The organism is Streptomyces thermodiastaticus, assembly GCF_014656135.1.
GTDB lineage: Bacteria > Actinomycetota > Actinomycetes > Streptomycetales > Streptomycetaceae > Streptomyces > Streptomyces thermodiastaticus.
Genome location: NZ_BNBV01000039.1, coordinates 1 through 44641, shown reverse-complemented (window position 1 = coordinate 44641; position 44641 = coordinate 1). Strand labels below are relative to the sequence as shown.

Below are 44641 nucleotides of genomic sequence, written 5' to 3'. Positions count from 1 at the left end.
CCCGGTCCCAGAACTCCACCAGCATGCGGATCAGCCGGACGACCTGGTAGCTGCCGCCGGCCGTCCACTCCGGCTCGCCCGTGTCCCGGCCCACCCACACCAGCCGGTTCATCTCACGGGTGCTGGCCGTGTCCGGGTTGGCGATGCCGTCCTTGAACCCCATCAGATTGCGCGGGGTGCCCGACGGCCGGGGCGGGCTGCTGAAACCGTCCATCCGCCAGCGGACCTGGAGACCGCCGCGGGTGTGCCGGGCGATGTCGCGCAGGGCGTGCAGCACGGTGTCGGTGCCGTCGGCGTGAAGCTGGAGGCTGAGGTCGCCGTGACACCACTCGGCCTGAAGGTCGTCGTCGGGGAAGGCGGGCATGGCGGCGAGCCTCCGGGGCCTCAGCGCCGACAGGCCGAACCGCTCGTCGAAGAGCGAGGCGCCGACGCCGACGGTCACGGCCAGCTGTCCGCCGGGCAGCGGATCACCGAGGATGCCGGAGTCCGCCGGCGGGCCGGTGATCCCCACCGGGGACGGCGTGCCGCCCGAGGTCAGGAAGCGAGCCCGGTCGGTGAGAATCCGCAGCAGATCCGTCAGGTCCTTGCGGCTCTCGGCCGTCACGTCCAGGGCGGCGAACGCCGTGACCCGGCGTGGAGGGGCGATGGCCGACTGCTGGTGGACACCGTGGAAGGGGGCGACGGACGGCTGCCCGGCGACGGGTCCGGAGCCGGCCGCCCCGGAGTCGGCCGCCCCGGCGAGACAGACCGCACCGCCCGCGGCGAGTCCCGTGCCCGCGAGGGCCGCGCCGCGCAGAAAGCCCCGTCGGCCGACCCCGCCCGTCGCCGTGCGGCCTGTCTCCTCGCCGCCCGTCTCCTCACCGGCTGTTCTCACACCGTCCTCCGTGGATCGCACAGGGTCGCCACCGACGCCAGCCGCTCCACCAGATCGCTGACGGCCGCGTTCACGTCCTCGCGCCGCGTCCGGGTCAGCCGGTCCAGCGGCGTCCACACATCCCCGTCGCGGAACCCGTCCAGGAGGCGCTGGGTGCGGTCCAGCTGCCGCTGAAGGTCCGCGAGACCGGCGTACCGGGTGGCCAGCACGGGCCGCAGCCGGGACAGCACCTCACGGGTGCCGTCCACGTTGGCGCGGGCGGTGGCGAGGCTGCTGCCGCTGCCGTAGTCGGTACGGCCGGTCAGCTCGAACTGCACGGTGTTCTCCAGGATCTCGTGCGCGCGCAGGCCCAGCTGGGCGGGGTCCATGCGGGTCTGCGCCCAGCTGTCCCGCAGCCCGGTCACGGCCTTGACCAGTGCCGCCGCCGGCGCGCGCAGCGCGGCGGCGGACTGCCCGTGCCAGAGCCCGTACTCGATGCGGTGGAATCCGGCGAAGTCCGGGTCGTGCACGCCGCCGGGCAGCCCGGCGTCCGTGCCGTTGACGGCCTGGTCCGCGTCGCCGAAAGCGTCGTAGGCCGCGCCGAGCCGCTCGTACTCCAGGTGGGCCGGCAGCCATGCGGACCGCGCGGCGGCGAGGTCACCGCGGTCGATCGCCGCCCGCAGGCGGCCGGTGAGCCGCACCACCTCGGTAAGGCCCTGCCCCACCCACGTCTGGTAGCCGAGCGTCGGCGGAATCAGGTCGTGCTCGGTGACCGGGACCGCCGCCGGAGACGCGGTCCCGCCCACGACGCGTACGGTCGGACCGGTGAGCGCGTCGGCGTCGTCGGGGACGCACAGGAAGGCGTACGTACCCGTGCCGATGCGGACCGTCAGCTCTCGTGTGGTGCCCGGGCCGACGTCCTCGACCTCGCCGTACACGGCGTGGGTCGCCGGGTTCTCCAGCATCACCTCGGTGGCCGCGCCGGACGTGTTGTGCAGCTCGAACACGCGCAGGCCGGGTGCCGGATCCGTCCAGCCCCGACCGCACCGGCTGCGGGACACCTCGACCGCCGTGTGCGGCAGTCCGTCCGCGCCGGCGCGGGAGTGGTGCCGTCCGCTCGTCCAGGCCACCGTGGCCACCACGGCGAGCACCGCGACGACACCGGTGACCGCCCACAGCAGACGCGAGCGCGGTCCGGGGACGGACACGGTCATTCCGGTCCTCCTCCGGACGTTCCGTTCGTCACCGCCTCATGCTAGGCACCCGCACCGGCTCGAACAGTCGTCCAAAGCAACCCATGACCAACTGTTCCCTTCGGCTTCACCGGCCGGACCCGCTCCGCACGGCCGGAGAGCTGGTCGTCACCCCCATCGGCGACCAGGACGCGTGTCCACGGACACGCCCGGTCCCGGACGACGGCCGGCAGCTGCGCATCGCCGCGTTCGCGTCGTCGAGCATCTGGTGGGCGGAGGAGCTGCCACTCGGGGAGGCGGAGGGTTTGCGGGCGGCGAAGGCGGCCTTCCAGTCGCCGGTGCGGGACAGAAGTACGTCAGGTTGTGGGTCTTGTCGTAGGCGAACAGGTCGGGGCGGCCGTCGCGGTTGCCGTCGCCGAAGCCGACGAGGTGGCTGTAGGCGTTCCAGCCGCCGCCGATCCGGGTGCGCGAGGCGAAGGTGCCCTCGTCGTAGCCGAGGTGGAGCCACAGCACACCACTGGCGGCCCGGGCCGAGGTCACCGGCGGCGGCGCCGCCCACGTTGCCGACGGAGGTGCCGTCGCGGCCGAAACCCTTCGCACAGGACGCGATCGGGGCACGCGGTGATCACCCGGCCTGCTAACTTCTACATTGTTGTAGAACTGACGGCGTGAGGGAGTCGGCATGGCCCTGTGGGATCGCATCAAGGACTCGGCGGCGCAGATGCAGAGCCAGCTGGTCGCGAAGAAGAACGAGCTGACCAGCGGCGCGTTCCGGGACGCGAGCATGGCGATGTGCGCCCTGGTCGCCGCGGCCGACGGGCGGATCGACCCCGCGGAGCGGCAGCGGGTCGCCCAGCTGATCTTCACCAACGAGGTGCTGCAGAACTTCCCCGCCGCCGACCTTCAGCGTCGCTTCGAGGACAACCTCAACAAGCTCACGGCCGACTTCGACTTCGGCAAGGTGAGCATGCTGCAGGAGGTCGCCAAGGCGAAGAAGAAGCCGGCCGAGGCCCGTGCCGTGATCCAGATCGGCATCGTCATCGGTGGCGCCGACGGCGACTTCGACGCCACCGAGCGTGCCGTGGTCCGGGACGCCTGCTTCGCGCTGGGGCTGCCGCCGCACGAGTTCGACCTCTGAGGGCCGGCCGGTCCCGCCGGGCGGCGGACGGTGCGTGCGCCGGTCAGAGCGGTGTCGCCGCGTGCAGCAGCCGCACCAGGGTGAGCGCCGAGTTCGCGGAGAACATCGCCGAGAGCAGCACCCCGGTGGCCGCGGTCCACAGCGCCAGGCCCACGGTGGTGAACACCGGCGGCCAGGTCCGCACCGCGGGCGCGGGTTGCAGCAGGGCCGCGACCCGGCGCGGCAGCGGCCCCGGTGCCGCGAGCGCGGCCAGGGTCGGTGCGGGGGTGCCGTGCCCGGCGAGCGCGGCCCGGCCGATCGCGCGGGCCACCGCCTTGCGGCTGCCGACGGCCCGGGCGGCCTCCTCGTCGGCCCACCGCTCCACGGTGTAGGCCACGGCGGTCCGCAGCGGCAGCAGGAAGGGGTTGGCGCGGGCGGCGAGCCGCACCAGCAGCAGGTGACGGTGGTGCCGGGCGGCGAGATGGCTGCGTTCGTGGGCGAACAGCGCCCGGCGCTCCCGGGCGGCCAGGCGGCCGAGCAGAGCGGTGGACACCACGATCCGGTCGCGGACGCCGCCGGGCAGCGCGTAGGCGTAGGGCTCGGCGTCCGGCAGCACCGCGACCTCGGTGGGCGGCAGGCCCCGCAGGGCCCGGTGGGCACGGCGGCGGACCGCCCAGTGCTGCGCCACGGCGTGGCCGCAGGCCACGACGACCGCCAGCAGGCCGGGGATCGCGGCCTTCCCGGCGACCTCGTGGTGCGGCACGCTCTCGCGCACCTCGGGGTCCGACCAGCCGTCCGGCAAGGGGTTGCCGGGCAGTTGCGCGGTGCCCACCACCATCAGCAGGCCCAGGCAGACCGTGCTGCACAGCGCCATGGCCGTGGCGAGCCCGGTCAGCAGCACGGTGGCGGCACGGGGGTGCAGGCACCGCTCGGCCAGGCGGGCGATCGGCCAGGTGGTGAGCGGCAGGACCAACGGAAGGAAGACGAAGATCCCCATGTGTGCTCAGTCCTCGTCGGCGGCCTGGTCCAGCAGTTCGCGCAGGAGCTGCTCGTCCCCCTCCGGCAGCGACGTGACGAAACTGGCCAGGACCGCCCGGCGGTCGCGCTGGCCGTCCAGGACCTTGCGCATCTTCGCGGCGGCGAGCCCGGCCTGGTCGGAGACGGGCAGCCACACGAACGACCGTCCCTCGCGCCGGCGCGTCACCGCGTTCTTGGCCAGCAGACGGGTCAGCACCGTCACCACCGTGGTGTACGCGAGGTCCGCGGCCAGATGCTCCTGCACCCATCCCGCGGTCACCGGGCCCCGCGCCTCGTGCAGCGCGGCGAGCACCTGTGTCTCCAGCGAGCCGTGCGCCCGGCGCCGACGGTGCGCTTCGATCGGCACTCGCTCCGTCATGCGCCGTCTCCCTTCGGTCCGCTGCGGGTGTCCGGGGGCCGGCGTCCGGCCGGCGCCGTACGCCGGAGCAGCGTCATCGTACAGAGGCCGGACGCGGACGGCGCGACCTCACGGACAGGGTCTAATCGCGGGAGTTGCCGAACAGGATGCGGTAGGCGACGAGGAGCACCAGGGATCCGGCGATCGCCGCGCCCCAGGTGTACAGGTCGAAGAAGTGCTTCTCCACCGGGCGGTCCAGGAAGCGGGCGGAGAGCCAGCCGCCGATGAACGCGCCCGCGATGCCGATGAGGGTCGTGCCGATGAGGCCGCCCGGGTCGCGTCCGGGCAGCAGCATCTTCGCGATGCCTCCGGCGAGCAGGCCCAGGATGATCCAGCCGATGATGCCCACGGTGTCCTCCAGTCGGGTCGCGCTCCGCGACCGGTTCGGTTGCCTGTTTGCGCAAGCCTAGGGAGGACAGGGCGCGGCAGGCGAGGCCCGGTGAGCTGTGACGACTCGCTGTGGACGGGCCGTTGAGGTTCTGACACATGCTTAAGACATTGCGCAAACAGGGAACCGGATCTGACGGTTCGCCGTTGATCACGGCGGACGCGGGAAGCGGAAGCAGCTGCGGAGGACGTGCATGAGTGTGGCCCTGACCAAGGGCGGCAACGTGTCGCTGAGCAAGCAGGCGCCCGGGCTGACCGGGGTGACGGTCGGGCTGGGCTGGCAGGCGGACACCGGGTACGAGCTGGACGCCGGCGCCCTGCTCTGCGACCGGTCCGGCACGGTGCCGTCCGACGAACACTTCGTCTTCTTCAACAACCTGACCAGCCCCGACGGCTCGGTCCGGCACTGCGGCAGCGGCGCCCCGGCCGACGGGGACGACCAGCGGATCGAGATCGACCTCCTCCGCGTCCCGGACGGCATCGACAAGATCGTCTTTCCGGTGTCCCTGTACGAGGCCACGGCCCGCGGCCAGAGCTTCGCCCAGGTGCACCGGGCGCACATCCGCGTCCTCGACCGGGAGGGCGGCGCCGAGCTGGCCCGCTACGACCTCGCGACCGGCCGGCTGGCCGACGAGACCGCGCTGGTCTTCGGCGAGCTGTACCGGCACGGCGCCGAGTGGAAGTTCCGCGCCATCGGCCAGGGCTACGCCTCCGGGCTGGCGGGCATCGCCGAGGACTACGGCGTGAACGTCCTGAAGGAGACGGCCGCGTCCGAGCCCCCGGCTGCCACCGCCATGGCCGCACCGGCCGCCGAGCCGGCGGTCGTGAGCCCGCCGCCGACCCCCGCGCAGTTGCCGGCCGCCCCGCCGCCGGCCCCCGCGCAGCCCCCGACAGCCCCGCCTCCTGCGGCACCCGAGCCCGCACCGGCCTTTTCCACCGCACCGGACAGCTTTCCAGGGAGTGACCCCATGACCTGCTTCTTCGACCCTCAGCACGGCCCCGGGACGGTGAGCGTGACCTGGTCCCCGCAGTGGGGCGTCCCGCGGCCGGTCCAGGCCTGCGGAGCCTGCGCGCAGCGGGTGCAGACCACGGTGCCGCCGTTCTACACCCCGGCCCAGCAGGGCTACCCGCAGCCGTACCCCGGGCAGGGCTACCCGCAGCAGGGCGGCTACCCCCAGCCGTACCCGGAGCCGCACGAGCACCAGCAGGGCGGCGGCCGCCGGTTCGGGGCCGGTGCGCTCATCGGCGCCGGCGCGGCGGGCCTCATCGGCGGTGCCCTGCTCAACGAGGCCTTCGACGACGACGAACCGGACGTCGTCGTCAACAACTACTACGAGGACTGACGTCCCGCCCCTACGGCCCCGGCACCGCGTCCGGGGCCGCGGCCCGTCCGTCCACCGGCCGCCGCCCCCGTCCCGCACACCTCGCCGGGCACGGCCGCCCTGCGGCCCGCCCTTACCATGGGTGGGCGCATTGTGTGTCAACTGTGAAGAGGGCGGGGACGGGAGAGGGCTGTGACGGATGGCTCCGGTGGCTTCGAGGACCCGCCCGCCGAGGTGCTGGCCGAAGCGGCCGCCGCGTTCGGACTGCTCGCCTCGTCCGCCCGGCTGCACCTGATGTGGGCCCTGTCGCAGGGCGAGAGCGACGTCACCAACCTCGCCCACCGGGTGGGCGGCGCGCTGCCCGCGGTCAGCCAGCACCTGGCCAAGCTGAAGCTGGCCGGGCTGGTGCGGTCCCGGCGGGAGGGCCGGCGGCAGGTGTACTACATCGACGACCCCGACATCGTGACCCTGGTGCGTGTGATGGTCGGTCAGCTGACCGCACGGTCGCAACAGAACTCCGTGCCGGTGCACCGGCTGCGCGGGACCGGTGGCTGAGAGCACCGCGTCCGCGGGAGAGCACGGCCGGGCACCCGGCACATGGCCGGCGTCCCGAGACGAGCGCACCGGAGCGGTGCACGAGCCGACCGTGCTGGAGGTCCTGCGGCAGCTGGACACCGGCCCGCGCGGCCTGACGGAGGACGAGGCCTGGCGGCGGCTGGCCCGGTGTGGTGCCAACGAGCTGCCGCTGCGCCGGCCGGCGAGCTGGCCGCGGCTGTTCGTGCGCAGCCTGCGCGACCCGTTCACCGCGGTCCTGCTCTGCCTCGGCCTGGTCTCGGAGGCCGTCCTCGCCTGGGGCACCGCCTGCGTGATCCTGCTGCTGGTCACGGTGAGCTGTGCGCTGCGCGCCACCGGGGAGCACCGGGCGGACCGGTCCACGGCCGCGCTGCGCCGGCTGGTCGCCACCACCGCCACGGTGGTGCGCCGCGCGGACACGGACGCCGCGCCCACCAGCCGGGAGCTGCCCGTGGAGGAGCTGGTCCCGGGCGACGTCGTCCGGCTGGGGCCCGGCGACCTGGTCCCGGCGGACGTGCGGCTGCTGCGCGCACACGGGCTGACGGTGCACCAGTCGGCGCTGACCGGCGAGTCGGCCCCGGTCGCCAAATGCGCGGGCGACGTCCCGGCCGGAACCGCGGACGGCGTCTTCGACCAGCCCCACCGCTGTTTCCAGGGCAGCAGCGTGGTCTCCGGCAGCGCCACCGCCGTCGTCACCGCGACCGGCGCGCACACCCGGTTCGCCGCCGCGCACGCCCGCACCGGCGCACGGCGGGCGCCGAGCGCCTTCGACCGCTGTGTGCAGGGCGTGTCCTGGATCCTGATCCGGTTCATGCTGCTCGTCCCGCCGGTGGTGCTGGTGTGCGACGCCGCGCTGCACGGGCGCGGCCTGGAGACGCTGCCGTTCGCCGTCGCCGTCGCGGTCGGGCTGACCCCGGAGATGCTGCCGGTCCTGGTCACCACCTGCCTGGCGCGCGGCGCGACGGTCCTGGCCCGCACCCACGGGGTGATCGCCAAGCGGCTGCCCGCCCTGCACGACCTCGGCGCGGTCGACGTGCTGTGCGTGGACAAGACCGGCACCCTCACCCAGGACCGGCCGGTCGTCGACGGTTCCCTCGGCCCGGACGGCGACGACGACCCTCAGGTGCTGCGCTGGGCCGCCGTCAACGCCTGGTGGACCCTGCAGCTGGCCGATCTGCCCGCCCCCGACGCCCTGGACGAGGCCGTCCTGGACCAGGCCGAGGAGGCCGAGATGCTGGCGTACGACGGGGTCGCGGCTGTGCCGTTCGATCCCGCCCGCCGGCTGTCGACGGCCGTGGTGCGCACCCCCGGCCGGCTCGGCACGCACACCCTCGTCGTCAAGGGCGACCCCGAGGCCGTCCTGGAGCGCTGCGTGCTCACCGACGGCGAACGCGAGCGGCTCGCCGCGCTCGCCGGACGGCAGGCGGGCCGGGGGCTGCGCGTCCTGGCGGTGGCCACCGCCGAACGCCGGGCCGGCACCCGCCGCTACACCCCCGCCGACGAACGCGGGCTGACCTACCGCGGCCTGGTCACCCTGCGGGACGCCCTGGCCCCCACCGCCGCCCAGGCGCTGCGGGACCTCGCCGACCGGGCGGTGACCGTGAAGGTGCTCACCGGGGACCACCCGAGCACGGCCCTGCGCGCCTGCCACGACCTGGGGCTCGCCGTGGGAGCGGACGACGTCGTCACCGCCGACCGGCTCGACGCCGTCAGCGACGCCGCCCTGCCCGCACTGGCCGGCCGCACGACCGTCTTCGCCCGCTGCACGCCCGAGCACAAGATGCGGGTCACCCGGGCACTGCGGGCCGCCGGGCACACCGTCGGCTTTCTCGGGGACGGCGTCAACGACCTGCCGGCGCTGCGCGCCGCCGACGTCGGCATCGCCCCGCGCGGGGCCTCCGACGTGACCCGGGAGGGCGCCGACGTGGTGCTCGCCGAGAAGGACCTCACCGCCGTCGCGCACGCGGTGGTGGCGGGCCGGCACGCCGGCGGCAACATCGCCACCTATCTGCGCGTCACGCTCTCCTCCAACCTCGGCAACGTCGTCGCGATGCTGTGCGCCGGGCTGCTGCTGCCGTTCCTGCCGATGCTGCCGGCGCAGGTCCTCGCCCAGAACCTGTGCTTCGACGCTGCCCAGCTCGCCTTCGCCCACGACCGCCCGCCCTCCTCGGTGCTGCGCAGGCCGACGGTGCTGCGCCCTGGGGCCCTGCTGCGGTTCATCACCGGGTTCGGACTGCTCAACGCGGTCGCCGACCTGGCGACGTTCGCCGTGCTCGGACTGGCCCTGCGCGGACGGGTGACGGGGAGCGCCGAGGCGGTGTTCCACTCCGGCTGGTTCACCGAGAATCTGCTCACCCAGGCGCTGGTGATGCTGCTGCTGCGGGCCGGCGGCCGCGGCGCCCAGGACCGGCCGGCGGGCCGCGGACGCCTCGGGCGGCCGGGGCCCGTCGCCTGGGCCGCGGCCGCGCTGGCCGTCATCGGCCTGGCCCTTCCGCCGTCGCCGTTCGGCCCGGCCCTGCATCTGACGGGCCTTCCGCCGCTGTACTACGCCCTGCTCACCGCGGTCCTGCTGCTGTACGCCGTCTGCCTGCCGGCGGCCCGGCGCCGGTACGAGCGGCGGTACGCGTGAGATGTCCCACGGGCGCGGACGGCGGTCCGGGGCCGGTCGCCGGGTGCGGAGCTGTCGTGCCCGTCCACGGGTTTGTTAGATTGCGCAATCACGCAACCGAAGTACGGCGAGCGCGCGACGGGGAGGGAGCGCTTCGCCGGTCCACCAACCGCCGCGCATGTCCGGCCGCGCCCCGACGGCCACGTCCGGTGGGACCGACCGTTCAGGGGAGTGGGAGATGACGGAGCCGCGGGACGGCCGGGGCGGCCCGGCCACACGCCGGCACACCGCCCAGGTGCCCGGGCAGCGCACGGCCGGCACCGACGGCAGGCGCCCGCCGGGCGGCAGGGCCGCGTCCCGGGACCGGGACTCCCGCGCACCCGACGCCACCGCCCGGACGGCCGGCTCCCGCAACCGGGGCGGCCCGCACTCGCGGCGTCGCCGGACCCGGCCGGCGGGCCGTGGCAGGCGGCTGCTGAAGATCGCCGCGATCTGCCTGTCGGCGCTGATCGTGGTCACCGCGGGCGTGGGCTGGTGGTTCTACGACCACCTCAACGGCAACATCGACAGCGTCGCGCTCGACGGCATGGGCGGGTCCGAGACGGCGGACGAGTTCGGCCGCACCCCGATCAACATCCTGGTCATGGGCTCGGACGGCCGCACCGACGCCGCCGACTGCAAACTCGGCGGCGGCTGCTCGAAGACCGGGATACAAAAGGGCAGCAACGCGGACGTGGAGATGGTGGTGCACATAGCCGCCGACCGCTCCAACGCCACCATCATGAGCATCCCCCGGGACACCATGACCGACATCCCGGCCTGCACCGACAAGGAGACGGGCCGGTCGACACCCGGCTACTACGGCCAGATCAACAGCGCCCTGCAGTACGGCCCCGCCTGCCAGGTGGCCACCGTCCACCAGCTCACCGGCATCCCCATCGACCACTTCATCAAGCTCGACTTCTCCGGTGTGGTGAAGATGTCCGACGCGGTCGGCGGCGTCTCCGTCTGCGTCAGCGACGACGTCTACGACACCTACTCGCACCTGAAGCTGTCCAAGGGCGAACACACCCTCAAGGGCGAGGCGGCGCTGCAGTTCGTCCGCTCCCGGCACGGCTTCGGCGACGGCAGCGACCTGGGCCGCACGGTCTCCCAGCACATCTTCCTCAGCGCGGTGATGCGCAAGTTCAAGAGCGCGGGCACCCTCACCGACCCGTCCAAGGTGTACTCCCTGGCCGACGCCGCGACCAAGGCGCTGACCGTGGACGACGGCCTGGACAGCGTGAAGAAGCTGGTCTCGCTGGCGGCCCAGGTGAACAAGGTGCCCGCCCGGCGGATGACCTTCACCACGATGCAGACAGCCCCCGACCCGAACAACGACGAGCGGGTGGTGGTGGGCCCGGGCGCCAAGGAGCTCTTCGCGACCATCGCCCACGACCAGTCCCTGACCACGGGGTCCGGCAAGAAATCCGCGGCGGCCTCCGCGACCGCCACGCCCAGCCCGACGCCCACCGCGACCGTGCCCCCGTCGCAGATCTCGGTGACCGTGCAGAACGGCACCGGCATCACCGGCCGCGCCGCCGCCGTGGCCGACGCGCTGGCCCGGCAGGGCTTCGCTTCCGGCGGCGGCACGGGCAACGCCCTCAGCCCGGCGTCGGCCACCACCCTGACCTACGGGCCCGGCCAGAAGGCCGAGGCGCAGACCGTCGCCGAGGCGCTCGGGCTGCCGTCCTCGCATCTAAAGCAGGGCAGCGGCACCGGACTGGTCCTGGTGATCGGCAGCGACTGGACCGACGGCACGAGCTATCCGGACGACGGCGGCCAGGACGACGGCTCCGCCCCCGCGCCCGCCGACACCAAGGCCGCGGTCGCCGACGCCCACGCGCAGACGGCCGACCAGGCCAAGACCTGTGCGAAGGTCAGCACGTACAAGACGGTGTCGCTGAACGGGGTGGCCATGACGCCGTCCCAGGCGTACGCGACAGCACGCGACGTGCCCGACTCGGACGAGTGAGCGGGTCCGGGCCGGCGGCGCCCCGCCCGGCCCGGACCCGCCGGACACGCGGCACGGTGACCGCGTCCCGGGACACCGCAGCCGGGTCCGCACCCTCACCGTCGGCCCGGCAGCTGTACAGTTGCGCAAGTCCGCAAACGTAGGAAGGGGTGAACGGGATGCTGCGCAACGGGCTGGAACCCTGGCATCTGCTGATCGTGGCGATCGTGCTCGTCGTGCTCTTCGGTTCCAAGAAGCTGCCGGAGGCCGCCCGCGGCCTGGGCCGGTCGATGCGCATCCTCAGGAGCGAGGCCAAGGCGATGAAGGACGACGGCGCCGCCTCCGCCGAGCCCGCACCCCGCGCGGTCACGCCGGCCCCGGGCGAGACCGCGAGCTGACGGAGGAACAGCCGCTTTCCGCCCCGTGAACGGCCGTCGACGGCCGACACACACCGCTGGGCGCGGCCCATGTGCCCGCCACCGGGAGGCGGACCGGACGGGAACTCGGCCTCGCGCGGGACCTACCGCAGCCCCTCGAAGATCAGCTCGTACTCGTCGTCGCGCGGATCCCGCGGGGCGCTGCCGCGCACGGAGGCAGCCGTGCGCGGGGCCTTCGTCTGACCGGTCGATCCGCCGACGGCCAGCACGGTGGACACGGCCAGGCCACCCAGCAGGAACGACACCGGCATCCTCGGCCGCATCCCGCCGCTTGCGCGTTCCTGCTCCCCGCTGGGCGACCGGCGCCTGCGCACCAGACGGACGACGAGACCGGACAGCTGCCACAGGGCGAGCAGCGCGCCCACGAGCGGCAGCAGCAGGAACAGGATCTGCAGACCGGAGGTGACCGCCGCCAGCACCGAGCTGTCGTCGGCGGTGGCGTCGCCGGCCAGGGACACCGCGGTGCGCCAGGCGGTGGTGGCGAGTTCCGGCATCCGGCTGAGCACGAGACCGAGCTGGAACGCCAGCGCCGGCAGGACGGTGAGCACCCATACCGTGACCACCAGCTGCGGCCAGCGTTTCAGGGCGTCGAGCCGCTGGTCCGCGGGCCGGCGCAGGAAGGACCGCTTGAGGATGGGGCCGATGTACTTGAACAGATCGGGGATGCCGACCAGGTCGGCGACGATGTAGTACCCGTCGAACCGCAGGGTGGGCAGCAGCTGCTGCACGATCTCCATGTTGGTGGCCAGGACGGCGACCAGGAGCACGGGCGAGCCGGTCCGCAGGTACACCAGCACCAGGCCGATGACGAACAGGCCGTTGAAGTAGACACCGCCGAGGTCGGTGCGGATGCGGCCGGCGCGGCCCAGCCGGTAGGAGTTGGTGACGTCGGTGTAGAAGGCGGGCCACACCAGGTAGATGCCGCAGCCCATGTGGCCGGGCGCCACACCTCCGTAGCGGCAGGCGGCCGCGTGGCCCATCTCGTGGAAGGCGGAGGAGGCGAGCGTCAGCAGCGCCACGATCAGCACGCCGGTGGGGTCGGCCATCACCCGGGCCATCGCCTGGCCCGGGCTCTCCATGGCGAACACCCACAGCTCGGCGATGAGGAAGCCGGTGAGGCACAGGATCAGGGCGACGGGGTGGTACAGCCAGGAGAACAGGCCGCTGAGGAACCAGGTGGCCCGCTCGGAGAGCACGGTGGCCCTGAAGCGCAGTCCCAGGAAGGGGTTGGCCTTGGCGACCGCGGGCTGGGAGCCGTCGCTGTAGGTGGTGATGCCCAGCGGGGCGAGTTTCTCATCCAGCAGGAAGACCACGTGTTCGGCGGCGAACTGACGGCCGGTCCTGGTGCTCAGGTCCTCGGCGGTGCGGGCCAGCACGCTGTCGGCTCCGCGGTCCGCGGCCCGGGCGGACTGCCTCTTCAGGGCCAGGACGGCCTGGTAGAGCAGGGGCGGGAGCTGGATGACCTGGCCGTCGAAGCGCTGGACGAGCTGGGGAGGCGTGCGGTACCCGGAACCTTCGAACTCACCGACCGGCTCGGTCCCTTCGGTGAGGCGGGGCACCGCCGTGGCACGGCTGGGCAGGTGGTCCGGGCCCGGTGCGGAATGTCGCGTACACATGGAGATTTCCCAAGATCGGGGAGCCGGCCGCGCCAGGCACTGCCGTCGCCTGCGCACCGCTGACCCGGACGGGACCGGCGGACGGCGACGCGACGGCACCACCTGCGCGAGCGAAGCGGTGTTCACCGGTTCAACGACGGGGTCTCCCCAGCGGGCACGCACCACCCGGGTGCGGATGACGCCTGGGAGGGCCAGGCTCAGTGCGTGACGACGGTGGATGCGGGCACGCAGGTCATGCTGCTGCTCGGCTGGCCGGGCCCCAGACCGAGGGCGCCGAACAGCCCGTAACCGCCCCCTTGAGTAGTGGTCGCCTGGCAGGCGTAGGACACGACGGTGCTCCCGCCGCCGTCACCCCCGCCGCCGTTGGCCGGTGCGGGGAAGGTGTAATGACGGCTGTTGTCCACGTGAACATCGATGATGGACAGCAGCATCCTTTCCGGCAGCAGCTCCCCACCGAGCTCGTTGAGCTCCCCGTAGCTGACGGCAGACATGCTCTTCCTCTCTGCACGCCAAGGGCGTGCACGCCAGGGTCCGCAGCGAAGCCGGGCGTCGGGGGCCGGCGAATCCGGCAGCCCCCGACGCCCGGAGCTCGGTCAGGAGATGGCGGTCGACGCCGGCACGCAGGTGATGTTGTTGTACGGGTACTCCGAACCCAGGCCGAGCGCGCCCGTCAGGCCCTGGCCGCCGGTGATGGTCGAGGTGCTCTGGCAGGCCGAGTTCGTCACGACGCTGTGGTGGTCGCCGTGACCACCCAGCGCGAGAGCCGAGCTGCTCGAGCTGGCGCCACCGTCGTGGCCGGCACCGCCACCCCAGTTGTTGAACGGAACCACGGTGGACAGCACGGAGCGCTCGGGCAGCACTTCGCCCGACAGGTTGCCGAGCTCCTCCAGGCTGACAGCAGACATGAATGTTTCCTCTCGGATGGTTTCCACGAGGCAGCTCTTCCCGCCTCGCAGGGGAATGTTTAGCACGAAGGAAACGCGAAATCCCAATCCCCACGTCAGCGACCTGACGGATTCACACCACCGAAGAGAAACGACGAGTCTGTTAATAATTCCGGACCCTCTGCGGGGCGCTCGCACGGGAATTCACCCGTATTTCTCTGGCCCTGTCACCACCCGCCGTCACCGGTGCAGGCGGCCGCGCCGGCACCGGGCACGGCCGCCTGCGCACGGAGGAACGTTCCCGCGGAGCTGGCCCGCTCAGAACACCACGGTGGAGGCGGGAATGCAGGCCAAAGTGGCACTGTGGTGGCTCGCGACCGCCTGGCAGGCCGAGGTCACCACCACGCCATGGTGCACGCCATGGCCGCCGTGGCCACCGTGGTCATGACCGCCGTGACCGCCGTGACCGCCGTGGCCGTGACCGCCCATGGCGCCGAAGGGGTTCACCGTGGAGAGCACGGCCCGCTCGGGAAGCAGTTCACCGGTCAGGCCCTCGAGTTCCGCAAAGCTGATGGCAGACATGGGTCTCCTTTTCGCGTTCTTGTACGGGCAGACGGAAGGCGCCCGCAGAATCAGGCTTATCAGCGGAACACGGGGGCCGGTCATATTATTGAGCCGAACGGATTGCGAGCATCCCCTCGTGCGCCACACACACGACGGCGAAAGAGTGAAAGCGCCCCGGAATCAGAAGGCCGTCGTACGACTGCCCGGCATCCCGCGTCGGTGCGGGATGCCGGGCAGCAGGGGAAGCGCCTTCCCGGGAGAACACTGCGAGGAACAAGAACGCGGTGCCCACGATAGACAGATGTGCCCGGTATGTGCGGACGACGCGCCGTACCGGACGACAGGACCGCGGGACGCCGCCGGAGGCCGTCGTCGCAGGCCGGGGCGGTAACGGTCTGGAACCACCCGTCTGCGTAGGGCAGTCTTTCCTCATGTGAGGAGCGTTCCGTATCAGGGTGGTGCGCCGGCGAACGGGGGCGCACACATGGTGGTGTGCGGTGACGACGGGCTCGCGCACCGGCTGGCCGCGGAGCTGCGCGGCATGTACCGCCAGCAGGTCACGCTGGTGGTGCCGCCCCGTCAGCGCACGGTACGGCCTCCCGTGGTCGGCCGCGTGCGCACGGCCTCGGCGCTGCTGGACCGGGTGGTCAGCGTGGCCGTGAACCGGGGCGGCAGCGGCGGCGGACCGGCGGACGCCGGGCAACCCGGCCGGGACGCGGACCGCCTGGTGGAGGCGGCCGAGCTGTCGGAGCAGGTGCTCGAGGACGCGGGTGTGCAGCAGGCGTCCGCGCTGGCCCTGGTGTACGAGGACGACGAGACCAACATCCGTGCGGCGCTCACCGCGCGCCGGCTCAACCCGCAACTGCGGCTCGTGCTGCGGCTGTACAACCGGCGGCTCGGCCAGCACATTCAGGAACTCCTCGACCAGGCGGCCGCCCTCGCGGCCCAGGGCGACGGGACCCTGCAGCCCGGTGACGCCTCCACCACCGTGCTGTCCGACGCCGACACCGCCGCGCCCGCGCTGGTCGCCACCGCCGTCGCCGGGACCAGCAAGGTCGTGCAGACCGACGGGCTGCTGCTGCGCGCGGTCGAGCGGCCGCCGCCCGCCGAGGGGGAAGTCGCCGACCCGGGGCTGTGCACCGTGGCGCTGCTGTCGGCGACCAGCAGCGACCCGGCCGGAGCGGACGGCTCCGAGGACAGCGGCGAACAGCGGCCCCGACTGCTGCCGGACGACGCGGAGGTGCGCGCGGCCACCGGGCGCGCGACGGTGGTGCTGGAGCAGGTCCCCTACGGCGACGTCGAGCAGTCCCCGCCGAGGAGACGCGCGGGCGGGATGGTGCTTCCGCTCGCCTCGCTGTTCTCCCGCCGGCTGCGGTGGTCGGCGGCGGGTCTGGCGGCGTGCGTGCTGGCGCTCGCGGTGGCGCTGTGGCGGGTGACCGGGGTGCATCCGCTGGGCGCGCTGTATCTGACCCTGCTCGACCTGTTCGCCATCGACGAGCCGGCGCTGGGCGAGCCGGTGGGGCGGCAGGTGCTCCAACTGCTGTCCGGGCTCGCCGGGTTGCTGCTGCTTCCGGTGCTGCTGGCCGCGGTGCTGGAGGCGCTGGGGACCTTCCGGACGGCGTCCGCGCTGCGCAAGCCGCCGCGCGGGCTCAGCGGGCACGTGGTGCTGCTCGGGCTGGGCAAGATCGGCACCCGGGTGCTGACCCGGCTGCACGAGCTGCGCATCCCGGTGGTGTGCGTGGAGTCGGACCCCGACGCCCGCGGCATGGCGACGGCACGGCGGCTGCGGGTGCCGGTGGTGCTCGGCGACGTCACCCAGGAAGGCGTGCTGGAGTCCGCCAAGATCCACCGCGCCCGCGCGCTGCTCGCGGTGACCAGCGCCGACACCACCAACCTGGAGGCGGTGCTGTACGCCCGCACGGTGCGGCCCGACCTGCGCGTGGTGCTGCGGCTGTACGACGACGACTTCGCGACCGCGGTGTACCGCACCCTGCGCGCCGCGTATCCGCACGCGCTGACGCGGAGCCGGAGCGTGACGCACCTGGCGGCGCCCGCGTTCGCCGGGGCGATGTTCGGGCGGCAGATCCTCGGGGCGATCCCGGTGGAGCGGCGGGTGCTGCTGTTCGCGGCCATGGAGGTGGCCGGGCATCCGCAGCTGGAGGGGCGGACGGTCGCGGAGGCCTTCCGGCCCGGGTTCTGGCGGGTGCTGGCGCTGGACGTGGGGGCGCAGGACGACCAGGGCCTGGATCCGGCGGGCACGGAGCCGGACGCGGCTGCGGGCGCCGCGTCCCCTCCGGGCACGCGGCTGGTGTGGAACCTGCCCGGCACCTATGTGCTCCGCACGGAGGACCGGGTGGTGCTGGCGGCCACGCGGCGCGGCCTGGCGGAACTGATGAGGCGGCAGGGCCCGGAGCGGACGCGCCGGTGACCTGAGGGATCCGCCCCGGCACCGTCCCCGGTCCGGCCCGCGCGCGGCATGTGACGCGCGGCCGGGCCCGGGGGCGGCCGCCGCCGTGTCACTTCGGCAGGTGACGGGCGGCGAAGTCCAGTTCCAGGCGGACCTGCTTGATGCGTTCGTCGACGACCAGGGAGCCGTGGCCGGCGTCGTAGCGGTAGACCTCGTGGACCGCGCCCCGGGCCTCGAGACGCTTGACGTAGTTCTCGATCTGCCGGATCGGGCAGCGGGGGTCGTTGACACCGGCCGAGATGAAGACCGGGGCCTTGACCTGGTCGACGTAGGTGAGCGGGGAGGACGCTTCGAAGCGCTCGGGGACCTCCTCCGGGGTGCCGCCCAGCAGGGTGCGGTCCATCGCCTTCAGTGCCTCCATCTCGTCGTGGTACGCCGTGACGTAGTCGGCGACCGGGACGGCGGCGATGCCCAGCGTCCACGCCTCCGGCTGGGTGCCCAGGCCCAGCAGCGTGAGGTAGCCGCCCCAGGAGCCGCCGGTGAGGATCAGCCGCTCGGGGTCGGCGAGCCCGGAGGAGACCGCCCACTCGCGCACCGCGGCGATGTCCTCCAGCTCGATCAGGCCCACCCGGTGCTTGAGCGCGTCCGTCCAGGCGCGGCCGTAGCCCGTGGAGCCGCGGTAGTTGACGCGGACCACCGCGTAGCCGTGGTCCACCCAGGCAGCCGGGCCCGCGGCGAAGGAGTCGCTGTCGTGCCAGGTGGGGCCGCCGTGGATGTCGAACACGGTGGGCAGCGGTCCCGTGGCGCCGCGCGGCTTGTGGACCAGGGCGTGGATGCGGCCGCCGGGGCCCTCCACCCACACGTCCTCCACGGGGACCGAACCGGGGCACTTCATCCCCGGCGGGTCCAGGACCACCCGGCCGGCGGTGGAGCGGACCACGGCCGGCTCGGCCGCCGAGGACCACAGGTACTCCACGGTGCCGTCCGGCCGGGCCGTGGCCGCGGACACCGTGCCGGGCGGGGTGGGGATCCGGGTCAGCTCGCGGCTCGCGAAGTCGTAGCGGAACAGTTCGCTGCGGGCCTCGTAGCTGTGCACCACGAGCAGGCCGCTGCCGTCCGGGTACCACTCGGCGCTGACGTCGCCGGGCAGGTCGAGCGCCAGGTCCGTCTCCTCGCCGGTGGCCACGTCCCAGACCGCGGGTTCCCAGCGGCCCCGGCGCTGGTGCCCGATCAGCAGGCGGGTGTCCCCGTCGACGGGGGCGAAGCCCAGCACCTCCAGGCCCAGCTCCACCGTGCCGCCGCGGGTGTCGTCCAGCTCGGCGACCGCGGAGCCGTCCGGGCGCAGGACGCGGATCGCCGAGTGCATGGCGTCGCCGTGCTCGGTGTGCTCGATCGCGATGAGCGTGCCGTCGTGCGACAGCCCGCCGACCCCGGCCGACTCGCGGTGCCGGTAGATCTCCACCGGCGGCTCGCCCGAGTCCAGCCGTGCCAGGTGGATCGTGGTGCCGTCCTCGTCGGTGGAGCGGCCCACCACGGCCGTGCGCCCGTCACGGCCGAGGGCGAGGCCCGCCGGATAAGACGGCTCCAGGCCCGGCACGGCCGGCTCGTCCGGGCCGCCGGTGAACGGCTGGCGGCGCCAGATGCCGAACTCGTCGCCGTCCTTGTCGTCGAACCACCAGATCCACGCGCCGTCCGGGGACAGCGTGCCGTCCGTCGTGCCGTTCGGCCGGTCGGTCGCCTGCCGCTGCTCGCCGGTCGTCCGGTCCCAGGCGTACAGCTCGTACGTCCCCGTGGCGTTCGACACGAACAGACAGCGCGCCGGGGCGTCCTCGGCCCACTCGGGCAGCGACACCCGGGGGGCCCGGAAGCGCTTCTCCCAGTCCGGCATCTGTCCGGCCGGTCGCTGCCGGTCCTGTACGTTCGTCTCGTTCCGTTCGTCCCGGTCGTCCCGCTGGTCCGCGGCTGCGGCCCCGTTGCTCTCAGTCATGGCCCCATAGTGCCTGTCCGCACCGACGACGCGTCGCCTCGCGTCCCCAGCCTGTGGAAAAGCGCTCGGGACAGCGGGCCGGCGATCACCAACCTGTGGAAAACTTCCACCCCCGCGCTCGGGCCGCGCCCGGCGGGGCCGTACCGTTGGAGGCGTGTACCGGTTTCTGCTGACGCCCCGCTGGTGGGGCATCAACGTCTTCGCTCTGCTCGCGATCCCGTTGTGCGTCTTCATGGGGACCTGGCAGCTGAGCCGGTTCGAGTCGCATGTGCGGGACCACCGGGGCGAGACCGAGCGGGCGGCGTCGGCCCGCACCGAGACTCCGCGGCCGCTGGAGAAGCTGCTGCCCGTCGGCAAGGAGACGGTGGGCCGCCGGACCACCGCGACCGGCCGGTACGCCACGCAGCTGCTCGTCCCCGACCGTGAGCTGGACGGCAAGCGGGGCTACTACGTCCTGACGCTGCTGCGCACCGACTCCGGCAAGGCGCTGCCGGTCGTGCGCGGCTGGCTGCCCGGGTCCGCCGACACCGCGAAGGCGCCGGCCCCGCCCTCCGGCCGGGTCACGGTCACCGGTGTGCTGCAGGCCTCCGAGTCCCCCGGTGACGACGGCGTCACCGCCCGCAGCGGACTGCCCTCCGGGCAGACCTCCGTGATCAGCGCCGCGTCCCTGGTCAACCTGGTGCCCTACGGCGTCTACGACGCGTGGATCACGCTCGACGCCGCCGATGCCGGGATGAAGACCGTCCCGGCGAAGGCCCCGCAGGGCAGCGGGCTGGACCTGAAGGCGTTCCAGAACCTCGGCTACACCGGCGAGTGGTTCGTCTTCGCCGGGTTCGTCGTCTTCATGTGGTTCCGGCTGCTGCGCCGCGAGGTGGAGGCCGCCCGGGACGCGGAGCTGGGGCTGGCCCCGGAGACACCCGGCGCCGAGGAGCAGCGGACCGCGGCGGTCTGACCCCGTCGCACGGCGCGGCACGCCCCCGAGGCCGGGCCCGGCCCGGGACGTCGCGCCGGCCACCGCTACGAGACCGGCAGCACCCCCGTACGGTAGACCGTGCCCGCGCAGGCGCCCGGAACCGTCGCCGAGACCGTCGGCGCCCCCGTCTCCGGGGTGTGGGACACCTCGACGCTGCCGTTCGCCTTGCCGCCCCGGCCCGTCAGCTGCGGCGCGCTGCCCCCCTGGTCGGCGCCCGGGGCCGCGCCCGCGCCGGCGCCGGTGTCCTGGCTCGGGGAGGGACCGGGCGACGGGCCGCCGGTCTCGCCGCCGGAGCCGCTGCCGCCCGAGCCGGTGCTGCCGCCGCCCGGGACGGACGAGCAGGTCTCCGACGGCACCCACGCGAACTTCACCTCGTACGCCGCCCCCGGCGCCAGCACCAGGCCGGACACCTCGTCGGCCGCGTCGGGCAGCCCGCTGGCGTCACCGGAGGTGTGCGGCACCACGCTGATCCTGCTGGCGTCGGCGGCACCCCGGGCGTGCGTGGTCAGCGTGCCCGGACCGGTGACGGTGCAGCTGGTGCCGGAGACATTGGCGACGCGGAAGGTGCCCTGGACCACGCCGGTGCCGTCGGGGGTGCCGACCGTGGCGGTGGCGGAGCCCAGCTGGGCCCCGGTGCACTGCGGGACACCGGCGGCGGAGACCGAGGGGCCGGCCGTGACGCCTTCGGAGACGGTGAGGCCGGGGGTGCTGTCCGCCATGGGCGGGCGGTGCGTCGTCGCGTCGTCCGTGCCGTGCTCGGCGGGCGCGGCCGAGGGACCGCCGATGAGGCTCGCCCCGCCGTCGGCCTCCTTGCCCGGGCCGGTGCCGCCCTGGGACTGCGCGACCCGTCCGGCCATCGCCGGTTCCGCCTCGGCGCCGCCCTGGTCGGAGACGTGCACGAGGGCGGGAACGGCCGTGCCGAGGAACAGGGCGGCGGCCGCCATGCCCACCACCGCCTGACGCCTGCGGGCCCGCCGCTGGGGCACGGCGCGCCGCAGCCGCTCCAGCGCGTCCTCGCGCGGCTCGACGTCCCGGACCGCCTCGTGCAGCAGCCTGCGCAAGGCCAGCTCGTCCGGGCCGAACCCGTCGGGAGCCGGGTCGTCGGGGCCGTGGTTCACGTCCTGCATCCCAGCGTGCGGTGGCGTCGTGTCGTGCGGCGCTGCGTCGCGCGGCGCCTGCGGCAGCGGGTTTGGGCCGCCGAGCGGGGGCCGGGCGTCCCCCGGGGCGCCGGACCGGGGCGGGGCCGCGTCCCCGGACGGCCGCGGACGTGCCTCGTCCCCCGGCCGCGCGTCGTCCCGTGACCGGGTGCCGTCCCGCGGCCGCTCGTCCGTCCCGTCCCGCTGTGCCGGGTGCGTGCCGCCGGTCCCGGCGGGCCGTGTCCCGCCGCTGTCCCGCGGGCGCTCGGAACCCGCCGGTGCTCCGGGCGCGCCGGCGGCGCGGCGCGGGCGCGCCGCACGCCCCTCAGCGGGCCCGCTCATCGCCGCGCCTCCTTCGCGTCCATGGCTATCCGCAGGGCCGCGATGCCGCGCGAGCCGTACGCCTTCACCGAACCGACCGATATCCCGAGCGTCTTGGCGACCTGGGCCTCGGTCATGTCCGCGAAGTAGCGCAGCACCAGCACCTCGCGCTGCCGCCGCTGCAGGCCCTTCATCGCCTGGATCAGACCGTCGCGCTCCAGCTGCTCGTAGGCGCCCTCCTCAGCGCTGGCCATGTCCGGCATCGGCTTGGACAGCAGCTTCAGGCCGAGGATGCGCCGGCGCAGCGCCGAGCGGGACAGGTTGACCACGGTCTGCCGCAGATAGGCGAGCGTCTTCTCCGGGTCGCGGACCCGCCGCCGGGCCGAGTGCACCCGGATGAACGCCTCCTGCACGACGTCCTCGCAGGACGCGGTGTCGTCCAGAAGCAGCGCGGCCAGGCCGAGCAGCGAACGGTAGTGGGCGCGGTACGTCTCGGTGAGGTGGTCGACCGTGGTGCCGACCGCCGCGGTCTCCTCGGCGCCGTCGCGCTGGGTGGGTATGCGGGCAGGCCGCGCAGCGGGCATGGGCGCGATCACCGGCATGCCGCCGGCCGGACCGGAAGCGACGCGCAGCCGCGGGCGGAGCGCCCGGGGCGCGTGCAGCACGGGGCCGCGGTGCGCGGCGCCGACATCGAGTACCTCTGCCACGTCAGTTGGACGCCCCGCCGCCACCGGGGGTTGTACGGACCGGGCAGCGCTGTCGTGGCGAGTGCTTCTGGTGGCGCCGGCGGCCTCGTCGCCTCGGGCAGCCCACCAGACGCTGTCTCCCATGCCCTCATGCGTCCCGCTCTTCCCCTGTGTCGTGACATGACCGGGGCATCCCCATGCCCCGCCGCGCCCTCACGCCCCCGAAGGGTGATCACTGAGACGCGCCCCGTCCGCCGCTCGGTTGCGGTGAACGGGGAGGGTGTTCTTCGGACGCCGAGGCAGCGCGGCGCACGTGGTGACGGACCGTCGGCCCGCCCGCACGGTGTCCCCAGATCCTACAAAGGGGGTGTGCCGGGGCCGGGCCCGCGCCCCCGTGCGTCGTCCGTGCCGGCGGCGACGAGTTCGGCGAGCTGGACCATGTTGAGCGCGGCACCCTTGCGCAGGTTGTCACCGCAGACGAACAGCTCCAGCGCGGTGGGGTCGTCCAGTGCCCGACGCACCCGGCCGGCCCAGGTCGGGTCGGTGCCCACCACGTCGGCCGGCGCGGGCCACTCGCCGGCGGCCGGGTCGTCGCACAGCACCACGCCGGGTGCCGTGGCCAGGATCTCGCGTGCCCGGTCGGCGCTGACCTCGTTCTCGAAGCGGGCGTGCACCGCCACCGAGTGCCCGGTGATCACGGGGACACGGACGCAGGTCACGGCGACCGGGAGACGGGGCAGGCCGAGGATCGCGCGGGTCTCCTCCCGCAGCGCCATCTCCTGTGAGGACCAGCCCTCTTCGCACAGCGTCCCGGCCCAGGGCACCACGTTCAGCGCGACCGGTTCGCCGAACGGGCCGGTGTCGTCGCCGACGGCCCGCCGGACGTCACCGGGGGCGGTGCCCAGGTCGGTGCCGGCCACCTGGGACAGCTGCCGGCGCAGCGCCGCGACGCCCGCGTGTCCGGCGCCGCTGACCGCGAGGCAGGCGGAGACGGTCAGCTCCCGCAGATCGAACTCGGCGTGCAGCGCGCCCACCGCGACGATCAGGGTGAGGGTGAGGGCACCGGGGCCGGTGACGATCCCACGCGGACGCTGCCGTGCCGCGTGCGGGTTGATCTCGGGCACCACCAGCGGCACCCCGTCCTGTCCGCGGAACGCGCCGGAGTTGTCGACCACCACCGCGCCCTGGGCCGCGGCCACGGGCGCCCAGCGCGCGGCGACCTCACCGGGCACGTCGAACAGGGCGATGTCCACCCCGTCGAACGCCTCGTCGCCGGGCGGGATCACCTCGACCTCCTCCCCGCGCACGGTCAGCTTGCGGCCGGCCGAACGCGGGGAGGCGATCAGGCGGATGTCGCCCCAGATGTCCGCCCGCTGGGACAGGATCTGGAGCAGGACGGTGCCGACGGCTCCGGTCGCTCCCACGACCGCGAGCGCCGGTCGCCCGGTCATCGCCGCACGCCTCCGCGGGCGGCGGTGCGGGCGGAGCCGGTGGTCATCGTCCGGTGCCGCCGTAGACGACGGCCTCGTCGCTGTCGGAGTCGAGCCCGAAGGCGGTGTGCACGGCGCGCACGGCCTCCGGCACGTCGTCCTTGCGGGTGACGACCGAGATACGGATCTCGGAGGTCGAGATCAGCTCGATGTTCACGCCCGCGTCGGACAGCGCGGTGAAGAAGTCCGCGGTGACCCCGGGGTTGGTCTTCATGCCCGCGCCGACCAGGGAGATCTTGCCGATCTGGTCGTCGTAGCGCAGCGACTCGAAGCCGATGCGGGGACGATTCTTCTCCAGCGCGTCGATGGCCTTGCGGCCCTCGGACTTCGGCAGGGTGAAGGAGATGTCCGTCAGACCGGTGGCGGCGGCGGACACGTTCTGCACGACCATGTCGATGTTGATCTCGGCATCGGCGATCGTGCGGAAGATGGCGGCCGCCTCGCCCGGCTTGTCCGGCACGCCGACGACCGTGATCTTGGCCTCGGAGGTGTCGTGCGCGACACCGGAGATGATGGCCTGCTCCACCTTCTTGTCCCCTTGCTCGATCGGCTCGCTGCTGACCCACGTGCCCTGCAACGGGCTGAAGCTGGAGCGGACGTGGATCGGGATGTTGTAGCGGCGGGCGTACTCCACGCAGCGGTGGAGCAGCACCTTGGACCCGGAGGCCGCCAGCTCCAGCATGTCCTCGAAGGAGATCCAGTCGATCTTCCGGGCCTTCTTCACCACGCGCGGGTCGGCGGTGAACACGCCGTCGACGTCGGTGTAGATCTCGCACACCTCGGCGTCGAGGGCCGCGGCCAGGGCGACGGCCGTGGTGTCGGAGCCGCCGCGCCCCAGCGTGGTGATGTCCTTCTTGTCCTGGCTGACGCCCTGGAAACCGGCGACGATGGCGATGTTGCCCTCGTCCAGCGCGGTCCGGATGCGGCCGGGCGTGACGTCGATGATCCGGGCTTTGTTGTGGACCGAGTCGGTGATGACGCCTGCCTGGCTGCCGGTGAACGACTGGGCTTTGTGCCCGAGGTTTTTGATCGCCATGGCCAGCAAGGCCATGGAGATCCGTTCTCCGGCGGTCAGCAGCATGTCGAGCTCGCGGCCGGCAGGCATGGGGGAGACCTGCTCCGCGAGATCGATCAGCTCGTCCGTCGTGTCGCCCATCGCGGAAACGACCACGACCACGTCGTTGCCGTTCTTCTTCGCTTCCACGATCCGCTTGGCGACGCGCTTGATGCCTTCGGCATCCGCAACGGAGGAGCCTCCGTACTTCTGCACGACAAGGCCCACGTGCGCTCCTCGCTCAGTTACGTTTCTGTCGCACCGGTGCATATGCGGTGCGGTCGGCTCAGTTTATCGAGCGTCCGAAATTTCCCCCTGCGGTATCGCATGGTGAGATGTCCCGGCCGCCCGTCGTTCACGACGACTCATGCCCCGGGGACGGGAGCCCACGCGGAACGTGGCCGGGGTCACAGACACGAGGAGGCGTTCAGGCCACCGCCCGCCGGGGACGGCGGCACGCGGAACGGCTTCGCGCCGGTGTGCGCGCCCCCTCAGGCGCCGGGGCGCCGGCGGGACTGCTCGCGCTCGCGGCGCAGGCCCAGCGGACCCGCGATCTCCCGCGCCATGACCTTGCCCGCCTCGAACTCCAGGGTCTCGTCGCCCATGCCCTGGTCGGTGTCCAGGCCGTCCAGTTCCTCCAGCGGCTGGTTGAGCCGGACGTGGATGACGACGGACTGCAGGGCGCGCAGCACGGCGGAGACGGTGGGGCCCCAGTTGGAGAAGTAGGAGAACTGCCACCACCACAGGGCCTCGGTGGTGCGCCCGGCCCGGTAGTGGGCCATGCCGTGACGCAGGTCGGTGACGACGTCGGCGAGGTCGTCGGAGAGACGGGCCGGCACCGGGGCCTTGCGCGGCTCGTAGGGGTCGAACACCTCGGAGTAGACGTCGACCGGCTCCAGCAGCCGGGCGAGGTTCTCCCGCAGGGCGTCCGCGTCCTGCTCCGGGCCGAGGTCGGGTTCCCAGCGCTCGTCGGGGACGAAGTCCTCGTGCGCGCCGAGCCGGCCGCCGGCCAGCAGCAGCTGGGAGACCTCCAGCAGGAGGAAGGGGATCGCGGAGTCGGGCTCGTCGCCCTTGGCGACCTCGGTGACCGCGACGAGGAAGCTCTCGATCTGGTCGGCGATCTGGACCGCGAAGTCGTCCGGGTTCCGGCCGGCCGCGTGCAGCGTGGCATCAGACATCGAGCAGTCGTCTCCCCTCGAAGGCACGGCCGAGGGTGACCTCGTCCGCGTACTCCAGGTCGCCACCCACCGGGAGGCCGCTGGCCAGGCGGGTGACCTTCAGGCCCATGGGCTTGATCATCCGGGCGAGGTACGTGGCCGTGGCCTCGCCTTCGAGATTCGGGTCCGTGGCCAGGATCAGCTCCGTGACCGTGCCGTCCGCCAGGCGGGCCAGCAGCTCCCGGATGCGCAGGTCGTCCGGGCCCACGCCCTCGATCGGGCTGATCGCGCCGCCGAGCACGTGGTACCGGCCGCGGAACTCGCGCGTGCGCTCGATGGCGACGACGTCCTTGGGTTCCTCGACCACGCAGACGACGGACGCGTCGCGCCGGGGGTCACGGCAGATCGCGCACAGCTCCTCCTGTGCGACGTTGCCGCAGGTCGCGCAGAAGCGGACCTTCTCCTTGACCTCCAGCAGCGCCTGCGCGAGCCGCTTCACGTCCGTCGGTTCCGCCTGCAGGATGTGGAAGGCGATCCGCTGGGCGCTCTTGGGACCGACGCCGGGCAGCCGCCCCAGCTCGTCGATCAGGTCCTGGACCACGCCTTCGTACACCGGACTGCCGTCCCTTCCCGCGTGTTGCTTCGTCTCAAAACCGTAGTGGCCCGGCGGCCCCTCAGAAAGGCGGCCCGGGGATCAGGGCCGGGTATCAGGGCCCGGGGCCAGGCCCGGATCCGGCTCCGGGTTCAAAAGGGCAGCCCGGGGATGCCGCTGCCGCCGCCCAGGCCCTGGGCCAGCGGGCCGAGCTTCTGCTGCTGCAGCGTCTGGGCGTTCTCGTTGGCCGCGTGCACGGCCGCCACGATCAGGTCCGCGAGGGTCTCGGTGTCCTCCGGGTCCACCGCCTTCGGGTCGATCTTCAGGGCGCGCAGCTCGCCGGCGCCGGTGACGGTGGCCTTGACCAGGCCGCCGCCCGCCTGGCCGTCGACCTCCGTACGCGCCAGTTCCTCCTGGGCCCGCTGCAGGTCCTGCTGCATCTTCTGGGCCTGCTGGAGCAGCTGCTGCATGTTGGGCTGGCCACCACCGGGAATCACGATCGGCTCCTGCTCTCGTACGGGCATCCGGGCGGGGACCGTTCCGGGTGACCCCGCTGGCACGAGCCTACGTGGTCCGGGCGGACCGCGCGCCGCCACTCTTCCGGGTGAGGCACGGGCGTGTCCCCTGGCTGCCCGACGCCCTCTTCCGGGCGGAAATGCCGTATTTCCCTCCACGCCTCCACCCTCCCGGGGGTAGGAAGGGGTCCGGCGTGTCAGCCAAGCGTCCCGGCGCCGCGGTCCCGGGGCGGGCCGCGACGGTGATCGGTAGGGAGTGCCGGGTGGGTCAGCCGGAGAAGCAGCCCGAACGTCCGCCTCGGGACGAGCGGGGGGACGGGGCGGCCGGGCCCCGGCCGGGCGATCTGACCGGGCGGCCGCTGCCGCTCGGCGACTGGGGCCGGCCGGCCGAACGGCTGGAGGAGCTGTACCGGTGGGTGGAGCGCCGGGCGCTGGACACCGTCGCCTGGTACCTGGCCGGGCGCATGTGGAAGCGGCGCGCGGCGCGGGCGCTGCGCTGCGGGGCCGCGGCGGGCGCGCTGACCGGGGCAGGCCTGCCGCTGCTCGACCTGGCCGGAGCGGTGGGCGGGGCCGCCCCGTGGGGGTATCTGGCGCTGCTGCTGGCTGTGGGCTGTGTGGCGGCCGACCGGTTCTTCGGCGTGACCTCGGGATGGATGCGGGACATGGCGACCGCGCAGGCCGTGCAGCGGCGGCTGCAGGCGCTCCAGTTCGACTGGGCGGTGGAGAGCGTGCGGGAGGTGCTGGGGCCGGCCGAGGGCACGGCCGGGGAGGCCGCCGAACGGTGTCTGGGCGTGCTGCGGCGGTTCTCGGAGGACGTCACCGAGCTGGTGCGGACGGAGACCGCCGACTGGATGGTGCAGTTCCGGGCCGGTCCCGTCCCGACGGGACCGCAGTGGACCGTGCCGGCCGGCGGCACCCGTCCGGAGGTGCCCGCCGGCCACGGGCGCGCCACGCTGCCGCCGGGGAGTGCGCGGCCGAACATGCCCCGGCAGCGGCCGCCGGACGCGCGGTGAGCGACGGCCCGGAGCGGGCCGGGGGCAGCGCCGCCGTGCGCGGTGCGGCCCCGGCTCGTCCGGCCCTCCAGGCCCATCCGGTCCGTCCCGGCTCGTTCAGTCCTTGCGGTAGACGAGGCCCTCGCCGGTCGTGGTGTTCACCCGGCGCAGTCTGCCGTCCGGCAGCAGCGATACCTGGCTCGCCTCACCGGGCCGGCAGGCCGGGCTGTCCTTGCCCACGGTGACCGTGGACGGCCCGATCTCCAGGGTTCCGTCGCCGCCCGGCGCCCGGGTGAGCGGGGCCTGGAACACGCAGTGGTAGGACCCGCCGCCGTCGGTGGGGCCGTCGGCGACCAGGGTGAGCACGGTGTCCCCGACCGCGCCCTGGCTCAGGGTCAGCCGGCGCGGGTTGTCGCCGTAGGCGTTGGTGATCGTCGTCGTCCAGGTGCCGAGGTACGCGGAGGGGATCGCCCCGTCCGACGGTGAGGGCGAGGGGGATGCCGAGGGAGTGGACGACGGGCCGGGGCCGGTGGTGTGCGCCGCGGTGACGGCCGGGGACGGGCCGGGGACGGCCGTGTCGTCGCTGCCGCCGGTGCCCCCGCGCATCAGCGCGTACACCGCGCCGCCCGAGCCGAGCGCGACGACCAGCGCGGCCGCGACCAGGAGCGCCGTGGACCGTCCGCCGCGGCGCGGCTGCTGCCCGGCCGCCCCGCCCGCCGAGGGGCCGGCCGGTGTGCTGTACGGCGTCGGGGAGCCGGCGTGGGTGCCGTGGTACGGCGGCGCCACCCCGGGGCCGCCCTGCGGCGGATGCGGGTGGCCGTGCCCGGCGGGCTGCTGCACGGACCCGTACGGCGGTGCCGCCGCGTACGGAGGCGGACGGTGCCCGGACGGCGGGGCGGAGGGCGCGGTGGGCCCGGTGGGCGCCGGCTGCTGCGGGGCCGCCTGCGCGGGCGTGGACCGGCCTGGCGCGGGCTGGCTGCCGCCGACCGGGGTGCGGGCGTGAGGGACCGACGCGTGCGGACCGGCAGCGCCCGGCTGAGCGGCACCCGGCTGAGCGGCACCCGGCTGACCGGCGAAGGGGACGCCGCCCGGCCGGGCGGCGGACGGCGCGGCGCCCTGCTGACCCGCAGACGGCGCACCACCCGACGGCCCCGCGAACGGCACGTCATCCGGCGCCGAGGCACCCGGCGCTGCGGCAGCCCGCGGCGCGCCGGTGCCGTCGGCGGCCCGTTCCTGCGCGGCGGCGGGGCGCGGAGCCGCCCCGGACCCCACGGCGGCCTGGGGCGCATCCGCCGCCCGCTGCTCTTCCGCCCCGCCCGGGGCCGGGCCCGGCCCGGCCGGGTTCTCCGTGTCCAGCAGCTGGACCGCGTGCCGCCCGAGCTGGGCGACCAGGGCGCTCGGCAGCCACGGGTCGCGCAGCCGTCCATCGGCCACCGTGTCCCCGGCGCCGCTGCGCTCGACGATCTCGGCCACGCTCGGCCGGGCCGCCGGGTCCTTGCGCAGGCAGGCGCCCACCAGGTCGGCGAGGCTCTCGGGCACGGCCCGCAGGTCCGGTTCCTCCTGCGCGATGCGGAACATCAGCGCGTGCACCCCGCTGTCGGCGGTGCCGAAGGGCAGGACGCCCGTCGCCGCGTAGGCGAGCACCGAGCCGAGGCTGAACACGTCGCAGGCGGGCGTGATCCGTTCGCCGCGCACCTGCTCGGGCGCCATGAAGGCGGGCGAGCCGACCAGGGCGCCGGTCCGGGTGAGCCCGCCGTCGGTGACGGTCTGCAGGGCCCGCGCGACCCCGAAGTCGATCACGCGTGGGCCGTCGATGGTGACCAGCACGTTGGACGGCTTGAGATCGCGGTGCACCAGCCCGGCGGCATGGATGTCCTGCAGGGCGCCCGCGAGACCGGCGGCGAGGATGCGCACCGACCGCTCGGGCAGCGGGCCGTGGTCGTGTCCGACGACGCGCTGCAGACTGGGCCCGGCGACGTATCCGGTGGCCACCCAGGGCACGTCGGCCTCGGTGTCCGCGTCCAGCACCGGCGCCGTCCACGGGCCGCCGACCCGCCGCGCGGCCCGCACCTCCTGCCGGAACCGGGCCCGGAACTCCTCCTGCCGCGCCAGCTCCTGCCGGACCAGTTTCACGGCGACGGTGCGGCCCCGGTCGGAGCGGGCCAGGAACACCTGCCCCATGGCGCCGGACCCGAGCCTGGTCAGCAGCCGGTAGCTGCCGACGCTTCCTCGGATCTGCCCGCCCGGCCCCAGCGGGTCTCCTGCCCCCATGCCGTCCACGGTGAAGCCGCCTCCCCGACATGCCCCGGTACGCCCCTGCGCGACAGACCGAGAATAGTGCGGTGCCGCCGGCCGCCCGGCAGCGGTCCTCCCCCGCCGCGCACCGGCCCGTGCCCGCCGCGCACCGGCCCGTGCCCGCCGCGCACCGGCCCGTGCCCGGGGCGCACCACCCGGCGAGTCCGTTCCGCACCGGCGTCCGGGCCCCGTCCGCCCGCCCCCGCTCCCCGACAACCTGTCGCCAATTGCCCGCGTCCGCAGACAGGACGCCCATACCCGGTGCGTGTCCTGGACCTCTACGCTCGGCGCATGACCGCACAGCCCTCTCCGGTTTCCCGGACCCACCAGCCGAACCCCGAGGCCGGGGCCGCAGTCAAGGCCGCCGACCGTGCGCACGTCTTCCACTCCTGGTCCGCGCAGGACCTCATCGACCCGCTCGCCGTGGCGGGCGCCGAAGGGTCGTACTTCTGGGACTACGACGGCAACCGCTACCTGGACTTCACCAGCGGACTCGTCTTCACCAACATCGGCTACCAGCACCCCGAGGTCGTCGCCGCGATCCAGGAGCAGGCCGCCACCCTGGCGACCTTCGCACCGGCCTTCGCGGTCGAGGCGCGCTCGGAGGCGGCCCGGCTGATCGCCGAGCGCACCCCCGGCGACCTGGACAAGATCTTCTTCACGAACGGCGGCGCGGACGCCGTCGAGCACGCGGTGCGCATGGCGCGGCTGCACACCGGGCGGCCGAAGGTGCTCTCGGCGTACCGCTCGTACCACGGCGGCTCGCAGCAGGCGGTGAACATCACCGGCGACCCGCGCCGCTGGGCCTCCGACACCGCCTCCGCCGGCGTGGTGCACTTCTGGGCGCCGTTCCTGTACCGCTCGCGCTTCTACGCCGAGACCGAGGAGCAGGAGTGCGCGCGGGCGCTGGAACACCTGGAGACGACGATCGCCTTCGAGGGACCCGGCACCGTCGCCGCGGTCATCCTGGAGTCGATCCCGGGCACCGCGGGCATCATGGTGCCGCCGCCCGGCTATCTGGCCGGGGTGCGCGAGCTGTGCGACAAGTACGGGATCGTGTTCATCCTGGACGAGGTGATGGCCGGGTTCGGGCGGACCGGCGAGTGGTTCGCCGCGGACCACTTCGGGGTCGTCCCCGACCTGATGACCTTCGCCAAGGGCGTGAACTCCGGCTATGTGCCGCTCGGCGGAGTCGCGATCTCCGGGAAGATCGCACAGACCTTCGGCAAGCGCCCCTACCCGGGCGGGCTGACCTACTCCGGGCACCCGCTGGCCTGCGCGGCGGCCGTGGCGACCATCAACGTGATGGCCGAGGAGGGCATCGTCGACAACGCCCGGCGGCTGGGCGCCGAGGTCGTGGAGCCGGGGCTGCGCGCGCTGGCCGAGCGGCACCCGAGCGTCGGCGACGTGCGCGGCACCGGCATGTTCTGGGCGGTGGAGCTGGTGAAGAACCGCGAGACCCGCGAGCCGCTGGTGCCGTACAACGCCACCGGTGAGGCCAACGCCCCCATGGCGGCCTTCGCCGCCGCCGCCAAGGCGCACGGCCTGTGGCCCTTCGTGAACATGAACCGCACCCACGTGGTGCCGCCGCTCACCATCACCGAGGCCGAGCTGAAGGAGGGCTTCCAGGCCCTGGACGCGGCGCTGTCCGTGGCCGACGAATACACCGCGTGATCCTCCGGTAGCGCGCTGGTGAGCGGCCCGGATCACCGGGCCGCCACCCGCGTGCGAACGCGTAAGGTGACGACCTCACGGTCTTCGCCGACGTGTCATGACCACGTATCCACCACGGGTCGGGACGCGGGCGGGGACCAGCCGACTCACGGGCGAGTTACGCCACCGCACGCGCAAGGGAGACGCCCCGACCATGGCCGGCATCAGCGGAACCGGCGCCGTGACCCGCAGCACCCTGCGGCAGCAGATCGCGGACGCGCTGCGCGACGAGGTGCTGGCCGGGAGACTGCAGCCGGGGCAGGAATGCACGGTCAAGGAGATCGCCGAGCAGTACGGGGTGTCCGCCACCCCGGTGCGCGAGGCGCTCGTGGACCTGTCCGCGCAGGGGCTGCTGGAGGCCGACCAGCACCGCGGGTTCAAGGTGCGCGAGTACTCCGCCGACGACTATGTGCGGATGATCGAGGCCCGCCGCCTGGTCAGCGACGGGATGTTCCAGGCCCTGCTGGACGGGCGGGTGCCGCTGCCCGAGGCGAACCCCCCGCAGCAGCACCGGCGGGGCCCGCAGGCCCCGGACGATCTGCGCGAGGCCCGGGTGGCCGCCGCGCTCGCCGGGGTGCGCCGGCGCGGGGAGGAGGCCCGGCGGGCCGCCCTGGCCGGTGACCTGACCGTGCTGATCGGCTACGACCTGCGGTTCTGGCGGGAACTCGGCACCTTGTACGGCAACCCCTACCTCGCCGACTTCCTGCACCGGCTGCGCGTGCAGTCCTGGATGTGCGCGGTGCCGTACCTGCGCCGCCAGGACGACCTGCGCGGTCTGCTGTGGACCGGCCACACCGCGCTCGTCGACGCGCTGGCCGGACGGGACATCGTCGCCGCCCGCTCGATCGTCGCCGCGTACCACGCGCACGCCCGCTGTCTGGCCGACCGGCTGGCCGGCGCATGAGCGACACCGCCCACCCGCGCACCGGGCCGTCCTGGGCCGCGCCCGCCGAGGACGACGTCGACCTGTCGGTCGTCATCCCCGCCTACAACGAGGAACGCCGGCTCGGCCCCACCCTGGACGCCGTCACCTCCTATCTCGGCGCCGCCGGGGACCGGTTCGGCACCTGGGAGGTCGTCGTCGCCGACGACGGTTCCACCGACGGCACCGGCGACCTGGTCACCGCCCACCCCGATCCGCGGGTGAGGCTCGTCGCCGCCGACCGCAACCGGGGCAAGGGCCACGCGCTGCGCCTCGGCGTGCTGGCCACCCGCGGCCGGCGCGTGCTGGTCACCGACGCCGACCTGGCCGCGCCCATCGAGGAACTGGACCGGCTCGACGAGGCACTGGGCCACGGCAACGCCGCCGCGATCGGCTCCCGCAGCGTGCCGGGCGCCTCGATCGGCAGCCGCCAGCACCGGCTGCGGGAACTGCTGGGCCGCGCCGGCAACGTCCTCATACGGCTGCTCGCGGTGCCCGGCATCCGCGACACCCAGTGCGGTTTCAAACTCTTCGACGGGGACCGCGCCCGCGCCGCCTTCGCCGCGTCCCGGCTCGACGGCTGGGGGATCGACGTGGAGGTGCTGCAGCACTTCCACCGCGCCGACTGGCCCGTCGCCGAGGTCCCGGTGCGCTGGTCGCACCAGGCCGGCTCCAAGGTGGGCCCGCTGGACTACGGGCGCGTGCTGGCCGAGCTCGTGCGGCTCAAGGTGCGCTCCTGGCGGCCGGCCGACCTGCTGGCCTGCGCCGCGTTCCTGCTGATGGCGGTCGTGCTGTACGCCGGACGGCTCGTCGACCCCGCCCACCGCTATCTGCCGGACTCGCTGCAGGACCAGAACCAGTGGGAGTGGTTCTTCGCGGTCACCGCCGACAGCGTGGCCCACCTGCGCAACCCCCTCTTCACCGACCTGCAGGGCTTCCCCGACGGCGTCAACCTCATGGCCAACACGGTCATGCTGGGCCTGACGGTGCCCTGGACGCCCGTCACGCTCGCCTTCGGCCCGGCCGTGTCCCTCAGCGCCTGCATGACGCTGGGCCTGGCCGCGACCGGCACCGCCTGGTACTGGCTGATCGTCACCCGGGTCACCGCGCACCGCGGCGCCGCCTTCACCGGTGCGGCGCTGGCCGCGTTCGCCCCGCCGATGGTCAGCCACGCCAACGCGCACCCGAACTTCGTCATCCTGTTCGTGATCCCGCTGATCGCCGACCGGGCGCTGAGGCTGTGCACGGGCGAGCGGGTCCGGCGCGACGGCGTGATCCTCGGGCTTCTGACGGCCTACCAGATCTTCCTCGGTGAGGAGCCGTTGCTGCTGGCCGCGCTCGGCCTGGCGCTGTTCGCCGCCGGGTACGCGGTGGCGCGCCGGGACGTGGCGAGGGCGGCCTGGCGGCCGCTGCTGCGGGGCCTGCTCACCGGTGCCGCGGTGTGCCTGCCGCTCGTCGCCTTCCCGCTGTACTGGCAGTTCGCCGGCCCGCAGAGCTACGGCAGCGTGCTGCACGGCGACGACGCGGGCAACAGCCCGCTGGCCCTGATCTCCTTCGCCGAGCGCTCCCTGCTCGCGGGCGACGCGCGGCGGGCCGACGCGCTGTCCCTGAACCCCACCGAGCAGAACGCCTTCTACGGCTGGCCCCTGCTGCTGCTCGCCCTCGGCATCGCCGTCCGGCTGTGGGAGCACGCCCTGGTCAAGGCGCTGACGGTGACCGCGGCCGGGGCCGCGCTGCTGTCGCTGGGCCCGCGGATCCGGCTGCCGCTGACCGACCTGACCTGGCCCGGGCCGTGGGCGCTGTTCGCGCGGCTGCCGCTGTTCGAGTCGGTGATCGAGGGCCGGGTGGCCATGATCTGCGCCCCGGCGCTGGGCATGCTGCTCGCCTTCGCCGTGACCCGCATGGCCCGCCTGAGCGCCCCGGGCCCCCGCTGGGCCGGCGTGGCGGGCGTCGCGCTGGCCCTGCTGCCGCTGGTTCCGGCGCCGCTGAAGGCGGTGGACCGCGTCCCGGTGCCCCGGTTCATCACCGCCGGGACGTACAAGGCGTACGTTCACCCGGGCGAGACGCTGGTGCCGGTGCCGCTGCCCGACCCCGGCGCGGCCGAGGCCCTGCACTGGCAGACCGTCGCCGGCCTCGGTTTCGCCCTGCCCGGTGGCTACTTCAACGGACCCTTCGGCCCGGAGCGCACCGGCATCTACGGGGCCCCGCCCCGCGCCACCTCCAGCATGCTGCGCGAGGTCCGCTACAGCGGCGCCGTCCCCGTCATCGACGCCGCCCGCCGCGCCCAGGCACGGCAGGACTTCGCGTACTGGCACGCGGGCGCCCTGGTCCTCGCTCCGCAGCCCAACGACGGCGCCCTGCGCCGCACCGTCACCGAACTGGTGGGCCGCCCGGGGACGTGGACCGGCGGGGTGTGGGTATGGGACCTGCACGGGCGGAGATGACCGGTCCGGCTCCCCTGCCCCGCGCGGAATCCGCCCCTCACCCCACCGACTACGCTTCCTGATCACCGAGCATCGCTTCGCGCTGAGTGAGGAGCCCTCTTTGGCCTGCGACCTGTGGTTGGTACCGCTCGTCGACGTGTTGTGCCACGCCCCCGACAACCCCTTCGCCGAGGAACTCGCGCAGTACAACAAGGCGCTGGCCGAGAACGGGCTCCCCCCGGTGCCGGTCCACCCGTACATGCCGGGCCTGTCCGGCGACGTCGCCCCGGTCGCCGGTTTCGACTACGACGCCCTGCACTTCCTGCGCCGCGCCCACCTGCTGACCCTCACCGGCCTGCCGTTGAGCCCGGTGGACGAACTGGGCGGCGACTACGAGCAGTTGCTGGAGATGTTCGAGCCCACCGCCCGTCAGTCGCACCTGGTCTGGCACTACGACCACACCGGTGCCTACGTCCCGCTCGACTTCGCCCACCCCTTGTCCAACGACGACCTGCTCGCCGGCGGCGGGCCGCTGGGCTCCTCCCAGGCGCTGCTGCGCGAACTGGAGTACGTGGGTCCGGCCCTCGGCATCGACCCGGCCAACCCGCCGGCCCCTCCGTCCCCGCCGCCCGGCCCCACCGAGCTGGAGCAGCCGGCCGCGCCCGCGCCCTACGACCCCAGCCCCTACGCCCGCGAACGCCATGTGTGGTCCTGCCTGTACACGGCGGCGACCCGGAGCCTGGCCCAGGGCGCGATGATCGTGTTCAGCTGACCGCGCGAGCGCGCCGGCACGGCGGGCGCCTTCCGCCTTCTGCCGCGCGCCGAACGGGCGGCCGCTCTCCCTGCCCGTACGCGGAACCGGCGCCGCCCTCCGCCCGCGCGCACAACAGGCAGCCGCCCTCCGCCCGCGCGTACACCACACACGGCCGGCGCGGATCACCGCACCGGCCGTGTGCCATGGTCTCCCGCTTCCCGGCGTTCGGGCCCTCGGACACCCGGACGCCCGGGCCTGCGGGAGTGCTCTCCTCAGAGGAAGGAGTTGATCTGGATCGTCTCGTCGCGGCCCGGGCCGACACCGATCGCGGAGATCGGGGCGCCGGACATCTCCTCCAGTGCCTTGACGTAGCCCTGGGCGTTCTTCGGCAGGTCGGAGAAGGTCTTCGCCTTGGTGATGTCCTCCTGCCAGCCCGGCAGGTACTCGTAGACGGGCTTGGCGTGGTGGAAGTCGGTCTGCGAGTAGGGCAGCTCCTCGACCCGCTTGCCGTCGATCTCGTAGGCCACGCACACCGGGATGCGCTCCCAGCCGGTGAGGACGTCCAGCTTGGTGAGGAAGAAGTCGGTCAGGCCGTTGACCCGGGTGGCGTAGCGGGCGATCACCGCGTCGAACCAGCCGCAGCGGCGGTCGCGGCCGGTGGTCACGCCCCGCTCGCCGCCGATCCGGCGCAGCGCCTCGCCGTCCTCGTCGAACAGCTCGGTCGGGAAGGGACCGGCGCCGACACGGGTGGTGTAGGCCTTGAGGATGCCGATCACCCGGCTGATCTTCGTCGGGCCGACACCGGTGCCGGTGCAGGCACCGCCCGCGGTCGGGTTGGACGAGGTCACGAACGGGTACGTGCCGTGGTCGATGTCCAGCAGCGTGCCCTGACCGCCCTCGAAGAGGACCACCTTGTTCTCGTCCAGGGCCTGGTTGAGGATCAGGGCGGTGTCGGCGACGTAGGGCTTGATCTTCTCGGCGTGGCCGAGCAGCTCCTCGACCACCTGGCCGGCGGCGATGGCGCGCCGGTTGTACAGCTTGGTGAGGATCTGGTTCTTGACGTCGAGCGCCGCCTCGACCTTCTGGGTCAGGATCGACTCGTCGTACAGGTCCTGCACCCGGATGCCGACACGGTTGATCTTGTCCGCGTAGGTCGGGCCGATGCCGCGGCCCGTGGTGCCGATCTTGCGCTTGCCGAGGAAGCGTTCCGTCACCTTGTCCAGGGTGACGTTGTACGGCGTGATGATGTGAGCGTTTCCACTGATCAGCAGCTTGGACGTGTCGACGCCGCGCTCGTTCAGACCGCTCAGCTCGGAAAGCAGGACCGACGGGTCGACGACGACGCCATTGCCGATGACGGGCGTACAGCCGGGCGACAGGATGCCGGAGGGCAGCAGGTGCAGGGCGTATTTCTGGTCACCGACGACCACCGTGTGGCCGGCGTTGTTGCCGCCCTGGTAACGCACCACATAGTCCACCGAACCACCGAGCAGGTCGGTGGCCTTTCCTTTGCCTTCGTCACCCCACTGAGCACCGAGCAGCACAAGTGCGGGCACGCGCGTACACCCCTTCCGGGCGGGGCATGTCCAAGGTCAGGGGCGTACGCGGGTTCACCGCCGCGTACACCGCGCGACCCACGTCGGCCGCGCAACCGTCGGACCGGATGCCCCGGAATAGACGAAGCCCCTGGCGCAATCGCGCAAGGGGCTCTTGCACAAAGATGCTACCCGAGGAAGCGAGGCAGGACCGAGGTGGCGACCTTCACGACGCCCGATCAGCTGCTGATGGTCATCGACCCGGTCGCCCGGCGCACCGACGGGGAATCCGTGCGGATCGCGAAAGATGTGCTCAGTGCGGGTGCCGTCACCAAGGTGTGTCTGCCCGAGGAGGCGGAGGAGTTCGACCGCGCCCTGGCGCGGCGCGGAGCGCGCCGGCCGGTCGTGGTCGGCGACGACCGGGCGCTGCTGCGGGCGGTGTCGGTGCTGCACCGGCGGCGGGAGCTGGCGGACTGCGTGCTGTCCGTGGTGCCGGTCGGGGATGTCATGTCCCTGGCCCACTCGCTGGGTGTGCCGGCCGGTCCGGTGGCCGCGGCACGGACGGTGCTCGACGGGGTGGTCCGCCGGCGCGATCTGCTCGTCGACGACAGCGACGGGGTGGTGGTGGGCGCGCTGCACATCCCGCCGCCCGGCGACCGTCCGGCGGCGGCAGCCCGGGCGCGCGGCGGGCCGGCGGACGCGGCGGCGGACGCCGTCCCGGCCGCTGCGGGTGCGGGCCGGGACTGGCTGCGCACCTGCCAGTCGCTGGTGCGGACCCTGGTCGCCCGCCCGCCCCGGGCGGCGGGCGCCGCCGGACGGCGGCCGGTCCACCTGCGGGTGGAGGTCGACGGGGTCACGGTCGTCGACCTGGACCGGCCGGTGGAGGCCGTCTGCGTCACACCCGGCGCCGAGGGGCAAGCGCGGGTTCGGGTGCGGCCGCTGCCCGGGCCCGGCGCCCAGGCCTCACCGCTGCTGGCCGAGGGCCGCACGGTGACCGTCTCCGGCGCGCACTTCCGCTACCGGGCGGACACGGAGGTGTCGGGCCCGGTACGGACCCGGACGTGGACCGTGCGCCGGGACGCCTGGGCGCTGGTGGTGCCACAGTCCGCGCCGGGGTGAGCGCCGTGCACCGGGGAGTGCGGGGCCGGGCGCCCGGCGGTCACCCCACCTCCACGCTCAGCCCCTTGAGTCCCCTGATCACGAAGTTCGGCGTGCGTTCCGGCTCCGCCGCCAGGCGCAGGACCGGGGCCTTGCGCAGCAGGGCCGTCAGGGAGGCCGCCAGTTCCATGCGGGCCAGCGGGGCGCCGATGCAGTAGTGGATGCCGGCGCTGAAGGAGATGTGCGGGTTGTCGCGGCGGGCGAGGTCCAGGCGCTCGGGTTCGGCGAAGACCGCCGGGTCGTGGTTGGCGGACCCGAACAGCAGGGCCAGCTCCGCGCCCCGCGGGATCGTCGTGCCGTCGATCTCGATCTCGTCCAGGACCCACCGCTCGAACAGCTGCAGCGGGGTGTCGTAGCGCAGCAGCTCCTCCACGGCCGAGGGGACCAGGCCGTGGTCGGCGCGGAGCGCGGCCAGCTGGGCGGGGTTGCGGAACAGCGCCCACCAGCCGTTGCCCGTGGCATTCACGGTGGCCTCGTGGCCCGCGTTGAGCAGCAGCACCGCCGTGGAGATCATCTCCTGCTCGGTGAGCCGGTCGCCCTCGTCGTGGGCCGCGATCAGCCCGGAGACCAGGTCGTCGCCCGGGGCCTTGCGGCGCTCGGCGATCAGCCCGCGCAGATACTCGGAGAACTCCACCGACGCCCGCACCGCCGCCTCGGCCGCCCGCGGCGTGGGGTTCAGCTCGTACATCCCGCAGATGGCCGCCGACCAGGGCCGCAGCTGTGCGCGGTCCGCCTCGGGGATGCCCAGCATCTCGGCGATCACCGCGACCGGCAGCGGTTCGGCGACATCCGTCAGCAGGTCGCCGCCCCCGTCGCGCACCAGGCCGTCGGCCAGCTCGCCGGCCAGGCGGTGCACATACGGCCGCAGCCGCTCCACCGTGCGCGGGGTGAACGCCTTGGACACCAGCCGCCGGATCCGGGTGTGGTCCGGCGGCTCCAGGTCCAGCATCCCGTGGTCGTTGAGGGTGTGGAACGGCTCGTGCTCCGGCGGGGGCGGGGTACGCCCGAACTCCTCGTGGGTGAACCGGTGGGTGTAGGTGCGGCCCAGCCGCCGGTCGCGCAGCAGCGCCGACACGTCCGCGTGGTGCGGCACGAGCCACTGATTGCTCGGCTCGTAGTACAGCACCCGCCCGCGGGCGCGCAGCTCGGCGTAGGCGGGGTAGGGGTCGGCGAGGAACGCCGGGTCCCAGGGGTCGAACGGGAGGTCGCGGACAGCAGCCATGCCCGGGACGCTAGCCCGCCGGCCGGTCGCGGACCAGGGAGTGTGCGGCCGGTGCGCGCATCAGCCCGGCGGAACGCCGGTACCCCGCCCCGCCGGGACCTCAGTACCCCGAGGGACGGACGAGGCCGCACTCGTAGGCGAAGACCGCGGCCTGGGTGCGGTCGCGCAGCCCCAGTTTCGTCAGGATCCGGCTCACATGGGACTTCACCGTCTGCTCGGCGACGACCAGCCGCTCGGCGATCTCCGCGTTGGACAGTCCCTGGGCGATCAGCGCGAGCACCTCCGTCTCCCGCTCGGTCAGTTCGCCGACACGTTTCTTGAGCGGGGAGCGGGGCCGGTTGTCCATCCGGGAGAACTCGGCGATCAGCCGGCGGGTGACGCCCGGCGCCAGCAGCGCGTCACCGGCCGCGACGACCCGCACCGCCTCGGCCAGCCGGTCGGCGGAGGCGTCCTTCAGCAGGAACCCGGACGCCCCGGCCCGCAGCGCCTCGTACACGTACTCGTCGAGGTCGAACGTGGTCAGCACCAGCACCTTGGTGCCGGGTGTGCCGGCGGTGATCCGGCGGGTGGCCTCGATGCCGCTGAGCTGGGGCATGCGGATGTCCATCAGGACCACGTCCGGGGTGAGTTCGGCGACCTTGGCGACCGCGTCCAGGCCGTCCACCGCCTGCCCGACCACCTCGATGTCCGGCCGGGCGTCGAGCAGGACGCCGAACCCCTCCCGGACCATCTGCTGGTCGTCGGCGATCAGTACGCGGATGCTGCCGCTCGTCATGACCTTCCTTCTTCTGTCGCGTGCGGTGGGTGCGGTGGGTCCGACGGGTGCGGTGAACCGGTCCCCGGCGCGTTCTCGGGTGCCGAGGGGGCGGCCGACGGGTGCAGGCGGACCACGGGCAGGCCGTCCGGGTCGTCGTGCTCGATGCGCGGGGCGGGCAGCAGCGGGCCGTCGAGTGAGACGCCGCCGTCACGGGGCAGGAACGCGGAGACGGCGAACCCCCCGTGCGCGGTGCGGGCGGCCGTGACCTGCCCGCCGAGCATGGCCGCCCGCTCCCGCATGCCCAGCAGTCCGTGCCCGGCGCCCGGCGAGGGCGGGGCGGCCTTACGCGGCGCGGAGTTGACGATGTGCAGGCGCAGGCCCTCGGCGACGTGGACGACCTCGACACGGACCGTCGAACCGGGGGCGTGCCGCAGGGCGTTGCTCAGCGCCTCCTGCACGATGCGGTACGCCGACAGCTCCACGCCGGGCGGATAGGTCCGGGCGGTGCGCCGTTCGTCCTGCACCTCCAGGGTCACGGCGAGTCCGGCGGCGCGGGTGTTCTCCACCAGGGCGCCGAGCCGGCCGAGGGTGGGCTGCGGGGCCTGCGGGGCGGCGGCGGTGCCCGGCTCCCCGAGGCCGTAGGGGTCGTCGGGACCGGCGGAGCGCAGCACGGCGAGCACCCGGCGCAGTTCGGTGAGCGCCTCCAGCGCGTTCTGCCGGATGCCGGCCAGGTTCTCCTTGAGCTTCTCCGGCGGGTTCTTCGTCAGATGCTCGGCCACCTGCGCCTGGATGGAGATGACCGACATGTGGTGGGCGACCACGTCGTGCAGTTCGCGGGCGATGCGGCTGCGTTCCTCCAGCAGGGTGCGGCGGGCCCGCTCCTCGGCGGTGAGCGAGGTCTGCTGCACCAGTTCCGCACGGGCCTCGCGGCGCCCGCGCAGGGCGATGCCCAGAACCACCACGACCGTGGACAGGGCCATGGTGACCACGGCGGTGGACTCGTGGTTCACCGCGCCCACCGGCACCTGCAGGACATAGGTGACCAGCACGGTCAGCGCCAGCGCCTCCAGCGCGACACGGGTGCGCACCCGCAGGGCGAGCAGCAGCAGGACGAACAGGTGACCGATGAGCCCCGCCGCGGTCCACGGCCACTGGAACGTGTCCACCCGCCCGCCCGCCAGCAAGGGCCGGACGGTGACTGCCAGCAGCGCCGCCGCGGCCAGGGACAGCCACCACGCCGCGACCGGCCGCCGCAGGGCCAGCACCACGGCTCCGGCCTGGCCCAGCGCGAGCGGGAAGGCGTACTGGAAGACCACCTGCCCGGCGTTCAGCTGGTACGACAGACCGCCGACGAAGACACCGAACGCGGCCACACACACCACCACATGGGGCAGCCGGCGCAGCCGTCCCGTGACAGGCAGGGGATCGGGCCGCACGGTGCACAGGTCGTCCCGCAGCGTCCGCAGCCCGCGCAGGACGGCGTCTCCCCTCGACATCACCCGTCCACCCTAGGGTGTGAGGCGTCGTCCGCACCCGGGTGCGCCGCCCGCCTCTCGCGCCGGCCGGCGGTGCGCTCCCAGCCGTGGAAGGCCGCCCAGCACACCGTCAGGGCGAGGGCGAACACCGGCAGCCAGGCCAGGCGGGCCGCCAGCCAGCCCGGACGGTCGGGCAGGGTGTGCAGGCCGGGCAGGCGGCCGGCGAGCAGACCGGTGGCGGTGGTCGCCATCAGCGCCGTCTGGTGCCACAGGAACACCGTCATCGCGGACAGGTTGGCCAGGGCCACGGCCGCCCAGGCGAGCGGGCGGCGCATCGCGCGGCGCAGCGGCTCGCGCAGCAGCAGGGCCAGGCCGCACTGGGCCAGGCCGAAGGTGACGGCGGCCAGCGTCGGCGGGTTCAGGTTGGAGACCGTCGCGCCCGGGACGCCGACCATCGACGCCGGGTAGCCGGCCAGGACGACGAGCCCCGCGGTGGCCGCCGCACCGCCGGCCAGCAGCGCCCAGCCCGCGCGGCGGCCGCACAGTTCCCCGCGGGTCCAGGCGGCGCCGAGGGTGAACGGCACCAGCCAGCCGGCGGGCAGGTTGATCCAGCCGAGCCGGCCGGGAGCGCCGAACCCGAACCGCAGCAGGTCCACATGCAGCACGACGGCCAGCGGCCACACCGGGTGCAGCCGGGTCAGCAGCGGTGTCGCGGCCGTCAGCGCGGCGAGGACCAGCAGAAACCACAGCGGGGACAGGGCCAGCTTGACCAGGGTGCGCACCGTGCCCGGATCCGCGCCGCCCAGCAGCAGAGCCACCGCCACGACCGCCCACAGGACGAGGACGGCGGCGACCGGCCGGAACAGCCGGGAGAGCCGCCGGCGCAGCCACGGCCCGTAACCGACTCCGCGGGCCTGCGCCGACAGCCGACCGCGGGTGGTGACATGACCGCTGACCAGGAAGAACACCGCGAGGGTCTGGAACACCCAGGAGATGGGCGCCAGGCCGGGCAGGTACTGCAGGGGGCTCGCGGTGTGCAGCACGGGACGCGAGCCGTCCGGCACGACCAGCGCCGTGACCAGCCAGTGGCCCAGCACCACACCGAGGATGGCCCACGCCCGCAGCGCGTCGACCGCGCGGTCCCGCTCGGGCGGGGTCGCGGCGTGCAGCCGCCGGGCTGCGGCGCCCACCCGGGCCGGCAGGCTCGGCAGCGGCGGCGTGCGGGGCCGCCGGCTGCGGGCGGGCCGGGGCGCGGCGGGCGCTGCCGGGCGAGGTGTGTCGAGCATCCGCCCGGTCACCGCGCCCCTCCTTCCTCCCCGGCCGCGCCGGGCGCCGTGGGCTCCGTGCCCAGGACGATGCCGGCCAGGTGGGCCAGGCAGGCGGAGCCGGGGGTGAAGTAGGAGCTGTGGCCGCCGGGTCCGGCCGGGAAGGTACGCGCACCGAACGCCGGATCCATCGGGTCGGTGCCGAAACCGACCGTGGTGCCCAGCAGCGCGGCCCGCACATGCGGCACATGGGCCACCCAGTCGCCCGAGGTGCGGCCGGCCCAGACGCGGGCCGGGGTGTGCAGCCCGGCCACGCTGCCGGCGCCGGTGCCGGGGCTGCCGACGAGCACGATGTCGTCCACGGGCAGACGGGCGGCGGCCCGGCCGCACACCACCGAGCCGTAGGAGTGGCACACCAGGGTGAGACGCGCGGTGCCGCCCAGCAGGCCCCGCAGTTCGTGCACCGTCCGCCGCAGGCGGGGGGCCGCCTGTTCGGCGCGGCCCGTGGTCAGCACGGTGGTGCTGACGGTGCCGGGGGTGCGGTAGCCGAGCCAGGCCACGACGGCGGTGCGGCCCGGGGCGTGGCGGGCCAGTCCGGCGGACAGCGCCGAGGCGTCCGCGCGGAAGCGGTCGTAGGTGTCGAGGGAGGTGTCCGAGCCGGGCACCAGGACGGCCACGCGGTCCGCGCGCGTCAGGTCGCCGAACACCTCCGTGACCAGGCCGGGGCCGCGTCCGTCGAAGGCGAGCAGCCGCCGTCCGGGCGCCGCCAGCCGCCGCTCCGCCGCGGCCCGCCGCGCGTCGCCGTGCGCGGCGGCCCGCCGTCCGGCCGG

The 44641-nt window shown here is 74.0% G+C and carries 38 protein-coding genes; 14 read left to right on the top strand and 24 right to left on the bottom strand.

The annotated features are described in order from the left end of the window. Together IE286_RS24965 and IE286_RS24960 are read right to left on the bottom strand one after the other, a co-directional pair. A partial coding sequence (locus IE286_RS24965; RefSeq protein ID WP_189799019.1) for a Dyp-type peroxidase occupies nucleotides 1-874 on the bottom strand: 874 nt, incomplete at its 3' end. Then, nucleotides 871-2067: an EfeM/EfeO family lipoprotein gene (locus IE286_RS24960; RefSeq protein WP_189799018.1), complete on the bottom strand. Its 1197-nt coding sequence runs from the start codon at nucleotides 2065-2067 to the stop codon at nucleotides 871-873. The genes IE286_RS24965 and IE286_RS24960, both read right to left, overlap by 4 nt. Before the next feature lie 661 nt (nucleotides 2068-2728). On the opposite strand from IE286_RS24960, the gene IE286_RS24955 reads away from it, so the two are divergent. Then, nucleotides 2729-3184, top strand: coding sequence for a tellurite resistance TerB family protein (locus tag IE286_RS24955; protein ID WP_189799017.1), 456 nt, complete (start codon nucleotides 2729-2731; stop codon nucleotides 3182-3184). Between the two features lie 43 nt (nucleotides 3185-3227). Here the strand turns inward: IE286_RS24955 and IE286_RS24950 are convergent, their stop codons facing one another. The 3 genes from IE286_RS24950 to IE286_RS24940 form a co-directional block, all read right to left on the bottom strand. Continuing rightward, nucleotides 3228-4160: a M56 family metallopeptidase gene (locus IE286_RS24950; RefSeq protein WP_189799016.1), complete on the bottom strand. Its 933-nt coding sequence runs from the start codon at nucleotides 4158-4160 to the stop codon at nucleotides 3228-3230. Nucleotides 4161-4166: 6 nt separating this feature from the next. Beyond that, nucleotides 4167-4559 (bottom strand): BlaI/MecI/CopY family transcriptional regulator, encoded by a 393-nt coding sequence (locus IE286_RS24945; RefSeq protein WP_189799015.1) that lies wholly within the window; start codon nucleotides 4557-4559, stop codon nucleotides 4167-4169. A 121-nt stretch (nucleotides 4560-4680) separates the two neighbouring features. After that, nucleotides 4681-4947, bottom strand: a complete 267-nt coding sequence (locus tag IE286_RS24940) for a GlsB/YeaQ/YmgE family stress response membrane protein (RefSeq protein ID WP_125499286.1) — start codon at nucleotides 4945-4947, stop codon at nucleotides 4681-4683. A 232-nt stretch (nucleotides 4948-5179) separates the two neighbouring features. Between IE286_RS24940 and IE286_RS27815 the strand changes: the two genes are divergently transcribed. The 5 genes from IE286_RS27815 to tatA all read left to right on the top strand — a co-directional run bounded on the left by IE286_RS27815 (nucleotide 5180) and on the right by tatA (nucleotide 11879). Continuing rightward, complete coding sequence (locus IE286_RS27815) at nucleotides 5180-6328, top strand: TerD family protein (protein WP_189799014.1); 1149 nt, start codon at nucleotides 5180-5182, stop codon at nucleotides 6326-6328. A 171-nt stretch (nucleotides 6329-6499) separates the two neighbouring features. Continuing rightward, complete coding sequence (locus IE286_RS24930; RefSeq protein ID WP_189799013.1) at nucleotides 6500-6862, top strand: ArsR/SmtB family transcription factor; 363 nt, start codon at nucleotides 6500-6502, stop codon at nucleotides 6860-6862. Next, nucleotides 6855-9509, top strand: coding sequence for a magnesium-translocating P-type ATPase (gene mgtA / locus IE286_RS24925; RefSeq protein WP_189799012.1), 2655 nt, complete (start codon nucleotides 6855-6857; stop codon nucleotides 9507-9509). Before IE286_RS24930 ends, mgtA begins: the two co-directional genes overlap by 8 nt. 217 nt (nucleotides 9510-9726) lie before the next feature. After that, nucleotides 9727-11502 (top strand): LCP family protein, encoded by a 1776-nt coding sequence (locus IE286_RS24920; RefSeq protein WP_189799011.1) that lies wholly within the window; start codon nucleotides 9727-9729, stop codon nucleotides 11500-11502. Nucleotides 11503-11660: 158 nt separating this feature from the next. Then, the gene (tatA, locus tag IE286_RS24915) at nucleotides 11661-11879 is read left to right on the top strand and encodes a Sec-independent protein translocase subunit TatA (RefSeq protein WP_189799010.1); all 219 of its coding nucleotides are present in this window, start codon (nucleotides 11661-11663) and stop codon (nucleotides 11877-11879) included. A gap of 122 nt (nucleotides 11880-12001) precedes the next feature. Here the strand turns inward: tatA and IE286_RS24910 are convergent, their stop codons facing one another. From IE286_RS24910 to IE286_RS24895, 4 genes are all read right to left on the bottom strand, one after another. Continuing rightward, a complete protein-coding gene (locus IE286_RS24910) occupies nucleotides 12002-13534 on the bottom strand; it encodes a hypothetical protein (protein WP_189799009.1) in 1533 nt (510 codons plus the stop codon). Between the two features lie 197 nt (nucleotides 13535-13731). Further along, complete coding sequence (locus IE286_RS24905; RefSeq protein WP_189799008.1) at nucleotides 13732-14025, bottom strand: hypothetical protein; 294 nt, start codon at nucleotides 14023-14025, stop codon at nucleotides 13732-13734. Between the two features lie 102 nt (nucleotides 14026-14127). Then, nucleotides 14128-14439, bottom strand: coding sequence for a hypothetical protein (locus IE286_RS24900; protein ID WP_189799007.1), 312 nt, complete (start codon nucleotides 14437-14439; stop codon nucleotides 14128-14130). A gap of 297 nt (nucleotides 14440-14736) precedes the next feature. Next, complete coding sequence (locus IE286_RS24895; protein ID WP_189799024.1) at nucleotides 14737-15000, bottom strand: hypothetical protein; 264 nt, start codon at nucleotides 14998-15000, stop codon at nucleotides 14737-14739. Nucleotides 15001-15466: 466 nt separating this feature from the next. On the opposite strand from IE286_RS24895, the gene IE286_RS24890 reads away from it, so the two are divergent. Next, complete coding sequence (locus IE286_RS24890) at nucleotides 15467-17410, top strand: NAD(P)-binding protein (protein WP_189799006.1); 1944 nt, start codon at nucleotides 15467-15469, stop codon at nucleotides 17408-17410. Nucleotides 17411-17498: 88 nt separating this feature from the next. Here IE286_RS24890 and IE286_RS24885 read toward each other — a convergent pair whose 3' ends face one another. After that, on the bottom strand, nucleotides 17499-19376 hold the full coding sequence (locus IE286_RS24885; protein ID WP_189799005.1) for a S9 family peptidase: 1878 nt from the start codon (nucleotides 19374-19376) through the stop codon (nucleotides 17499-17501). Between the two features lie 154 nt (nucleotides 19377-19530). Here IE286_RS24885 and IE286_RS24880 point away from each other — a divergent pair, with 154 nt between their 5' ends. Beyond that, entirely contained in the window at nucleotides 19531-20328 is a 798-nt protein-coding gene (locus IE286_RS24880; protein WP_189799004.1) for an SURF1 family protein, read from the top strand. Between the two features lie 65 nt (nucleotides 20329-20393). On the opposite strand, the gene IE286_RS24875 is transcribed toward IE286_RS24880, so the two are convergent. The 7 genes from IE286_RS24875 to IE286_RS24845 form a co-directional block, all read right to left on the bottom strand. Then, nucleotides 20394-21476 (bottom strand): hypothetical protein, encoded by a 1083-nt coding sequence (locus IE286_RS24875; protein ID WP_229863658.1) that lies wholly within the window; start codon nucleotides 21474-21476, stop codon nucleotides 20394-20396. A 347-nt stretch (nucleotides 21477-21823) separates the two neighbouring features. Then, the gene (locus IE286_RS24870) at nucleotides 21824-22408 is read right to left on the bottom strand and encodes a SigE family RNA polymerase sigma factor (RefSeq protein ID WP_189799022.1); all 585 of its coding nucleotides are present in this window, start codon (nucleotides 22406-22408) and stop codon (nucleotides 21824-21826) included. A gap of 440 nt (nucleotides 22409-22848) precedes the next feature. Beyond that, entirely contained in the window at nucleotides 22849-23943 is a 1095-nt protein-coding gene (locus tag IE286_RS24865; protein ID WP_189799003.1) for an aspartate-semialdehyde dehydrogenase, read from the bottom strand. Nucleotides 23944-23986: 43 nt separating this feature from the next. Continuing rightward, on the bottom strand, nucleotides 23987-25264 hold the full coding sequence (locus IE286_RS24860; RefSeq protein ID WP_189799002.1) for an aspartate kinase: 1278 nt from the start codon (nucleotides 25262-25264) through the stop codon (nucleotides 23987-23989). A gap of 263 nt (nucleotides 25265-25527) precedes the next feature. After that, on the bottom strand, nucleotides 25528-26214 hold the full coding sequence (locus IE286_RS24855; RefSeq protein WP_189799001.1) for a DUF5063 domain-containing protein: 687 nt from the start codon (nucleotides 26212-26214) through the stop codon (nucleotides 25528-25530). Continuing rightward, nucleotides 26207-26806: a recombination mediator RecR gene (gene recR / locus IE286_RS24850; RefSeq protein WP_189799000.1), complete on the bottom strand. Its 600-nt coding sequence runs from the start codon at nucleotides 26804-26806 to the stop codon at nucleotides 26207-26209. The genes IE286_RS24855 and recR overlap by 8 nt, the downstream gene beginning before the upstream one ends. Before the next feature lie 131 nt (nucleotides 26807-26937). After that, nucleotides 26938-27282, bottom strand: a complete 345-nt coding sequence (locus tag IE286_RS24845; RefSeq protein ID WP_189798999.1) for a YbaB/EbfC family nucleoid-associated protein — start codon at nucleotides 27280-27282, stop codon at nucleotides 26938-26940. A gap of 281 nt (nucleotides 27283-27563) precedes the next feature. Between IE286_RS24845 and IE286_RS24840 the strand changes: the two genes are divergently transcribed. Beyond that, on the top strand, nucleotides 27564-28313 hold the full coding sequence (locus IE286_RS24840; protein WP_189798998.1) for an SLATT domain-containing protein: 750 nt from the start codon (nucleotides 27564-27566) through the stop codon (nucleotides 28311-28313). A gap of 96 nt (nucleotides 28314-28409) precedes the next feature. Here the strand turns inward: IE286_RS24840 and IE286_RS24835 are convergent, their stop codons facing one another. Continuing rightward, a complete protein-coding gene (locus IE286_RS24835; RefSeq protein WP_189798997.1) occupies nucleotides 28410-30563 on the bottom strand; it encodes a serine/threonine-protein kinase in 2154 nt (717 codons plus the stop codon). A gap of 315 nt (nucleotides 30564-30878) precedes the next feature. On the opposite strand from IE286_RS24835, the gene IE286_RS24830 reads away from it, so the two are divergent. The 4 genes from IE286_RS24830 to IE286_RS24815 all read left to right on the top strand — a co-directional run bounded on the left by IE286_RS24830 (nucleotide 30879) and on the right by IE286_RS24815 (nucleotide 36417). After that, nucleotides 30879-32261, top strand: a complete 1383-nt coding sequence (locus IE286_RS24830) for an aspartate aminotransferase family protein (protein ID WP_189798996.1) — start codon at nucleotides 30879-30881, stop codon at nucleotides 32259-32261. 193 nt (nucleotides 32262-32454) lie between these two features. After that, nucleotides 32455-33204 carry a GntR family transcriptional regulator gene (locus tag IE286_RS24825; protein ID WP_189798995.1) on the top strand — a complete coding sequence of 250 codons (750 nt, stop codon included), beginning with the start codon at nucleotides 32455-32457 and terminating at the stop codon, nucleotides 33202-33204. Further along, nucleotides 33201-35666, top strand: a complete 2466-nt coding sequence (locus IE286_RS24820) for a dolichyl-phosphate beta-glucosyltransferase (protein WP_189798994.1) — start codon at nucleotides 33201-33203, stop codon at nucleotides 35664-35666. Before IE286_RS24825 ends, IE286_RS24820 begins: the two co-directional genes overlap by 4 nt. A gap of 100 nt (nucleotides 35667-35766) precedes the next feature. Next, nucleotides 35767-36417 (top strand): putative DNA-mimic protein, encoded by a 651-nt coding sequence (locus IE286_RS24815; RefSeq protein ID WP_189798993.1) that lies wholly within the window; start codon nucleotides 35767-35769, stop codon nucleotides 36415-36417. Nucleotides 36418-36671: 254 nt separating this feature from the next. Here IE286_RS24815 and IE286_RS24810 read toward each other — a convergent pair whose 3' ends face one another. Beyond that, on the bottom strand, nucleotides 36672-37955 hold the full coding sequence (locus IE286_RS24810) for an adenylosuccinate synthase (protein ID WP_189798992.1): 1284 nt from the start codon (nucleotides 37953-37955) through the stop codon (nucleotides 36672-36674). A 228-nt stretch (nucleotides 37956-38183) separates the two neighbouring features. Here IE286_RS24810 and IE286_RS24805 point away from each other — a divergent pair, with 228 nt between their 5' ends. Then, entirely contained in the window at nucleotides 38184-39053 is an 870-nt protein-coding gene (locus IE286_RS24805; RefSeq protein WP_189799021.1) for a diacylglycerol kinase, read from the top strand. Nucleotides 39054-39093: 40 nt separating this feature from the next. On the opposite strand, the gene IE286_RS24800 is transcribed toward IE286_RS24805, so the two are convergent. The 5 genes from IE286_RS24800 to IE286_RS24780 all read right to left on the bottom strand — a co-directional run. After that, nucleotides 39094-40314 (bottom strand): cytochrome P450, encoded by a 1221-nt coding sequence (locus IE286_RS24800; protein ID WP_189798991.1) that lies wholly within the window; start codon nucleotides 40312-40314, stop codon nucleotides 39094-39096. A 100-nt stretch (nucleotides 40315-40414) separates the two neighbouring features. Continuing rightward, entirely contained in the window at nucleotides 40415-41089 is a 675-nt protein-coding gene (locus IE286_RS24795; RefSeq protein WP_189798990.1) for a response regulator, read from the bottom strand. Next, entirely contained in the window at nucleotides 41086-42567 is a 1482-nt protein-coding gene (locus IE286_RS24790) for a sensor histidine kinase (RefSeq protein ID WP_189798989.1), read from the bottom strand. The genes IE286_RS24795 and IE286_RS24790 overlap by 4 nt, the downstream gene beginning before the upstream one ends. Further along, nucleotides 42567-43832 (bottom strand): acyltransferase family protein, encoded by a 1266-nt coding sequence (locus tag IE286_RS24785; protein WP_189799020.1) that lies wholly within the window; start codon nucleotides 43830-43832, stop codon nucleotides 42567-42569. Before IE286_RS24785 ends, IE286_RS24790 begins: the two co-directional genes overlap by 1 nt. Nucleotides 43833-43840: 8 nt before the next feature. Further along, nucleotides 43841-44641 (bottom strand): alpha/beta hydrolase (locus IE286_RS24780; RefSeq protein ID WP_189798988.1); only part of this gene is annotated, 801 nt, incomplete at its 5' end.

What these genes read in the sequence shown, in the direction of transcription:
- IE286_RS24960 (WP_189799018.1), bottom strand. Translation starts at nt 2,067, where the DNA reads ATGACCGTGTCCGTCCCCGGACCGCGCTCGCGTCTGCTGTGGGCGGTC.
- IE286_RS24955 (WP_189799017.1), top strand. Translation starts at nt 2,729, where the DNA reads ATGGCCCTGTGGGATCGCATCAAGGACTCGGCGGCGCAGATGCAGAGC.
- IE286_RS24950 (WP_189799016.1), bottom strand. Translation starts at nt 4,160, where the DNA reads ATGGGGATCTTCGTCTTCCTTCCGTTGGTCCTGCCGCTCACCACCTGG.
- IE286_RS24945 (WP_189799015.1), bottom strand. Translation starts at nt 4,559, where the DNA reads ATGACGGAGCGAGTGCCGATCGAAGCGCACCGTCGGCGCCGGGCGCAC.
- IE286_RS27815 (WP_189799014.1), top strand. Translation starts at nt 5,180, where the DNA reads ATGAGTGTGGCCCTGACCAAGGGCGGCAACGTGTCGCTGAGCAAGCAG.
- IE286_RS24920 (WP_189799011.1), top strand. Translation starts at nt 9,727, where the DNA reads ATGACGGAGCCGCGGGACGGCCGGGGCGGCCCGGCCACACGCCGGCAC.
- tatA (WP_189799010.1), top strand. Translation starts at nt 11,661, where the DNA reads ATGCTGCGCAACGGGCTGGAACCCTGGCATCTGCTGATCGTGGCGATC.
- IE286_RS24910 (WP_189799009.1), bottom strand. Translation starts at nt 13,534, where the DNA reads ATGTGTACGCGACATTCCGCACCGGGCCCGGACCACCTGCCCAGCCGT.
- IE286_RS24905 (WP_189799008.1), bottom strand. Translation starts at nt 14,025, where the DNA reads ATGTCTGCCGTCAGCTACGGGGAGCTCAACGAGCTCGGTGGGGAGCTG.
- IE286_RS24900 (WP_189799007.1), bottom strand. Translation starts at nt 14,439, where the DNA reads ATGTCTGCTGTCAGCCTGGAGGAGCTCGGCAACCTGTCGGGCGAAGTG.
- IE286_RS24895 (WP_189799024.1), bottom strand. Translation starts at nt 15,000, where the DNA reads ATGTCTGCCATCAGCTTTGCGGAACTCGAGGGCCTGACCGGTGAACTG.
- IE286_RS24890 (WP_189799006.1), top strand. Translation starts at nt 15,467, where the DNA reads ATGGTGGTGTGCGGTGACGACGGGCTCGCGCACCGGCTGGCCGCGGAG.
- IE286_RS24885 (WP_189799005.1), bottom strand. Translation starts at nt 19,376, where the DNA reads ATGACTGAGAGCAACGGGGCCGCAGCCGCGGACCAGCGGGACGACCGG.
- IE286_RS24875 (WP_229863658.1), bottom strand. Translation starts at nt 21,476, where the DNA reads ATGCAGGACGTGAACCACGGCCCCGACGACCCGGCTCCCGACGGGTTC.
- IE286_RS24870 (WP_189799022.1), bottom strand. Translation starts at nt 22,408, where the DNA reads ATGCCGGTGATCGCGCCCATGCCCGCTGCGCGGCCTGCCCGCATACCC.
- IE286_RS24865 (WP_189799003.1), bottom strand. Translation starts at nt 23,943, where the DNA reads ATGACCGGGCGACCGGCGCTCGCGGTCGTGGGAGCGACCGGAGCCGTC.
- IE286_RS24855 (WP_189799001.1), bottom strand. Translation starts at nt 26,214, where the DNA reads ATGTCTGATGCCACGCTGCACGCGGCCGGCCGGAACCCGGACGACTTC.
- IE286_RS24835 (WP_189798997.1), bottom strand. Translation starts at nt 30,563, where the DNA reads ATGGGGGCAGGAGACCCGCTGGGGCCGGGCGGGCAGATCCGAGGAAGC.
- IE286_RS24830 (WP_189798996.1), top strand. Translation starts at nt 30,879, where the DNA reads ATGACCGCACAGCCCTCTCCGGTTTCCCGGACCCACCAGCCGAACCCC.
- IE286_RS24825 (WP_189798995.1), top strand. Translation starts at nt 32,455, where the DNA reads ATGGCCGGCATCAGCGGAACCGGCGCCGTGACCCGCAGCACCCTGCGG.
- IE286_RS24820 (WP_189798994.1), top strand. Translation starts at nt 33,201, where the DNA reads ATGAGCGACACCGCCCACCCGCGCACCGGGCCGTCCTGGGCCGCGCCC.
- IE286_RS24805 (WP_189799021.1), top strand. Translation starts at nt 38,184, where the DNA reads ATGGTCATCGACCCGGTCGCCCGGCGCACCGACGGGGAATCCGTGCGG.
- IE286_RS24800 (WP_189798991.1), bottom strand. Translation starts at nt 40,314, where the DNA reads ATGGCTGCTGTCCGCGACCTCCCGTTCGACCCCTGGGACCCGGCGTTC.
- IE286_RS24795 (WP_189798990.1), bottom strand. Translation starts at nt 41,089, where the DNA reads ATGACGAGCGGCAGCATCCGCGTACTGATCGCCGACGACCAGCAGATG.
- IE286_RS24790 (WP_189798989.1), bottom strand. Translation starts at nt 42,567, where the DNA reads ATGTCGAGGGGAGACGCCGTCCTGCGCGGGCTGCGGACGCTGCGGGAC.
- IE286_RS24785 (WP_189799020.1), bottom strand. Translation starts at nt 43,832, where the DNA reads ATGCTCGACACACCTCGCCCGGCAGCGCCCGCCGCGCCCCGGCCCGCC.